Here is a 41578-nt window from a genome sequence, read left to right as displayed (position 1 = left end):
GGAACGATGAGCGGTCAAATTGAAAACTCCTTTTTCAAAGAAGCTATTCCAGTCGGCTGGGAATCTGAGATTAAAGTTGGTCCGGCCAAGATTTATACGGTGGTACAAGGAGAAAAAATTGAGGAATTTGAGGTCAACATTGATCGTGTCATGCACAATCGAACCGATAGCAAAAACATGATCGTTCGTGTTACCGACCCTAGGCTGCTAGATATAACAGGCGGTATTATCCAAGGAATGAGTGGTAGTCCCATAATTCAGGACGGCAAACTTATCGGGGCAATTACGCATGTCTTTGTGAACGACAGCCAGCGGGGATACGGAGTCTTCATCCAAAACATGCTCAATGACTCAAACTCAAAAGTAACAGGCAAGAGGGAAGCGGCTTAAGAATAGTCGATCGGAAAATTAGAGAAGGAGTAGCCATTAGAAATGGTTACTTCTTCTCCTTATAAAGTCAAGTTTTACAAATAAAAACTAGGTTTTCTTCCTTTTAAAAGAAGGAGTATGAAAAGAATTGTCGAAATTATAATTCAATACGGCTGAAATGAGGGGGATCCTGGGAAATGCAAAGGCCTATACGAGTTTTATTGGCAGATGACAACCGGGAATTTGTTGAGATTGTCAAAGAGTTTATTGAACGGCAGGAAGATATGAGCCTTGTTGGGGTTGCATATCATGGGAATGAGGCTCTGGAATTAATTGCACGGGAAGAACCTCAAGTTGTTTTATTGGATATTATCATGCCTCATCTTGATGGTTTGGGTGTACTTGAGAAACTTCAAAATGCCCCTATAAGACCTAAAATTATTATTCTAACCGCCTTTGGTCAAGAATCGATGACCCAAAGAGCTGTCAACCTTGGTGCAAATTATTACATTTTAAAACCATTTGATTTAGATATTTTGGGTAAACGTATTCGCCAACTGCAAGATGATTTTTCAAATACAGTAAACATACCACACACAAATACTGTACAACATGACAAATATAGTTCAAATTCAAATTCTCAGATCTATAATGGAGTCTTACCGCCAACGACTAAAAATCTTGAAGTTGAAGTCACGCGAATGATTCACCAGATGGGGGTACCAGCACATGTTAAAGGGTATCAGTATCTGCGGGATGCTATTGTCAGCGTAGTTATTGAAGTATCATTGCTTGGGGCTGTGACCAAGGAACTTTATCCCATGATTGCCCAAAAATATCAGACCACCCCCAGTCGTGTCGAACGTGCAATTCGGCATGCCATTGAGTTAGCTTGGGATCGTGGAAACGTGGATTTCATGAATCGCTTTTTTGGCTACACCATTAATGTTGATCGCGGTAAACCCACTAATTCCGAATTTGTGGCAATGGTGGCAGATAAATTGCGTATGTCGATGATGTATTAATAGCAATAAGGTTTCTGTCCGTTAAACATCTCTATATCTATGGAGATGTTTTTGGCGTTTGGCTTTTTTTAGGAATTATGTTCCTAGGGACTATGAGACCGCCATAAAAGGTTTCTTTATGAAAGCTAATACAGGGAAGATCTTTCGCCAAAGAGCGAATTCAGTAAAAGCTACCAAGTCGACCAAGCTACTTACTTGTTAATATGAAAAAGAAGGGGGCGAGCTAGAAATACAAAGTAGTTAACACCCAGTATGATGTGTTGACGAATTAAATTCAGGTAGCTATTGGGGTTTATTAAGGAGTTGTTAAAAGATGGATAGGACGGCAGTGATGATAGAACCTACTGAAGGCACTTCAAAGGCAAGTGAATCTAAGCCACCGGTACATAAAGGCAATAGGAAACGAGCTTTACTTAAGGATCTGAAACTGCAAAGCAAACTCATTTTAGGTTTTGGACTTGTTTTATTAATGATGATTATTTCCTCAGCTTTTTCCCTCTATCAGAATGTGCAAATGGAAAAGGCTACAGCTGCTATTGCGCAAGATGCGATGCCTTTAGGGAGATTAGCGGACGACCTTTTGACGCAATTAGTTAATGAAGAATCAGCAGCAAGGGGATATGTCGTTAGTGGGGATAGCTCTTATTTAGCCCCGTACTATGCAGGAAAAGATCAAATTCAAAAGGACTTAGAAGATATAGCTATCTTCCTGCCGTCACATCCCGAGATAGCCGCTTTAATGGCCCGGGGACAACCGTTGATTGAGCAGGCGCAAGTATATTTTCTGGAGCAGATTACCTTAGTTCAACTAGGGGATATATCTAAAGCACGTTTGAAAATCGGGAGTACAAAGGCTACAACTGATGGCTATAGAGCTGTAAATAATGATATGCGTCAGGAAATTGATAGAATTACCCAAAATGCCTTGAACCAATCTCAAATAGCTAACCAAAGAGCCCAATTGAGCCTGTTAATTTTAACCATAGTGAGTATTGTATGGGGTCTACTAGTCGCTTTAGTTTTAGCACGCATGATTGCTAAGCCTTTGGCAAAGGTTTCGCGAACTATGGAGAGGGTTGCCGAAGGAGATCTTACGTTTGATCAGATCGTAATAGATGGCCGCGATGAAATAGGCATGATGGTAGACTCTGTCAATCAAATGCAAGCTAACCTTCGCTCTTTAATTCAACGATCAAAGGAAAGTGCCTGGCAGATTGCTACATCTGCTCAAGAAATGAGTGCCTCAACGGAGGAGGCAACGAAGTCCGTCGAACAAGTAACATCCACAGTACAAAATATGGCTCAGGGTGCTAATGAACAAGCAATACAGGCTCAAGAAGCTGCTAGTATGGTTGAAAACATTACCCAAGCCATTAGTGAAATTAGGCAAAGAATTGAAGAAATTGCTAAGAGCTCAGAACAGACTCAAGTTCTTGTTGGCGATGGTTTTAGTGCTATTCAGAATCAAAATGATAAAATGAAAGAGAATCTAGCTGCGACGGAAAAGGTGGACAAGGCTACTGATGATTTAGTTAATCAGTCTCACGAGGTAGGTCGGATCTTAGAAACTATCTCCGCGATTGCTGGTCAGACAAACCTTTTAGCCTTAAATGCTGCTATTGAAGCCGCACGAGCTGGTGAACACGGACGTGGTTTTGCCGTTGTGGCAGAGGAAGTTAGAAAGTTGGCGGAAGGTTCTGCACAATCTACCCGTGAAATTGCCGAGATCTTGCAGAAAATCCAAGCAGGTGCCGAAGCTGCTGCCCAGGAAATGGATAATACTAGGCAAATTGTAGACGGGCAAAATTCCGCAGTCTTCCGGACAGATCAGATCTTTCGAGAAATTTCTGCTTCTGTAGGAGAAATGGTAGAAAAGATTGGGGCCGTGAATGCTTCGGCAGAACAGATTGATACCTCTGCCAAGGGGATAACTGTAACGATAGCTTCCATTTCCGCAGTGGCCGAAGAAACCGCTGCTGCCACAGAGGAAGCATCAGCCAGTACAGAGGAGCAGAGTGCCATAACCCAACAAATCGCTGCTTCGGCAGCTTCGTTGGCAGGGCTGGGTCAAACATTGCAATCAGCAATTGCCAGTTTTAAGATCTAGCCGCTCTGGAGTTTTGAGAAAAATGTTATAAGATTTAACAATATAACCCCCTCTACGCCCTGGTTTCAGGGTATAGAGGGGTTATTTAGATTAGGCCAATGAGTTAAATCAAGGTCAAAAAGTATGCAAAGTATTGCTAAGCAGGATTTTGCATACTAAAGAGAGAATCTACATATGTAATGAAAAACGGTATTGGAAGGGGAAATAAAGATGTTTATGCGTCGCGAGCTAGAGAGTTTGGCTGAAGAAAAGAACCAAGCGATCATAGGGATCAACCTCTTAAACGAAATAGTGATCTGTAGTCCTCTGGCAGCGAAGTTCTTGGAGCTATCCGTCCAAGACATTTTAGGCAAAGATGTATGGCAGCTCATACCGGATGATCCCTTGCCGAACATCCGTGATTCTGAAACGATTGAACTAAATAGTTTTAGCCGAATCGGCACAAAGATGTTTATAGCCAGTCGGATGGCATACTATGACGATCAGGGTCGCGTCATCGGAGCAGTGGTCTTCCTACAAGATATGGAGGAATTTGACGAGCTCAGGGCTAAAGTAAACACGCTGCAGGAGGTACGTATTCTACTTTCCGCAATTATTGATTCCACTCAGGATGCGATCTCTGTGGTGGATGAAAAGGGTCTCGGATTATTAATTAACCCAGCTTACACACGCTTGACAGGTCTCACTGCAAATGATGTCATCGGCAAACCTCCTACTGTAGACATTGCAGAAGGAGAAAGTATGCATATCCAGGTCTTGAAAACTCGTCTTCCTGTTAAAGGAGTTTTCATGAAAGTGGGACCTAAGCGTAAAGAGGTGATTGTTAACGTTGCCCCCATCATTGTTTCTGGGCAGTTGCGAGGAACTGTAGGGGTGCTCCACGATATCTCTGAGATCCATAGACTCTCGGAAGAGTTGGAAAGCGCCAAACGTTTAATTCGCCATTTGGAAGCAAAATATACCTTTAGCGACATTATTGGTGAAAGTGAGGCCCTTAAAGCAGCGATCGAACAAGCGGGGCGTGCAGCGGTGACACCGGCTACTGTCCTCTTGCGTGGAGAAAGCGGAACGGGGAAAGAACTATTTGCCCATGCCATTCACCGCTCTAGTGAACGAAAAAAAGGGCAATTTATCAGAGTTAATTGCGCAGCATTAGCTGAGGGCCTGTTGGAGAGTGAGCTGTTTGGCTATGTTGAAGGGGCTTTTACAGGAGCCAAGCGCGGTGGAAAGGCGGGCCTTTTTGAAGAGGCTAACGGAGGGACTATTTTTCTCGATGAGATTGGAGAGATTAGTCTAAACCTGCAAGCCAAGCTCTTGCGAGTATTGCAAGAACGTGAAATTGTTAAAGTCGGAGATAATCGTCCCTTTAACATAGATGTCCGGGTTATTACAGCGACTAATGCAAATTTAGAAGCGGCATTAGGAACTGGTAAATTTCGTGAAGATTTGTATTATCGTTTAAACGTAATTCCAGTCCTTATTCCGCCTTTAAGGCAGCGAAGAGATGATATCCCCTTGCTTGTTCACCACCTTCTGGGGAGTTTTAATCAAGACTACGGCCGATGTGTTGAGAGGGTTAGTGATGAGGCATTGCAAATTTTGATGGGGTATCATTGGCCAGGGAACGTTCGAGAATTAGAAAACATTTTAGGACGAGCTATTATTAATATGCGCATCGGGGAAACGGTTGTGGAATTACAGCATCTTCCGGTTTTAGCCTTGCCGAGTCTCAATTATCCAGAGGCGGGTTTCGTGAACTCGGTACAATCTTCTTTGACGCAAGAAGAAGGTGGATTTGAAGGAATGCAACGGCAATGGGAACGCGCTATACTCTTAGTTACCCTCCAAAGAAATGGGGGTAATAAAACAAAGGCAGCTAAGGAACTGAAAATGTCCATACGCAATTTCTACTATAAACTTGAGCGACATGCCCTTATTTAAAGGAATATCTTACAATAAGTTTAACTAAATCATGACTTGCAATCCTTCGCATGCAATTTATTGCCTGCATATTATTGCAAGTCATGAATTTTTTTGCATTATTGACAAACTGCTTAAGTAAGGGCTCATAGCTGTTGTAATAGTTGCCTAGCTGGCTTCTTAAAATAAAATGCGCCTGAATTCTGATAATTCTAAAGATCAGAGATGGGTGGTTAATAATTTGAGTCAGTTTTAAAACCTTGGCACTCTTATTGCATTTAACTAAGGGCAAGAGAAAGTGGGGGAAAACTAAATGGAAATATTTGAATATTTGCAGAAGTATGATTACGAACAGCTTGTTATTTGTCAAGATCAGACGTCAGGGTTAAAAGCTATTATTTGCATTCATGATACAACGTTAGGACCGGCCCTAGGTGGAACAAGGATGTGGAATTATGCCAGTGAAGAGGAGGCTATCTTTGATGCCCTAAGGCTTGCTCGAGGAATGACCTATAAAAATGCTGCCGCAGGTTTAAATCTTGGCGGTGGAAAAACCGTGATTATCGGGGATTCTCACACCCAAAAAAGTGAAGAATTGTTCAGAGCCTTTGGCCGTTATGTTCAATCACTGAATGGACGTTACATCACCGCTGAAGATGTTGGGACCACAGTACAAGATATGGATTGGGTACATTTAGAGACCGATTTTGTGACAGGAGTATCCTCTTCCTATGGCGCTTCCGGAGATCCTTCTCCAATGACAGCTCGTGGAGTATGGCGGGGAATGAAAGCTGCAGCTATGGAAGCCTACGGCAGTGACTCTTTGACGGGGAAGACAATTGCCATACAAGGGCTAGGGCATGTGGGCTATTATTTGGCGAAACACTTGCACGAAGAGGGTGCCAAACTAATCGTTACAGACATCCAGGATGATCTCATCAAGCGTGTGATTAACGAAATGGGAGCGACCGCGGTTCGTCCTGCTGAGATCTTTGGTGTTAAAGCAGATATCTTTGCGCCCTGTGCCATGGGGGCAGTGGTTAATGATGAAACAATTCCTCAATTTAAATTCTCAATCATTGCGGGCGCTGCTAATAATGTGCTCAAAGAAGAACACCACGGGGATAAGCTGCATGAACTCGGTATTCTTTATGCGCCTGACTATGTTATTAATTGTGGCGGCGTTATCAATGTGGCAGATGAGTTAGAAGGCTATAATTATGAGCGTGCCCTGAAAAAAGTTGAAATGGTTTATGACAATGTCGCAAAGGTCCTTGAAATTGCCAAAGAGTATAAAATACCCACTTATATTGCTGCGGATCGTATGGCTGAACAGCGCATTGAGAGGATTGGACGAATTCGTTCGAACTACTTACAGACCTCTCAGTGATCAGCACAGACAAGGAGGAGCTTTTATGCTAAAAGTTGAGTTCGATGAAGACCGCTGTAAAGGATGTGAGCTCTGTGCGGAGGCTTGCCCAAAAAACATTGTGATCATGGCCGATTATTTGAATGCCATGGGCTTTCATCCTGCCACCGTGCTAAAACAAGACGAGTGCATTTCTTGTGGCTTTTGTGCCAGAATGTGTCCGGATGTCGCAATCACGGTCCGAAAGGAGGAGAAAAAATAATGGCCAAGGTACTTATGAAAGGCAATGAGGCCTTAGCAGAAGCTGCGATTCGCGCCGGCTGCCGTTATTTCTTCGGGTATCCCATTACCCCGCAAAATGAAATTCCGCAGTATCTGGCGAGACACCTTCCAGAAGTCGGCGGGGTATTTGTACAGGCGGAGTCTGAAATTGCAGCGATTAATATGGTTTACGGGGCAGCAGGGGCAGGAGCACGGGTAATGACCTCCTCATCAGGCCCGGGTATCAGCCTTAAACAAGAAGGGATTTCCTATATAGCTTGCGCGGAGCTCCCGTGTGTGATTGTAAACATGCAACGAGGGGGCCCTGGGCTTGGCGGTATTCAGCCTGCCCAATCCGACTATTTCCAGGCAGTCAAAGGGGGCGGGCATGGAGATTATAAAGTGCTTGTACTTGCTCCGGCCACCGTTCAAGAAATGGTGGATCTAATCGGGAAAGCCTTTGACCTAGCTGACGAATACCGTAACCCTGTCATGATCTTAGGAGATGGCATTCTCGGGCAAATGATGGAAACCGTCGAATTCTCGACGGAAAAAATAGAAATTTCCAACTCGGAGAAACCATGGGCAACCACGGGTGCCAAGGGACGAAAACCCAATCTGATTAACTCATTATTTCTTGATCCTGTAGAACTCGAAAAGCACAACCTTCACCTTCAACTAAAATTTGAGAGTATGGCCAAAGAAGTGCTCTGGGAAAACTATCAAACGGACGATGCGGAGCTGATTTTAGTCGGTTACGGCACTTCGGCCAGGATCGCTAAAGCGGTTGTGGATCAAGCAAGGGCACTTGGAATTAAGGCGGGGCTATTCCGACCGATTTCTTTATTTCCCTTCCCTAAAGATGCCCTGCAGGAGGCCTGTAGGCAAGCCAAGCATGTTCTCACAGTTGAGATGAGCATGGGCCAACTTGTGGAAGACGTTCGCTATAACTTGGAGTTCAAAATCCCAGTCCATTTATATGGACGGGTCGGAGGCATGGTTCCTACTGCTCGTGCAGTTCTTGAAGAAGTCAAACGTTGGGTCAGTAGTGGAGAGGAGGCTGGAAACGCATGATAACTGTTTTTGGACGACCTGAAGCCTTAACTTCGGCCAAGACCCACTATTGCCCAGGCTGTACACATGGCATTATTCACCGCCTAGTGGCTGAAGTGATTGATGAGCTAGGAGTCAGAGAAGACACTATTGGCGTATCACCGGTGGGATGCTCAGTCTTAGCTTATAACTACTTTAATCTTGATATGCAACAAGCTGCCCATGGTAGAGCGCCGGCTGTCGCCACGGGAATTAAACGAGTCCATCCCCAAAAGGTTGTCTTTACGTATCAAGGGGATGGTGATCTAGCTGCCATTGGTACGGCAGAAATTGTGCATGCCGCGGCCCGTGGTGAGAAAATCACAACGATTTTTGTCAATAATGCCATTTATGGGATGACTGGTGGGCAAATGGCCCCTACGACGCTTCTGAAGCAAGTAAGCACGACTTCTCCCCAAGGAAGAAATGCCGCTCCCCAAGGGTATCCCTTGAGAGTATCGGAAATGCTCGCTACTTTAGATGGGGCTGCTTATATCGCCCGGGTGTCTGTGCACAACCCTCAAGAAGTTGCTAAAGCTAAAAAAGCGATTAAGACGGCATTTGAATATCAAATGGCAGGTATCGGGTTTACACTCGTTGAAATTTTATCGACCTGTCCTACGAACTGGGGGTATACGCCCAAAGAATCTTTACAATGGTTAGTTGATAATATGATTCCTGTCTATCCACTCGGCGTCAAAAAAAAGCTGGAAGAGGTGAAGGTCTAATGTTGCAAGAAATTATCTTGGCTGGCTTTGGAGGACAAGGGGTTATGTCCATGGGACAGCTGCTTGCTTATGCGGGCCTCGTCGAAGAAAAACATGTAAGTTGGATCCCTTCCTACGGCCCGGAAATGCGTGGAGGCACCGCCAATTGTTCTGTCACGATCTCAGATGATGAAGTAAGCTCTCCGATCATTACCGAACCTGATACGCTGATAGTCCTGAATCGCCCCTCTCTGGAGAAGTTTGAACAGGATGTTAAACCAGGAGGACGGTTACTCATTAACTCATCACTGATCGATATTGAGTCTCAGCGCCAAGATCTTCAAGTTCTAAAAATCTCGGCCTCAGAACTCGCTAATGAAAAATTAGGAAATACAAGAGTTTCCAATATGATTATTCTCGGCGCGTTTGTCGAGTTAACCCGTACGGTAACCATAGAATCCGTGATTGGGGCTTTGAAGAAAGTCCTGCCGGAGCATAGACATAATCTCATCCCCCTTAACCGTCAGGCCCTTGAGACAGGGGTGGAGTTGGCTAAAAGAGCAAAAATGATTTAACTACCTGCGAGTAACCTTAAGTATTGTATTAGCTCAAGTAATAGTGAAGCAGTATCGTTTTTTAACGAACTGCTTTTTTCTGTGCTTTGGTCTTGTCGAGGTTTCTCTAGGACTTTTCTTGAATCTTGATAAGAGTATGGGGTAAGATATTAATTAGAGATAGGTTAAGGAAAGAGGTAAACGTATTGGAAGAACATGATCGACGGGAAGAACGTATCGAGAGCAAAGTTGTTTTTGAAGGGCGTCTGCTTCGTATAGAACGAGATATTGTCCGTTTGCCCAATGGATTGGAGACGTCCCGTGAAGTCGTTAGACACCCTGGAGCGGTAGGGATTGTCGCTTTGCAGGATCAGCACCTGCTCATGGTCCGTCAATACCGTTATGCAGTAGGTCAAGAAACCCTTGAAATACCGGCAGGTAAACTAGATCTACTGGAACTCCCCCTGGATTGCGCTCAAAGAGAACTTCGCGAAGAAACTGGCTATCGAGGGACCTTGGAACCGATCAGCAGTTTTTATACCACACCAGGCTTCACGGACGAGGTGATCCATCTTTTTCTAGCTGTGGATTTAGTCTGGGATCCGCTCAAACCGGATGACGACGAATTCTTAGGGGTTGAGAGAATTCCTTGGGATGAAGCCGTCCTAAAGGCTCAACAAAATAAGTTTAATGACGCAAAAACAATGCTGGGAATTTTACTGGTTCAGGGACGAATAAGATGATATTCGCAGATTTGCATATTCACATTGGGCAAAGTTTAGACGGAAACTATGTGAAAATTACTGGGGCTAAAACCTTAATCCTGCCCAATATCCTCCAAGTTGCCAGAGAGGTTAAAGGGCTTTCAATGGTAGGGATTGTGGATGCGCATTCGACGGGAGTCCAAAAAGATTTCGAAACTTTACTTGCTTCAGGTGAAATAAAGTCTTTATCAGCAGGAGGGTATGCTGCTACTGGTTTAACAGTGATACCTGGACATGAAATTGAATTGCAGGTTGGTGAGGGTTATGCACACTTCTTGGCTTATTTTCAAGGGTTGGAGCATGTCAAACAGTATGTAAAAGCTTTAAAAACTACGACTAAGAACTGGCAATTAAGTACCCAGAGGGGTTTTCTGCCGATCGATCTATGGCTTGAGGCTGTTAATAAAGCAGAGGGAATCTGGCTGCCCGCCCATGCCTTCACTCCTCACAAGGGTATTTATGGTAATTGTTGTCCGCGTTTGAGTCATGTTTTACCCGCTATGCCTAATGCTCTAGAAATTGGGCTCAGTGCTGACCGCGGAATGGCAGAAAGTATCAGTGAACTGGAGTCTGTGGTTTTGTTCAGTAACTCAGACGCCCACTCCTTGCCGAATATTGCTCGAGAATATAATACGTTTGAACAGGTAGATTCCTCTTTCGGAGGACTCTATGATTTAGTACAGAATAAAAACAAACAGCTTGTCCGAAATTATGGTTTGCCTCCCAAAGTGGGAAAATATCATCGCACCTATTGTCTAAATTGTGAAAAGGTCGTCAAACCTCCTGCTCCCCAGCTGACTTGCCCGCAATGCGGGAGTGGTCACGTTGTAACGGGCGTTTTGGATCGCTTAGTCAGTATTGCTGACCGCCCAATAGGTAAACCGGATGCTTCAACCTATGTCCATCAAGTCCCGCTTAGAAATCTTCCAGGAATTGGGCCGAAAATGCATGCGCGCCTTTTAAGTGCTTTTGGGACAGAAATGGCCGTGCTTCATCATGTGGATTCTTCAGATTTGGTGCGCGTTGCAGGAGAAAAAGTTGCAGTTTGGATTATAAAAGCACGTCGGGGCGACTTAACCATTGAAGCAGGAGGCGGAGGTGTTTTTGGCAGAGTTGTGGACATACTTTCCCCTTGAGTGGAATAAACTCCCATAGAAGGGTTTGGGAAGGGGTGCGGAGGATGTGGAAACAACTCGGTGAACACATTCGTCAATATTGGGTCATTTATCTCACACTTTCGAGTGTCTATCTTTCAGGTGTGGTGTTCGGGGCGGTCGGTGTCAGTGCTTTGGGAGTGTCTGAAAGCTCTCAACTTGGTAAATTTTTGGACATGCTGTTGAAAAGCCAACCCACTAATTTTGATCCGACTTTCTTAGGGCAACTCGCCCGAGATATGTTTATCATGATGGCTGGAATTTGGATCTTAGGACTTACGATCATCGGGGCCCCCTTAATCTATCTGATTGTTTTTACACGAGGATTTATTCTTGGCTTTACGGTGAGCTTTATCATTGGAGTGAAAGGAACGCTTGGAATCGCTCTAATTCTTACGACGGTCCTTGTGCCTACTATTCTTGCTGTTCCGTTGCTGCTCCTTGGTGCTGGATTAGCAACTATTTTCTCATTTTTGTTACTCAGAGGTAAAGCCAGAGGGGAATCTTTGCGCAGAGAATTTCTTTATTATACCGCAGCAGCAGCCTTTGTTTCTATTGGAGCGGTTGCGGTTGGCGTGGCACAAGGCTATTTTTCGATTCTTGGCCTGCGTTTATTGAGACTGTAAGATATGATTTCGGGTTATATTGAAGATAGCAACTTTATAAACTGCTTGCTAACGGCACAATAGTTGAATTATAATTATATGCAAGTCCTAATGATTGAGATGGAGGTTAAGTTATGCTTATTGGAGTACCGAAAGAGCTTAAAAACAATGAAAGTCGCGTGGCTATTACTCCTGCTGGAGTCTATGCTTTTACTTTGACAGGGCATCAAGTGGTTGTGCAAAAATCTGCGGGTGAAGGCAGTGGTATCACCGATCAACAGTATATCGATGCGGGTGCTCAGATCGCTGATTCGGCCGTTGACGTTTGGAAAGCTGACATGATCATCAAGGTTAAAGAACCTGTAGCCATCGAATACGAATATTTTAAACCTGGGCAAATTTTATTTACTTACTTGCACTTGGCAAAAGAACCAGAATTGACTAAAGTACTTATGGATAAAGAAGTAGTGGCCATAGCCTATGAAACGATCCAATTAGATAATGGTTCGCTGCCTTTATTGATCCCGATGAGCGAAGTTGCTGGCCGCATGGCGATTCAAATCGGGGCACAGTTACTCGAAAAGCCCTTTGGAGGAAAAGGCGTTTTGCTGGGTGGAGTCCCAGGGGTAACTCCTGCTAACGTAACTATTATCGGTGGCGGAATTGTTGGGACAAACGCTGCTCGGATGGCCATCGGCTTAGGTGCAGGAGTTACGATTGTTGAACAAAGCACACAGCGGCTCAGAGAGATTGATGAAATGTTTAACGGTCGAGTAAGAACACTGGCCTCAAATCCCTTTAATATTGCTAACAGCGTAGCAAAAGCAGATTTGTTAGTTGGGGCTGTACTTATCCCAGGTGCCCGTGCGCCACATTTAGTAACCGAGGACATGGTGAAAGCAATGTCTCCTGGAAGTGTGATTGTGGATGTTGCAATCGACCAAGGCGGTAGTATTGCCACAATTGACCGTGTTACAACGCATAGTGATCCCACCTATATCAAATATGGGGTTATTCATTACGCAGTTCCCAATATTGCGGGAGCAGTTGCCAGAACGTCTACCTTTGCCTTGACCAATGTGACGTTGGGTTATGCTCTGGAGATCGCCAATAAAGGTTATTTCAAAGCGATTCAGGAAAATCGTTCCCTGCGTAAAGGGGTTAACGTTGTTAACGGCAAATTAGCCTATAAAGCAATTGCCGAAGCCTTGAACATTATGTACACTCCTCTGGAGGAGGCTTTACTTTAAAGCTGAGTTTCTAAAACGAGGTTCGAGATCCAAGATTCGAGATTCGGATTCGAGATTCGAATAGCACTTAGTCATTGGGCAAGGTTTCTTTAACTTTACTGTACTACAAAATTGTTTCAGATTATTATGATAAAGTCTATGTTATATAACGTCGAGTGGAATCCGTTGATGGGTTCCACTCGTTTTTTCGTTAAGAATAGGAAGTCCTCAGGGAGGGCCAACTTTCGAAGATATTCATTAGGAATATAATGGTATTATAGAAAAACATCGGTAATTTTTCAAATGATTTGGTAAGGAGTGAGTGTATTGCATCAGAAACAAACGACTTTCGTTCCCATATATGGTCATTACCCGCATCAAGTGCGCTGGTATCCAATCAACTACACGGGCGGCTATGAGCCCGCTTGGTGGGAACGATTTGAAGAACAATTTGAACCACGGTGGCTCCAAAGAATGGAAAAACGCATGGGCTTTTTACCTGGACAGGAACCGCTTTGGTGGGAACTTTTTGAAGAGCAATTTGAACCTGCATGGCTGCAGCGCTTAGAACGCCAGATGGGTATTCCCCAGCCATTTGACCCTCGTTATGATCTTCCCCAAAGAAGCTTCTAAACTTAAAAGGAATTACCATTATTTTACGTTCAGGACCGGTTAAAAGAATAACCAGTCCTTTCTTTTTTTAGGATAAGTACAATCAGAGGATGCATAGGTTTAAGAGATAGGGGGGAGTTTAATGCTACCAACGAAACGCTGGAGTGATTTTTTTCTGTATCTAGGCAGGGTTTTTATCCTCCTTATTTTACTAGCCGTGCTGCTTCCCAAGTTAGCTGCGGTCTGTAATAGTTGGATGTCTTCGCTCTTACATAACGATCAAAAACCCTTCGGGAATCCTCTGCGAGTGGATGCACCCCTTAAAGGCGAAGGACACACAAATTGGATAAAGGTTGAGTAAAGTTATACTTTCTGACTAGTATATAAAAACTTGGCTTGTGCCAAGCCTACTAGTACAAGGAAATCCCCTTTCTGTGTAGAATGTAATAAACGTAGAGGAACTTTTTGACCTATAAGAAAGGGGAAAATATGGTAGCCTCCGAGGAACAACTTATTAGACAGTACCTAACCTTCCTGCATGTTGAGCGGGGACTTTCAGAGAACACGAGGCAGGCTTATGAGCGGGATTTACGCTTACTTTTAAGTTTCCTAAAACAGAGGGGAACAGAAGTTAGGCACTGTGATGGTAATGACCTGTTTTTATTTCATCTCAAAGCCAAAGAAAATGGCAAGGCACCTCGAACGATTGCTCGCTGCAATGCAACCCTGAGAGGTTTTTTTGCGTTCTTGCAAGAGGAAGGACATCGGAATGATAATCCAAGTTCCTATTTAGTGACCCCCAAGTTAAATCAACCTCTTCCGAAGGTGTTATCGGAAATGACTATGGACAACCTATTAAGAGCAGGAGAGGAAACAGACCTTAATCTGCGCAATCTAGCGATGCTGGAAGTTCTCTATAGTAGTGGTCTTCGTGTATCAGAACTGATCGGGTTGCGTTTAACGGATGTATCGTTGGACGTCGGATATGTTCGCTGTATTGGTAAAGGAAGTAAGGAGCGGATTGTGCCGTTAGGAGAACAAGCCATGCAGGATGTGGCACGATATTTAGATGGTCCAAGAGGGCGATTGAGTCGCAAGCGAAAAACCGATATCCTGTTTTTGAATGTCCATGGTCAGCCTCTCACTCGTCAAGGAGTGGTTCATATTCTAAAAAAGTGGGGACAAACTCATAATCTAGAGCAATCGATTTCCCCTCATATGTTTCGTCACAGCTTTGCAACCCATCTTCTGGATAATGGGGCTGACTTGCGTTCTGTGCAAGAAATGCTGGGGCATGCGGACATTGCAACGACTCAGATTTATACGCATCTGACACGAAATCGCATATTGGATGTCTTTAGAAAGGCACATCCACGAGCGGATTGATAGACAAGGAAGTGAAGCAAGAACATGTCACGAAGGGTCATAATTATTGTCTTAGACAGCGTTGGGATCGGAGAAATGCCTGATGCTGGAGACTACGGAGACACTGGGAGCCATACCTTAGGGAATACTGCTCGTCTGCGGGGGGGACTTAATCTTCCGCATCTTCAAAAACTCGGTTTGGGTAATATTAAGCCTATCACCGGAGTTCCGGCTATTCTCGATCCAGAAGCTAGTTATGGAAAAATGGCGGAGAAGTCTATTGGTAAGGATACTACGACTGGGCATTGGGAAATGGCTGGGATCATTTTGGAGAGGGCACTGCCAACCTTTCCGCAGGGCTTTCCTAAAGAATTTATTCAACGCTATGAGTCAGCGATTGGAAGAGAGGTATTAAGCAATGAAGTCGCCTCTGGAACTGAGATTATCCAGCGCCTTGGTGAAGAGCATGTACGGACAGGAAAACCGATCGTTTATACTTCCGCAGACTCAGTTTTCCAAGTGGCCGCTCATGAAGAGGTAATCCCACTGGCGGAACTTATGCGTATCTGTGAGATTGCCCGCACACTGTTGATTGGTGAGATGCAAGTAGGACGCGTAATTGCCCGGCCATTTCTTGGTAATGTCGGCAATTATTATCGCACTCCGAACCGACATGATTTTGCGATGGTACCCCCTCATAAAATTTTATTGGAATATATAGAAGAACAAGGGCTTGAGGTCTGTGCAGTGGGGAAAATCAAGGATATTTATGCGGGGCGGGGTGTGACCGACTACGTGACCTCCAAAGGGAATATGGAAAGTGTTGATAAGACCTTAGCTTATATGGTAAAAGTAAAAGCGGGTTTGATCATGAGCAACCTGGTTGATTTTGATATGATTTATGGGCACCGCAATGATGTTGAAGGGTATGCGAGGGCGTTAGAAGAGTTTGATACTCGCCTGCCGGAGATCTACGCTGCCCTGCGGCCAGAAGATATGCTGATTATTACGGCCGACCATGGCTGTGATCCGACCATCCGAGGTACGGATCATACTCGGGAATATGTGCCTTTGCTTGTTTATGGACAAAATCTGAATAAGGGCGTGAACCTTGGAGTGCGCTCTTCCTTTGCGGATTTAGGGGCGACTGTCGCTGAATATCTGGGGACTGAGCAAATAGTCAATGGAAAAAGTTTTTTCACTGATATTAAGGGGGTATAAGAAATGATCTCGGAACTGGAACAGAATGCTAAATTAGAAGAAGCTCGACATTATCTTCAGAATCAGGTAGGGGTGTCACCTGAACTTGGAATAATCTTGGGTTCAGGGTTAGGCTCTTTTGCTGACCTGATCGAAGAGAAAGTCGTAATCCCTTATCATAAAATTCCTCATTTTCCGGTCTCAACGGTAGAAGGGCATGCTGGGCAATGGGTCTTCGGAAAAGTTGATGGTCGACCGGTTGTCGTCATGCAAGGACGCTTTCACTATTATGAAGGATACGCCATGCAAGAGGTGACCTTCCCGATTCGGGTTATGCAAGGACTAGGCGTCAAGGGTCTGATTGTTACCAATGCTGCTGGTGGAATAAATCCTGAATTTCGTCCTGGTGACCTTATTCTGATTAAAGACCATATTAATATGATGGGTGACAATCCGTTGCGGGGAGCAAATTTATCGAGTTTAGGACCACGTTTTCCGGACCTCAGCGAAGGGTATAATTTAGAATGGCGTCAAAAGGCATTAGCCATGATGCCAAACTATGAGATACGCCCTCAGGAAGGAGTTTATGCGGCGATGAGCGGCCCGAATTATGAAACTCCTGCCGAGATCCGTTTCTTACGAACGGTTGGTGCTGATATGGTTGGTATGAGCACCGTACCAGAAGTGCTGGTCGCGAACCACGGTGGAATGCAAGTTTTAGGTATCTCCTGCGTGACCAATATGGCGGCTGGAATCTTACCCCAAAAACTTAATCATGCAGAGGTTATGGAAACTGCAGAACGGGTTACGAAGCAGTTTGTAAGTTTTGTTCGAGGGTTGGTAAAGGAACTTTAGGAGTAATCTCTCGACGTAAATCGTACTCTCTAGTTGAGAGTTGAACTTTCTAGCAGGTAGAACGTGAAAAGTTGGAAAAGCGAGTTAAGATAGGTTAAAGTATTAGCCTTATTGTTAATTCGTAAACTGTGAATTGATATAGAGAGAGTGATTCATGATGCGTATGGTGGACCTGATTGAAAAGAAACGGGAGGGGGAAATCCTTTCTAAGGGAGAAATCGGCTTTATTATTGAGAGCTATGTCCAAGGGATCATTCCCGAGTATCAAATGTCAGCTTGGGCTATGGCCGTTTATTTCCGGGGGATGTCGCTTGAAGAAACGGCAGACCTAACCATGGCGATGGCGCAGAGTGGAGATCAGCTGGATCTATCCTCTCTTGGAGGACGATTTGTCGATAAACACAGTACAGGAGGGGTGGGGGACAAGACCACCTTACTCCTGGGGCCTATGGTTGCAGCCTGCGGAGTACCTGTGGCGAAAATGTCGGGGAGAGGTTTAGGGCATACCGGAGGAACTATTGATAAGCTATCCGCGGTGCCGGGCTTCAGGGTCGAACTTACTCGGGAGGAATTTCTGGCACAAGTGAAGAAAATCGGGTTATCCGTTATTGCTCAATCAGGGAATCTCGTCCCCGCCGATAAAAAGCTTTATGCACTTAGGGATGTCACGGCGACCGTAAGTTCAGTTCCCTTGATTGCCTCTTCAGTCATGAGCAAGAAGATCGCAGCAGGAGCGCAGGGTATCATCCTAGATGTAAAGTATGGTTCAGGTGCCTTTATGAAAACCCTTGATGAGGCTAGGGTGCTGGCTAAGACCATGGTGGGCATAGGAAATCAACTGGGACGTCAGACCATCGCGGTGTTGAGTAATATGAATCAACCCTTAGGGCGAGCCGTGGGAAATAGCCTGGAGATTCTTGAAGTGGCGGACGCACTTCAAGGAAAAGGTCCTGAGGATTTAATGGAAGTAAGTCTAGAACTGGGGGCCTGGATGCTTGTGGCTGGACAGGTCGTAACGAACGTTGAGGCTGGGAAGGAAAAGTTGCGTGCCAGCCTGACCAATGGAGCTGCGTGGAATAAATTCTTGTCATTTCTAATGGAGCAGGGGGGAGATGCGCAAACGGTAGCGGATCGTCATCTAATGGTTGCCGCATGGAATCTGCCGATTCTTGCCCAGGAATCAGGCTATGTACAAGCGTTTGATGCGCATAAAATTGGGATCTTGGCTATGACCCTTGGGGCAGGACGAGTTACTAAAGAAAGTCCAATAGATTTAGGGACAGGGGTTATGCTTGTAAAAAAAGCAGGTGAGTGGGCTGAAGCCGGAGAACCCATCTTGCAACTCTATGGCAGTTCCCAGGCAACGTTGGCAGAGGGACTTCAGTTCGCTAATCGCTTAGTTTCAGTTGGGAGCCAAGCCCCTGATTTGCCTCCTTTAATCGAGGAAGTAATACAGTAGACCGATAAGGTATTCATAAAATCCCCCTCTTCACGTATGCATAGTATGAGTGCAACTGGGGAGGGGGATTTCATTATGGTGCGGGAAAAGAAGTATTACCCTTTAGCTCAAGGGTTAACAACTCAGGACACCTATGCTGTGCTTGGGGATGACGAAAAATTTAAAAAGCATAAACACGCTTGGAAGGTTTGGCGGACATTAAAAGAGTTTGGTTGTGTGGTTTATCCTGTGGCTGGTGAAATCCAACGCCTAGAGGGGAGTAAGGTTTATCCGAATTTAGCACCACTAACTGATAAGGTAACGGTGGTGGTGGCCTGCTTGCTTCCGGAGAGACTTGGTTCGCTGGTTCATGAGGCTGTGTCGGCAGGGGTTGGTAAGATTTGGTTCCAAGAGCAAACTTGGACACCTGAACTCCAACAAGAGTGTGAAAACGTAGGAATTGAAGTCATTCGCGGGTGCGTACTGCGGCATAAAGCTTATCCGTCCAAAATAAGTCTGCGTTATTTTAGTCCTTGTTATTGGCACGGTCTAAGAGAGGTTAAGGTACCACAGAAACGTTATGGGAGGTATTAGACAGGTGAGGAAGTGTCTTAGCCCCTTTCGGTGAAGAATATTATGCCATTCTTGGCGCAATATAAGCTTGGGGTCAGGGTCAGCTTGGTAGCTTGTGGCAGCTTGGTGTGTGGCAGCTTGGTGTGTGGCAGCTTGGTGGCAGGCCTGAAATATTCCCTTTTCCCAAAAGTTCACATTCTTCAAAGGAACTTGGCCTTCGCTAAGACGACAGGCGACAGTGAACTCGTTAAGCTAAATCTGAACCTCGAGACTTTGGTGGCGTAAGTCTCCAGAGGAAACTTTCGTTGAACCCTGACGAATACTTTCGCGCCGTTGAATGGACTCTACCTCCTTCGCCACCAAGTGTTCCTTTAAGGACAGCGGCTCCGTCGATACTCTCTACCGGAGACTATCGTGAACGAAGCAGAATATAAGCACCCACTTACAAGACGCGGGTGCTTAATATTCTGGATAATTACAAGACTTGCGAAGTGCTGTATCTCTCCCATGATAGCACTGGAACAAGTGCGGTGTCTCAGGACGTGCCTAGTGTCTAATAGCTTTAGCACACAAACAGCAGATTTTAGCATCTGCTGTTTTAATATATGCCGCTATTTTCATAGGTTCTCAGCAGATGCTAAAGCGACTTCGCCACCGAAGTCTCGATGTTCAGCTTTAGCTTAACGAGTTCACTGTCGTCCTGTCGATTTACCGAGGGCCAAGTTTTTGAGTAAGAAAAGTGATTGTGAGGATTTGAAGAATGTGATGAACTCAGGAAAAGGGAATATTTCAAGCCTGACCCTAAGTTTAGCAAGCTTAAGCGAATTTCATTCGATATATATTATTTTTTTGGGAATAATAGAATCACACTATATTGAGGGGGGACAAAAGATGCAAAAATATTTCAGGATTGTTTTAACCATGCTACTTGTGCTTGGAAATATTGGTGTTGCCAAGGTGCAACCGGTGCTGGGTGTTGAGATCCAGACAGATGCGACAAGTGCCATTTTGATGGATGCAGCATCTGGTGAAATCTATTTTGAGAAAGAATCACATAAAGAATTACCACCGGCAAGTGTCACAAAGATAATGACTTTACTGGTGGCCGCTGAAGCCATAGCAACAGAGAAAGTAAAGTTGACAGACAAAGTAACCGCCAGCGAGAACGCGAGCAAGCTTGGAGGTTCACAGATCTACCTTGAACCAGGGGAGATATTTACCTTAGAACAAATGTTGATAGCCATTGCTGTCGGCTCAGCAAATGATGGTTGTGTTGCAGTTGCGGAACATATTACCGGAACCCACGAAGCCTTTGTAGAGGAGATGAACCGTAAAGCACAGGAATTAGGGTTAAAAAATACACATTTTGCTAATGCTTACGGATTACCTGCGGAGGGTCACTATACGAGTGCGTATGATCTAGCGGTCATTTCCAAAGAAGCTCTTAATTACCCCTTAATACGGAAGTTAACCAGTATTAAAGAATATGACTTGCGTGACGGCAAATTCAAGCTTTGGAATACTAACAAGTTACTATGGTGGTATCCAGGTGCTGATGGTTTTAAAACAGGATGGACAAATGAGGCTAAATATTGCTTGTCTTCGACTGTTGAGAGAAATGGGCTAAGGTTAATTTGTGTCGTAATGGGTGTACCTCAAGTTAGAGGACATTTTGCTGAATCAATGAAAATTTATAATTATGGTTTTGCAAAGTATGAGTTTAAACAATTTGCTCCAGCCAACGCCAAGCAGGGAGTTGTCAAAGTTCTCAAGGGAGTAGAAGATCAGGTTATCGTAAATACGGAAAAACCATTAGGTGCAACTGTGGAAAAAGGGAAAGATAAAAACCTCTGGGTCGAGACAAAGCTAAACCCAGAGGTCAGTGCTCCTATTCAAAAAGGACAAACGTTAGGGCAAGTTCACCTGTATCGCAATGATCAGCTTAAAGCAAGCGTTAATTTGATAGCGGATCACGCTGTGGCAAAGGCAGGTCTGGTGCAGCAGGTAGAACGTACTCTAAAAGGAGTCTTTGGGTATTAAGACGGTAGTATTTAGATTGCGAGTCCAAATTAGGAGGATCTCAGTCAGATTCTAAATCTGATACTAAATCTGATCGATCGTTAATCTTTGCTAATTCGCGGATTCTCAGCAGCGCTGCACGCTCGATACGAGAGATTTGAACTTGTGATAGATTAAGTAGACTTGCGATTTGACTTTGAGTCTTATCTTCGAAAAATCTCATCATAAGGACACGCTTCTCCCGCTCGGGTAATTTGTCCAAGACCTCGTGAAGGGCAATTTTATCAAACCAACTTGACTCAAGTCCCTTTTCTTCAGAGAGTTGATCGAGAACGTAAATGGGATCGGAGTCGTCTTGATACAGGGTATCGTAGATTGAGGTAGGACTCTGAATTGCTTCAAGAGCCGTGACGATTTCATCCCGATCAACTCCAATATTGGTGGCAATTTCTCCGATGGTGGCTTCTCTGCCAAGGGTTGCTGAAAGTTCATCCCGAGCGCGATTTACTTTATAGACAAGTTCTTTGTAAGAACGAGGAACCTTTATGGGGTGGTCATCTCGGAGAAAACGTCGGATTTCGCCGATAATCATGGGTACTGCATAGGTCGAAAATTTAACTCCATAGGTAAAGTCGAATTTATCGATAGCTTTAATTAATCCGATCGTTCCGATTTGAAAGAGATCCTCCAGTTCATAACCTCGATGTGTGAAGCGTTGAACCAAATTAAAGATAAGTTTAAGATTGCAATTGATTAACCTCTCCCGTGCTTCTGTGTCCCCTTCTTTCGCTGCATGGAGGTATTTCATCATCTCTTTATCTGACAGCAGTGGAAAGTGGGGGAGATTCATTTCGGATAATCGTTGAATCATAATATGCCGCCCCCCTAATGCGAGGAGATGGGCGTTTGTTTAAATTGCTTTATCATGGTCACGGTAGTTCCCTCTTCAAGCACAGATTCTACTTGAAGTTCGTCCATAAACGATTGCATGAAGACAAAGCCTAGACCCATACGCTCTGGATCAGTACTGAAAGCAGGTTGCATAGCCTGCTCGACATCAGAGATGCCACACCCACGGTCTTTAACAACGATTCTGAGGGTAGTGCCGGTGATGTCTAGATCCAAGTAGACTAGGTTGTTGGGAATGTTATGGTAGCCGTGAATAATTGCGTTAGAAACCGCTTCTGAAACAGCGACTTTTAGTTCTTCGATGTCGTTCAATGGAAGATCCAGTTGTGCTCCTACTGAAGCAATAAGTAAACGAGCAATGCCTACATTCTCGGCGATACTTGAAAATGTAAGGTTTATTTGGTTCGATTTCATCTTAGGCTCCCCTTCCTTCCTCATATGCGTGTGCCTCATCCAAATAGAAGTTGATAATTTTAGGCAGACCAGACAATTCCATGATCTTATAAATGTGAGGGGGTACGTTTGTGATTTTGAGTTTACCTCCTAAGGCAATTAGTTTCTTGTATCTACCTAATATAACGCCCAGACCTGAACTGTCAACAAACTGGACATTTTGAAGGTTTAGAATGACTGTGCGAATTCCTCTCTTATCTATTTCACTGTCAATGGTTTGTCGTAGCATAGTCGCTGTGTGCATATCCAGTTCGCCATCTAAGCGCAAGAATAGAGTTAGGCGCTCTATTTTTTTTTCAACATTCAAGACCATTCCCCCTAACTATTAGCAATACTAATGAATTCGCCGTAATCCATAATTTTCCTGCTTAATTAAATAGTATTCTATGAAAAGCTGTGTCGAATATGTGGTTTTCATCGCCTCGTATAATTTTGGTCATTCAGATAATAATAGAGATTATCTGTCACTTGTAGAAAGGAGGAAAAACATTGGCTAATCAATCTTTTCGTGAGCCCACCCTCGCGGTAACCCCTGAAAAATATAAAATATTAGCGCAGCAATACACTCCCAAGCCCACGACAGTTAAAAATGTTAGCAGGGCCTTTGTGGTTGGCGGAATTATTTGTGCAATTGGCCAAGTCGTCATTAATTTTTTTGTGAGTGTTGGGTTGCCCCGTATGGAAGCATCAACCGCGGCAACAGCAACGATGATCTTCTTAGGAGCGCTGTTAACAGGCTTGGGGATTTATGACGAGATTGGTAAGTTTGGAGGTGCTGGTTCGATCGTTCCAGTTACTGGGTTTGCTAATTCCATTGTTGCACCTGCTATGGAATTTAAGCGTGAAGGCTACGTGTTAGGGGTTGGAGCAAAGCTATTTACGGTTGCCGGACCTGTGCTTGTTTATGGAATTGCCACATCGATTGTGGTAGGTCTAGTGTACTTTATGATTGCTTAGCATTGAGCTGACAAATTAGCATAATTGTAAACTGAGTACTTTAGGTAGGAATGGGGATGGTTAGGTATGGATTTGAAGCGAGCAGGAAATCAAACCGTGGTGTTTGCCAATCCACCGGTTATTTTATCATCATATTCCGTAGTGGGACCTAAAGAGGGACAAGGCCCATTAGGTAAAACGTTTAGTAAGGTATGGAAAGACCAGCTGGGTGGTGCAAAATCTTGGGAGGTTGCGGAGAGTCTCATGCTTCAGGAGGCTATGCAAGGGGCCATAGATCAGGCGGGTATTCCTAAAGACCATATTGACTACATGTTAGCCGGAGACTTACTTAATCAAATCATTTCCTCGAATTTTGCTGCGCGCCAGATGACGCTTCCCTTTATCGGACTATACGGAGCATGCTCGACCATGGCCTTGGGCCTGGCCGTGGGCAGTATGTTGATTGACGGAGGATTCGCCAAGCATATTTTAGTGGGAGTATCAAGTCATCATGATACAGCTGAGCGGCAATTTCGGGCCCCGACTGAGCAAGGCACCCAAAGGGCAATGAGCGCTCAGTGGACGGTTACAGGCGCAGGGAGTGTGCTTCTTGGGCGGAGTGGAGAGGGGCCGCGGATCACATCTGCCACGATTGGAAGGGTAGTCGACTTCGCTGAAACGGATGTCAATAACATGGGTTCAGCCATGGCCCCAGCGGTCGCGGATACGATTCTGAATCATTTCCATGACTTACAGCGGCAAGCCGTGGACTACGATTTAATTGCTTCCGGGGATCTAGGAGCGATTGGCTTAGCGCTTGCTACAGAAGTGCTAAAGCAAAGTGGTATCGATATGGGTACAACATTCACAGACTGTGGAGTTATGGTTTTTGATGCTAGCCAAGATGTCCATTCGGGAGCTAGTGGATGTGGCTGCTCGTCTGTGGTTTTCGCTGGGAATATAATGAGTCGCTTGAAACTCGGAGAATTAAAGCGAGTTATGCTTGTGGGGAGTGGCGCCTTGCATAGTTCCACCTCTGCGCTACAAGGAGAATCCATTCCGGGAATTGGGCATGCTGTTGTCATTGAGGCTCGAAAGGAGTAAAAACTATGTTTGAGATGATTATTCCAGCCTTCATTGTTGGTGGGATAATTTGTGTAATTGGACAACTCCTCATGGACTTTACAAAACCTGCCTTTACTCCAGCCCATGTCCTTGTTGCCTTTGTTACGGGTGGAGCAATCCTAGGGGCTTTAGGTCTGTACGAACCTCTTATAAAGCTAGGTGGGGCTGGAGCTTCGATCCCCTTATCTGGTTTTGGGTATAGTCTTGCCAAAGGGGCTATGGAGGCGGTTGAAAAACGTGGAGTCATGGGGGCTTTTTCGGGTGGTGTCGAAGCAACGGCGGTAGGGATTGCAACGGCGGTGTTTTTCGGGTACCTGATGTCGGTAGCGTTTAAACCTAAGGGATAACTCGATATTCGATGTTCGATGTTCGATATTCGTTGTACGAACCACGGATTACGAACCACGGATTATTAACCACAGCAGTGATCTTCGAATTCGAACTACGAACTACGAAAATCGAACCACGAAAAGGGTGTGAGTCTAATGGATAATAATTCAAGCGAAAAGAATATTTCGGTAAGCAAGAATTATCAAGAAAATGTGGATTACCTTAATAAGGAATTAGGGGTTCCTGATTGTTTTGATATAGTTCTTCGGGAGATGTCTATTGGCGGTAAACGAGTCGCCATTTATTGCGTCAATGGGATGGTTGACTCGACAGTGGTCAGTTTAATTCTCGACGCACTTATAGAACTAGAACGTTCGGATTTAATTGTTAACGCTCTAGATAAATTGGTTAAAGGACGAATCATTAATTTACAAGTTTCTGAAGTTCAAACCATGGATAAGGTGTTCTACTTTGTTTTATCAGGTCCGATGGCGATTTTTGTCGAGGGTCAAGATAAAGCTATTATTGTGGATGTCCGTTCCTATCCTGGTCGACAGCCACAGGAACCAGATATTGAGCGTGTGACCCGTGGATCTCGTGATGGATTTACAGAGGGCCTCGTTATAAACACCGCTTTAATTCGCAGGCGTTTGCGTGATCCAAAACTGCGTATGAAATTAGTTCAGGTAGGAGGTCGATCTAAGACTGATGTCTGTATTGCCTATATCGAAGATATCACTAATCTTGATATGGTCGATAAGATCCATAAAGATATTCAAGGGATCAAAATAGACGGGATTCCAATGGCGGAAAAAAGTGTTGAAGAATTTATTCTCGGTAGTAAGTTTTGGAATCCTTATCCTCGGGTACGCTATACTGAACGACCAGATGTGGCGGCCATTCATTTACTGGAAGGGTATGTAGTGATCCTAGTCGATACTTCTCCATCAGTGATGATTGCACCATCGACCTTTTGGAGTCATGTCCAGCATGCGGAAGAATATCGTCAGGAACCGATTGTGGGGGCATATCTGCGTTGGATCCGCTTTGGTGGGATTTTTGCCGCCCTCTTTCTTCTTCCTCTTTGGTTGGGCGCAGCCCTTAACCCGCAATTACTACCGGAATGGCTTGAGTTTATCGGCGTAACTAAACCTGCCAAGGTTTCCTTACTGGTACAAGTCTTAATAGCTGAGTTTGGGGTAGATCTCTTGAGGCTGGGCACAATCCATACCCCAGGTCCATTAGGCACGGCTTTAGGTTTGATTGCCGCGTTTATGCTAGGTGACATTGCGGTTAAGGTGGGATTGTTTACTCCGGAAGTGGTTATGTATATTGCCATTGTTTCGGTAGGGACATTTGCTACGCCCAGCTATGAGCTTGGGTTAGCGAATCGATTAGCGCGCTTGTTTATGGTTATAATGACGGGCCTCTTCAATTTTTGGGGGTTTTGGATCGGTGCGGCCTCAGTATTCTTTCTCCTATGGCGGACAAAGTCGTTTGGCGTGCCCTACCTCTGGCCACTCTTACCTTTCGATTTTAAGGCCATGAAAGGTATTCTCGTGCGCTCTCCAGTACCTATCAAAAATCAACGACCAAGTATTTTAAAAACACAAGACCGAGACCGTCAACCTTAATCGAGGTGCGACGGTCATGGAGGACCTAGTGTCGCTGGAGCCAAGACTCGAACAGGACGTTCGAGATTAGAGCGCCGCCATGACGATAAGCACGATATTCTCCAGTGGAGAGTATCGCCGAGCCACACACCCAAAATGAATACTTCGTGGCGAAGGAACGAGCTTATCGCCACACGGTGACTCATTACGCATACTCCTGCAGTGTGGATTGGCAAGGCGCCGTGATGGCGGGAAGCGACCGAGATTCGAGTGCATGTGAGCTTCTGAGCCTTGATGTCTTTCGCGAGGTGATTTTCCTGCTCTGTGATGCTCGTTGTGGCGGAGGAGAAATCTACCCGTCACTTTATAAGAAGGGGCGGTTTAGAAATTTGGATGAACATGAATGAAAGGATGCTAGATAAGTGAAGATAGGGTTTCCTCGGGCGCTTTATTACTTTGATTATTTCCCCTTTTGGGCTGGTTTCTTCCATCAATTAGATATAGAGGTTGTGACTTCACCACCGACACATCGCCGAATCATGGAACTCGGTTTAAAAAGTGCCAGTGATGAAACGTGTTTGCCCTTAAAGCTTCTTGCTGGGCATATCCAAGCCCTGCGGGAGGTCGATTGGATTTTCTTACCCCGAATGGTCAGTGTTGAAGCAGACACTTATACTTGTCCTAAATTTTTAGGGATTCCAGAGAGCCTACTTTCCGCTGTTCCTGCTGGGATTCCAGTTCTTACAGTCACGTTAAATTGGCGAAAGGGTCAACGTCAGGTTCTAAAAGACCTTACAGAAATGGCGGGACAACTGGGTAAAAGTAAGGCGGATATTCGGAAGGCCTTTGCTGAAGGTCAAAAGTGGCAAAAAAGGTTTCAAGATGCAAGAGGGAGAGAGTGGAATTTTGAGGAAAGCATTCGTGAGATAGCGAGTGCAAATTATTCGCCTAAACCTCAAAATACCCCTGTATCTACACAACGTACTTGGAAAGAGAGAATGTTCGGCAAGATGACCGTGATACCCTATACACTTCCGACGGATGTACCGCTTGCCAAGACCGTTAAACCCAAAGTGGTTCTTGATTCCGATCGGTTAAGAATTGCCTTAGTTGGACATTCTTACTTAACTCAAGAAACTTACGCTAACTTGAACCTGCTTAGGAAGCTACGGCAAAAAGCAGAAGTGGAGTTAGTTCAACACGTTGAGCAAGAGGAAATTGAGACTAATTTGTTAGGGTTGCGCAAAAAGTTGTTTTGGAGTCACTCTAAGGACATCTATGGTGCTGGCAACAAGTTTGTGACCGATCCAGAGGTTCACGGGATTATCTATTTGACCTGTTTCGGGTGTGGCACAGACTCAATGGTGCAAGAACTATTATCTCGAAAAGCCCGGCAACACCATAAACCCTATATGGTGATAACCCTTGATGAACACAGCGGCGAGGCGGGCCTTATTACTCGGCTAGAGGCCTTTTTGGACATGGTTGAAAGGAGGAGGATCCATGAAGGTTACGTTTCCACACATGGGGAACGCTTGGATAGTCATTCAAACACTCTTTGAATCTCTAAATGTTGAGGTGGTGGTCCCGCCGGTTAACAGTAAACGAACCCTGAATTTGGGAACTAGGTTAGCTCCAGAGTCAGCCTGCTTGCCCTTAAAACTAAATCTTGGCAATTATCTAGAAGCTGCGGATCAAGGGGCAGATACAATTGTAATTACAGGTGGAATTGGGCCCTGCCGCTTTGGATATTATGGGGAAGTGGAACGACAGATTTTGCGGGATGCCGGATACGACTATGAAGTAGTCACCCTTGAACCCCCTAATGGAAGCTTACTTGGACTGGCGAAGCGCATCCGTTACTTAGCGGGAACCAAGAACTCATGGACTAAAATTCTACGGACTTTGAGATTTACCTATTTGAAAAGTGTCGCGTTAGATCGAGTCGAAGATTTGATTCATGCAGCACGCCCTAGGCTCCCCTCTTCTTTGAGCACAGAAAGGCTTTATGAAGAAGCCAAGAGTCGATTAGGGCAAACGATGTCTGAAAAAGGAATTTTTGAGACCGTTCATTGGCTACAAGAGAGCATTCGTGAACGCCAAGCGAAGAGGGTTTTCTTCGATAATGGATACGATAAACCACTGCGAATTGGAATTGTCGGAGAGATATACACGATTCTTGATCCGTATTCCTCCATAGGTATCGAGGAAGAGCTTGGTCGATTAGGCGTGGAAGTTGATCGTTCAATCTATCTTTCGGGGTGGGTGGGGAGTCATATCTTTCAAGGTCTAGCTCCGGGATACCGGTCAATAAAATCTTATCCAAAGCATGCTAAACCCTATTTGCCTCATTTTGTAGGGGGACATGGTCGAGAAACAGTGGGAGCTGCAGTGAAGTTCGCTCGGGAAGGCTTTGATGGAATCATTCAGATTTTTCCGTTATCTTGTATGCCTGAAATTGTGGCTGCAAGCATTTTACCTAAAGTTCAAGAAGCCTACAAGATACCTATCATGACGCTAATTGTTGATGAACATACCGGTCAGGCGGGAATACAAACCCGTTTGGAGGCATTTGTTGACCTTCTGGAAAGACCGCGCTTGCTGCAAGGAACTCAACAAACAAGAGAGGAAGTGTTAGGCGTTGGGGGAAGATAAATTCTTTCTAGGTGTTGACGTTGGGTCAGTAAGTACTAACATGGTCTTGCTGCGCCCAGACAATACTTTGCAAGAGGCACTTTATCTAAGAACACAAGGACGCCCTATGCAAACGATCCAAGAGGGAATCAAACTCTTGAGATCTCGAATCCAGAATTCTACAGAAATCATCGGAGTGGGAGCTACAGGAAGTGCGCGTCAGCTAGCGGCAACGTTACTGGGTGCTGACGTCGTAAAGAATGAAATTACTGCTCATGCTGTAGCAGCTTCAAGGGTTAATCCTGAAGTGCAAACCATCCTTGAAATCGGCGGTCAGGATTCGAAAATCATTATCCTGCGAGATGGAGTGGTTTCTGATTTCGCCATGAATACCGTGTGTGCAGCTGGAACAGGCTCGTTTCTCGACCAGCAAGCGGCCAGGCTGGGTATTCCCATTGAAGAGTTTGGACCACTAGCCCTCCAATCAAAAAACCCAGTTCAGATTGCTGGGCGCTGCTCTGTCTTTGCGGAATCTGATATGATTCATAAACAACAGTTAGGGCACTCGCTGCCAGATATTTTAGCGGGACTCTGTATGGCGATGGTCAGGAACTACCTGAATAACGTAGGTAAAAATAAAGACATTAAAGGACCGATCTTCTTTCAAGGAGGGGTGGCCGCCAACCCCGGAATACGTAAAGCCTTTGAAGAAGAATTAGGGCAATCAATTATTGTACCAGAACATTTTGGGGTCATGGGCGCCTTAGGTGCTGCCTTCTTAGCGCAAGAAAAAGCTCTAAGTCGACCAGAAAGTCAAACTGGCTTTCGCGGGTTACAGCTTGCTGATACACAATTTCAAGCTAAGAGTTTTGAGTGTTCTGGGTGCGCAAACCGTTGTGAGGTAGTTGAAATTATGCAAGAGGGAGTGAGCTTAGCAAGGTGGGGAGATCGATGTGGTAAGTGGTCTCTTACTGTCGAAGCTAGCAGTGACATTGGTTTAATTAATCAGCAAAGGGAACAACGAGGAGCATAAAAAATTGCTTAGAGATAATTGGAGTGCCTTACCCAAAGCTCTTAAAGTTTATAAAGAAGTTAAAGAAGATATTGATGTTTGTCGGAATTCCTGTTAAAATTAATGGATGGAAATTCATAATACCTCATCTCTTTGGGGGTGTGGTAGAGGCGCGGATGACAAGAGTACCATGAAGAAGGTTGCGAACACCGATGAATTCATGGGAAAGGGAAATTCGCCGAAGCCCAAAAAGGCGTGCTTTTTGGTGCTGGGTCTGTAGTAAAGAACTGCAGGACTGTCACACGATGCTTTTGATCTTATCATCGTGTGGAGAACTACTCACAACAGGAGAAGAGGGTCATTGTTCCGTGCATCTTGTATGGCAACAGAGGACCTCCTTCTGTTGCCATTTTTAATTGATGTAATAATTTATTTGAGAAACGGGAGGAAGAGAAAATGAGGCTGCACGGCACACAATTAATTAATGAACAGGGGCATCTTGAAATTGGCGGTTGTGATACAGTAGAATTAGCCAAACAATTTGGAACCCCTTTATATGTCATGGATGAAGCCCATATCCGGGATATTTGTCGCCAGTATTATAGTTCGTTTGTTGAAGGTTTAGATAATACAGAGGTCATTTATGCGTCTAAAGCATTTTCCACCTTGGCTATGTGTCGAATAATTGAGGAAGAAGGATTGGGGTTGGATGTTGTCTCAGGAGGAGAACTCTATACAGCCCTGCAAGCCAACTTTACAGCTGGACGCATTTATTTTCACGGAAATAATAAATCTCGAGAAGAATTGACCATGGCCATTAAAGCTGGTGTGGGACGAATTGTAGTGGATAACTTTTATGAGATGAGCGTGCTCAATGATTTAGCTGCAGAACTAAACCAACAAGTCAACATCCTTCTTCGTGTGACACCGGGGATCGAAGCCCATACCCATGAATACATTCAGACGGGTCAGATCGATTCAAAATTTGGTTTCACCTTATCCGACGGTACAGCTAATCGAGCCTTAGATTTAGCTTTATCCTCTTCTAACTTGGTGCTGAAAGGGCTTCATGCCCATATTGGATCGCAGATTTTCGAATTAGAATCTTTCCGGCATGAAGTTCAGGTCATGATTGAGTATATGGCAGCTATGCACATGCGTACTGGTTGTCTTCTCCAAGAGTTAAATCTTGGCGGAGGCTTTGGAATCTATTATGCCTCAGGAGATGATCCTGCTCAAATTGCAGATTATGCAAAAACAGTTCAGGATGCTCTAGAGGAAGCTTGTTTAAATCAGAGTTTTCCTCGTCCTAAAATTATTGTTGAACCAGGTCGTTCAATTGTGGGAACGGCTGGAACAACAATTTACACCATCGGATCCAGCAAAGAGATTCCTGGAATTCGGAAATATGTTGCCGTCGATGGAGGTATGGCCGACAACCCCAGACCTTCTCTTTATCAAGCTCGCTACGAAGCGGTTCTTGCCAATCGCGCCAATGAAGAGGCGGCTGAACTTGTTTCTATTACTGGAAAGTGTTGCGAGTCCGGAGACATGCTGATTTGGGATCTTGATTTGCCAAAAGTCCAGCCTAGTGATCTACTGGCTGTTTCGTCGACGGGTGCCTATAACTATTCCATGTCCTCGAATTACAATCGCCTTACAAGGCCTGAGGTAGTTCTGGTAAAGAACGGTCAAGCAGATGTGATTGTCAAACGTGAAACCTATTCAGACTTACTTCGAAATGATCGTTTGCCAGAGCGTTTGAAGTATCTGCAGATGGCAAGTCGATAGTTGTATAAAGAGGAAAGAGGACCCGTACGTGTTCAATTCACGCTACGGGTCCTCTTTTTGACAATAAATCAGATATGGCTTCGAACCTCGGACCTTAATTTTTGGGGACGTACTATGATTAGATCCAGAGCCACTAAAATAAGGGTTGCAATTAGAATAAGGGCTAACCCTTTAGAAGAGACCGTCGGTGCATAAGAATAGGCTGGCATTGAATAAGAGGAGAAGGTCAACTGTGGTGAATAATTCATAGGAGATGGAACGATGTATTGAGCTTGCGGTGAATAGGGCGAAGGATAGTAATAATAATTGCTTTCTAGTGGCGGGACATAGTTAGCAGCATAATTTGTTGGGGAGGAAAGCACGGTGTTTTGGTGGAAGAGGCCAGGATTTCTCAATACAGGAGTATAGGCACGGAAATTTCCGCGGGAATAGCCATGGTTCAATGATAGTCCCCCCCTTTTATCATCTATCAAAGCAAGTTTATGACTCACTTAGTTAGCCTAAATAAGCAAGAAGTAAGGTTTACACCAGTATATGTAAAATTTTAACATAATGACAACTGTGATGGAAAAATAACATTTCTAGATCGGAATTTCATTTTCCAAAAACAATTTACTCCCAGTCTCCTAATTTAGAAGAGAGACATTTTTTTATATTTTTTATGGTTAGCCGGAATATTTCAAGGCAGAATGTTTGATGCTAAAGGAAAAGCTTTGGAATGGAGTGGATTCGGATGTACGAGAATAAGAGGTATGTGCAGAAGATTTTCCGGATCTTAAAATCCTATAAAAATAGCCTCTTAATTGGATTTTTTATAGGAGTCAGTTTGGTTATGGTTGTTGGTTTAGTAGGCCAGGTTCTAGGAAAAGAAAACAAACCACTTAGTCATGTAACTGCTAAAGACGATTTTGAACGGAGGGATGGAGAAACCCCGCAACAAACAAGTGTTGAAAATAACGCTATAGTAGTTGAAGAGCCTACTGAAGAGCCGATCGAAGATCCGATTGAAGAGCCTGCTGGCTCCATATCTTCCTTTGCTAAACAACATTTTACCGTACTTTTAGTCGGAGTCGATCAAAGAACTGGTAAAAAATCCCTGAGCAACACCGATACGCTTCTAATGGCAAGTATCAATACACTGAACGGTAAAGTTACCCTCCTGTCCATACCTCGCGACACCCAAGTTATGATACCAGGCTATGGAAAGGAGAAAATTAACGCCGCTGCGCGGTTAGGGAAAGGACTTAAAACAACAGAGGCCTTGCTTGAAGAACTAACTGGTCAGACTATAGATGGGTATATGCTGACAAACTTTACTGGATTTAAGACAATTATAGATATTTTGGGAGGGATAAGTCTCACAGTAGAGAAAGACATGTATTACCTCACTGGAGACAAAGTAGATGGTGTCATAAACCTTTGTAAAGGGCCTCAACGTTTAAATGGAACACAAGCTTTACAATACGCACGGTTTCGACAAGATAACTTGGGGGATATAACAAGAGCAACTCGTCAACAGGCTGTCATAAAGGCCATGGAAAAGGAATTTTTACAAATGAAAACCGTACCAAAACTACCAGCGTTGATTACTCAGATGGCTAAGTCCGTAGAAACCGATCTTTCAATAGGACAACTGTGGTCGCTAGCCAATCTTCTACTTAGTTACGACACACTAGATATTACATCTCAAACTTTACCAGGAAATTTTATGATTGAAAACGAGATTAGTTATTGGCGAGTGAACCCTCAGAAGGCAAAGGTTGTAGTAAAACGTCTTTTGGAAGAGGGGAAGACGACTTCGGTGTTCTTTAATTTTGAGGGGACGGATCTTGAGCAGGACGAATGAGCCTTAGCATTTACCCACCAGATAAGCTCTTGAGGTTTCATTCAAAGATTCAGAGGATTTTAGAGTAAAAGGGTCGAATTAACTTGTCATCTTGTCATTTTATATAATCAGTTGTATACTATATGAGATTTAAGACTTAGAAGGCAATTTTTTGGAGGGTGGACATTGGATAAGCTACTTGAAAGTTTGAAAGAATACTTGCACATGGAAACTGAAATTCCTTTTGAAGAGTTTTCGGACTATTATCGTCAACTGATTTCAGAACTGAACCAAACGTTTAGCGATCTTGATAAGGACGCTCGTGTTAAAGCACTCTATATTTGTACGATTGTTCAATCAAATGCGGATGCCAGAGCCAAAGCAAGCAAAGTTAATGCTAAAACATTCAAGAAAATGAGTGCAAAATGTGCATTCTGGGCAGATGCGATTAAATTCAATTTGACTAAAGACGGGATGTCTGCTGAAGAGATTGAACAAGCAACCGAAGAGATTAATACTAGTATCTAAACTGATAAATTTAAAGAAGAAAACCTCAAGCCTCTTATGGGTTTGAGGTTTTCTTCGTATTGGATTGGAAATGACAAGTCTTTTGAAAAAATTTTGAGAAATATTTGCTCCTACGTGAAACAAAAGAAGTTTTTCAATCGTATTAAGAGTGTAGATAAAAAATCAAGTAAGGATTATAGGAGGATATGAACATGACTGAAAAGGTATACCGTTCTGTACGAGAAAAGATGATCGGAGGGGTTTGTGGAGGGCTTGCTGATTATTTTCGTGTCGATGTCACCCTAGTGCGGCTCATTGCCTTAGTAGCTTTGTTTGCAGGAGGGGTTGGTTTTCCAGCATATCTAGTTGCGTGGATAATTATACCAGTTGATCCCGCAGGACAATTCGGGTATTCCGGGGACCAAAAGCGTGAAGTTGGGGATTTTGTTAAACAAGTCGTCTCCGATGTGGAAGAGGTTGCTACTGATTTTGATAAGCAGGAAAATCATGAGAACCGCTCGAAAATGGCGGGTGGAGTGTTGGTGATCCTAGGAGGATTTTTTTTACTTGAACGCTGGTTTCCGATTTGGTTCAATATGAGCAAAATGTGGCCTTTACTTCTAATTATTATTGGACTTGCCATCGTTTTTAGGGGGGGACGAAAATGAAAAGAGTCTTTGATTCCCTGAGTCGCGGGCTACTTCTAATTGTCTTAGGGCTAATCTTTTTCTTGCTTAACTATGGGGTATTATCCTGGAATTTATGGGTCCATGTCGTCGATCTATGGCCGTTAATCCTTATCTTGGCAGGAATTGGTTTGTTTTTTAACCGACGGATTCCCTTCAGCACTGTTTTGTTGATTTTCCTTTTGAGCATGGTTGGATACTCTTTGGTGGTGGGTGATAAGCCTGGGCCTATGCCTTGGAATCGTACATTTCATAGTGTTTCGGATGGAACGGGTACAATAGACGTCCCATTACCCTCGGAGGTCAAGAAAGTGCGGGTTAACCTTGAACTGGGAGGAGCACAGGTTCAAGTAAAGGAGTTGGCATCAGGGAATACCGAGGCAAAACTTATGACTGGGACCTATAAATGGGTAAGTCGGATTTCAGATCCAGGACCGAATGCCTCGCCTGTTCAGATTAAGCAATCGGGAGATACCATCACAGCGACACTCTCTTCCCATTCATCAATGGGGAAGAGAGAACGCAATTTGAGTGATATTGCACTAAATCTTTCGCCCAAGGTACACTATGACTTAGATATCGAAGCGGGCGCGATTAACGGAATGATTGATTTAAGTCAGCTTATGGTGGATAATTTAAAAATAGGTACAGGAGCTAGTAACTTCGAGCTTCAATTTGGAGAGACTGGAATTGCTACTCAAGGAAAGATTGACAGCGGGGCTTCCAAGTTAACATTGGTGGTTCCCGAAAGTGTCGGTTTACAGATTCGCCTAAAAGGAGTGGCTACAAGTACTGACTTTATGGGCTCAGGCTTATTGCTAGACGATAAGAAATGGGTCAGTCCGAACTATTCTGAAGCTAAGACTAAAATAGATCTGGAAATTTCTACAGCTGCTGGTTCAGTGAGGTTAGAACGACCAAAGATGAGTCTTCAGTGAACTCGTTCAGCTAAGCTCAACAACAGCACCTACTTCTGATAGAACTAAGGTTCGTGAAACTTCTATAAACCTAGGTTGCTAGGGATCAAGGAGAGTGTAAATGCTCTTCTTTTTCGTATATTCATGGGTGTTTGAAGTTTCTAAATTACTACAAATCTATGAAGTTGATGAAAACAGGCAGATGATGGTATAATTTAAGAACAATTTATAGAGAATTTGAGGATGGAACAATGGATATCATATTGGCTCATCGCCAACTCGATTTTGATGCCTTAGCATCGATGGTGGCTGCTCAAAAGATTTATCCAAACAGCGTCTTAGTCATGGACGGGAAACCGAATGACTACGTGCAAGATTTTTTGGCCCTCTCTCGGGATCAATTACGGTTTCGAAAAGCGCAAGATATTGACATGGACGAGGTTTCCAGGGTCATCTTGGTGGACACTCATGAGCTACAACGTGCGGGCCCGGTGGGCGAAAAGGTCGCTAAAACCTCTGGAGTTGAGCTGGAAATCTATGATCATCATCCCTATGCGGGAAAGCTCAAACCGGGAATGGTGATTGAACCGGTTGGAGCCTGTGCAACGCTCTTAGTTGAAAAATTAGCCGGACTTGGCTTACCGTTGAGTAGCTTTGAAGCGACTTTGATTGCCATCGGAATTTATGACGATACCGGAAGTTTGTTGTTTGATAGCACCACAGTTCGTGATGTACACGCTGTGGCTTATTTATTAGGACAAGGAGCGAATCTGGGGGTTATTGCTAAATACTTACGACGGCCACTTGCCGAGGAACAAAAAGACTTATTACAGCAATTGTTGGATCAGGGACAGACGGAATTTTTTGATGGCTTACCGGTCTATATTTCGTATGCTGAGTCAGAAGATTATGTCGGTGGCCTGGCTTTGTTAGTTCATCGTGTTGGGGAACTTGAAGGTGCTGATACTTGGTTTCTGTTAGTCAAGATGGAGAATCGAGTCTATATCGTGGGTCGATCGAGAGGAAGAGGCTTACCAGTCAATGGATTGGTCCAATTATTTGGTGGTGCCGGCCATGAGAGGGCGGCATCAGCGACCATTAAGGATGGAGAAATTCCTGTCCTCCTTAAACAACTGCGTTCTGCGATTCAAAGCCGAGCTAATCGGCCCCATATGGTCCGAGATATTATGAGTTATCCGGTTAAAACCGTTTCTCCGGAGACAAAACTTGGCGAGGTAGAACAAATTCTCTTGCGTTACGGACACACAGGAGTACCTGTCACAGAGGATAAGAGTCTAGTAGGGATTATTTCTCGGCGAGATGTTGATAAGGCGATTAAACACGGTCTACGACACGCGCCAGTAAAAGGGTTTATGACCACAAAGGTTAAAACGGTAGATGTAGAGGCCCCGTGGGATGAGGTTCAACGTCTCATGGTTCGAAATGACATTGGGCGTCTCCCCGTAGTTGAAGAAGGTAACCTTGTAGGCATTGTTTCCAGGTCTGATGTCTTACGTCTCATTCACGGTGGTTCGGTTCCTATTGAAGCACAACTTGGTCGTGAACGCAGTGCAGCCATGCGTCAGGACATTTTGGATTTGATAAAAAGTTTGCCGAAAGAAGTCCAAAATCTACTTGAGGCGGTCCGAGATACCGCTCAGGAAGAACAATGCTCCGTTTATCTTGTTGGAGGGTTTGTCCGGGATTTACTACTTTCCGTTCCGACACAAGACTTGGATTTTGTGGTGGAAGGCAGCGGCGGCCAATTTGCACAGGCTTTAATGAGGAGAATGCCAGAGGGTAAACTAACCCAGCATGTAAAATTTGGAACAGCACAGATTATTTTTCCTGATGGGAGTCATCTCGACGTAGCAAGTACGAGATGGGAACATTATTCCTTTCCCGGAGCGCTTCCCCAAGTAGAGGAATCATGTTTGCGAGATGATCTTTTCCGACGTGATTTTACGATTAACTCCATGGCAATTTGCTTGAATGCAGAGCGTTATGGAGAACTTGTGGATTATTACGGTGGCAAACGAGATTTGCAACAAGGAAAAATCCGCTACTTACACAATATTAGTTTTATCGATGATCCTACGCGGATGCTGAGGGCAATTCGCTTTGCGGAACGGTATCATTTTAATTTGGCTAAAGAAACACTCGAAGCGCTTCATACAGCGATAGATACTGGAGTCCTTGCTAAACTAAGCATAGAACGCTTTACTGAAGAGATTATGCATATCTTTACCGAAGTAAACTATCTAGCTATGGGTCAAACCTTGATCAAGTGCGGCTTATTTAAGGCCTGGTTCAGAGAGGAGTTTAACTGGAACTTTAGCTTAGAGGACCTAGAGGATAGTGCTCAATGGTCTCTGAAGCTGCGTTGGTTAATGGCTATTTCTAATATGGACAACGCAAGTATCGAGAAAGTCCTGGAGCGAGTAAATTTAAATAGATCCCTAAGGGATGAAACAATAGCCTTAATTAGTCTGCGCGATACTTTGATGGATTCTTTGACTTTAAGTGAGCTGGACAGAGTGCTAAACAAAGCCCCGAAGGAGGCTGTCATCGCCTTAGCAAGGGATGAACGTTATAAGCAGCAAATAACGGAATGCCTTGAGGCTGGCCAAAGAATAAACATGTCCCTTAATGGTAAAGCCCTAATCCAAATGGGTGTTAAGCAGGGCCCAGAGATCGGACAAATTCTGGATCGAGTGCGCATGGCCTGGCTGGAGGGTCAAATTAGCACTTCGGAAGAAGAGCAGGAAATAGCTAGTCAATGGGTCTATGCCCAGCGTTAGAAGGAGGAGAAGCATTTGCCTGATTTTAATTTAACGGCCATTATCGCCAATATACCCGCCTTGATGATTGGTTTTGCCTTTCATGAATATGCTCATGCCTGGGCAGCTGACCGTTTAGGTGACCCAACTCCCCGCAGCCAAGGACGCTTAACCTTAAATCCATTTGTGCATTTAGATCTTTTTGGAACGATCATGGCTCTTTTATTTCGTTTTGGCTGGGCTAAGCCAGTCATGACCAACCCTCAATATTTTAGAGGAGATAAAGAGAGGGGTTTAATGTTGGTTTCCTTGGCAGGACCTCTTACAAACTTGATCATAGCGTTTGTGGCCATGTTTTTTTGGTTTCTAACGATGATCTCGATTCAAGCCTCTGCCTGGAGTGACATTATTTCGCTAATGTTTCAATCCATAGTACTCATGAATCTAGGGTTAGGTATCTTTAACCTCCTACCAATTCCTCCCCTCGATGGTTTCGCAATTCTCGGAGGGTTATTACCTCGAAGCTTCGCGCCTCGGTTACAAGTGATAGAGCAGTATGGTATGATAATCTTGATTGTGCTTCTCTTTACAGATATTCTAGGTATGGTGCTTTTTCCAGTAAGGAAGGGCTTATTTGATGCTTTTGAGAAAATCATTACCTTAATACTAACCCCCTTTATTGGGTAGAGCGGTAGTACGGAACTTAGTATAGGTGGATTTTTGACTCTCTCTCCTAGTGATGGTTAGCCATTTGATAAATTAGTCAATAATTAAGTTAGCGAGATTTAGATTACAAAAGGAGTGTTAGTGTGAAAGGGAGAATTTTAAGTGGCATGAGGCCTACTGGGGCACTGCATATAGGGCACCTGAGTGTCATTCAGAACTGGGTAGCTTTACAAGCAGACTATGAATGCTATTTTTCCATTGTGGATTTGCATGCTTTGACAACAGGGTATGAGGATCGCTTAAACTTTCCAAGTCTTCGGCGGGAGATTGCCTTAGATTGGCTAAGTGTAGGGATTGATCCTCAGAAAAGTGCTGTCTTTATCCAATCGGCAGTCAAAGAGCATGCGGAGCTTCATCTGCTTTTTTCTATGTTTACGCCCATATCTTGGCTGGAACGTGTTCCTACCTACAAAGACCAAATCCAACAATTAAGTCTGCAGGGGAAAGATTTAGGGACGTATGGATTTTTGGGATACCCCCTCTTACAGGCAGCTGATATTTTGGTCTATAAGGCAAACGTAGTGCCAGTCGGAGAAGATCAACTTCCGCATATTGAGCTGTGCCGAGAAGTTGCTCGCCGTTTCAATCACTTATTCGGAATGGTCTTTCCTGAGCCACAAGGGTTGGTGGGTAAAGTGCCTCTTTTACCGGGCGTTGATGGGCGAAAAATGAGCAAAAGTTATCATAATGCGATTTCCCTTACAGCTTCTGCTGAGGAGATCAAGACTCGTGTTCAACAAATGGTCACTGATCCAGCTCGGCTCCGTAAAGATGACCCAGGGCATCCAGAAGTCTGTATTGTCCATAAGTTCCATCAAATCTACACACCGGAAGTTGCAGAAGTGGAAGAGAGTTGCCGCACAGGAAAAGTAGGCTGTGTCGCTTGTAAACGGCATCTGGCAGGGAATCTGGAGAAATTAATCAGTCCGTTTAGAGAGAGGCGTACATATTGGGAGGAACCAGGTAGGGTGGAGCAGGTTCTCGAAGAAGGGGCAGAGCGTGCCCGAGCTACTGCCTCGGAGACCATGAAAGAAGTCCGCTGTGTCATGGGACTATAAGTGAATGGACACTGACAAAACAGTGACCCAGGTCAAACTTCCTGCTTATCAAGGTCCTTTGGATTTACTATTGACACTGATACAACAAGAAAAAGTGGACATCTACGATATACCGATTGCGCGAATTGCCGATCAGTTTGTGGAAGCGATACGCCAGTTAGGGTCTATGGACATGGAAGTCACGACTGAATTTCTAGTGCTTGCGGCACAATTGCTTTATATTAAATCAAGGGAGCTCTTGCCAAAACCTCCGAAGACTGCCCAGACTGAGGTCGAAGAGGAAGATCTTCGCCAGGAATTGGTTGAGCGCTTAATAGCCTATCGGACGTTCAAGCAGGCGGCTCAACTATTTGAGAAGCTGGATACATCCTCCGGACGATCCTATTTTCGTGAGGTTAATGTCGAGGACTTACTCTCGGAAGTGCCACCTGAGGATCCACTCAAAGGGATTGTGTTCGATAATCTTTGGCAAGCGTTTTGTAGAGTGATCGAACGTGCGGAAAAAGGGGAAGAAATCCGACATGTAAAACCGGATGAGATCGCGATTGAGAGAGTGCTGGCGGATGTTTTACGGCGTGTTCTACTACATCCCAAAGGAATACGCTTTTACCAGCTCATGCGGATAGGATCACGCATGGAAATGGTGGTCTCTTTTCTGGCCTTGCTAGAACTCTTAAAGTCAGGAAAAATTCGAGCTGAACAACCATCCCAGCTCAGTGATATTATGATGTTTCCAACGGCAAAAGCTTGGGAATTCACGGAAGAGGAGTAGATGGAATGCTGTTTCGAGAGCCGGAAACGGCGGCCTTAGAAGCCCTATTATTTGTTGCCAAGAATCCGCTCACCTCTGAACTCCTAGGGGAGATTCTTGAATTAGACCAAGCGAAGGTTGAAGAGCTCATATTTGAGCTTCGTGACCGTTATCTTCTGAACTCTTGTGGGTTAACGATCTTAGAAATTAATGGTGGATACAAATTGGGCACTAAGCCCGAATTGGCCCGTTATATCGAAGTTCTGTATAAACAACCTGTTCAAGTGCTCTCTAATGCAGCTTTAGA

42 protein-coding genes and 1 riboswitch are annotated in these 41578 nt (G+C 44.4%); of the genes, 38 read left to right on the top strand and 4 right to left on the bottom strand.

Annotation, left to right across the window (positions count from 1 at the left end; genetic code table 11):
- The 21 genes from JL57_RS25625 to JL57_RS25520 all read left to right on the top strand — a co-directional run.
- Positions 1-390 (top strand): SpoIVB peptidase S55 domain-containing protein (locus JL57_RS25625; RefSeq protein WP_034144743.1); only part of this gene is annotated, 390 nt, incomplete at its 5' end.
- A 176-nt stretch (positions 391-566) separates the two neighbouring features.
- Positions 567-1394 (top strand): sporulation transcription factor Spo0A, encoded by an 828-nt coding sequence (gene spo0A / locus JL57_RS25620; protein WP_034144738.1) that lies wholly within the window; start codon positions 567-569, stop codon positions 1392-1394.
- Positions 1395-1707: 313 nt separating this feature from the next.
- Positions 1708-3501, top strand: coding sequence for a methyl-accepting chemotaxis protein (locus JL57_RS25615; RefSeq protein WP_034144737.1), 1794 nt, complete (start codon positions 1708-1710; stop codon positions 3499-3501).
- 210 nt (positions 3502-3711) lie between these two features.
- Entirely contained in the window at positions 3712-5442 is a 1731-nt protein-coding gene (locus JL57_RS25610) for a sigma-54-dependent Fis family transcriptional regulator (RefSeq protein ID WP_291300561.1), read from the top strand.
- Positions 5443-5734: 292 nt separating this feature from the next.
- Positions 5735-6811: a Glu/Leu/Phe/Val dehydrogenase gene (locus JL57_RS25605; RefSeq protein WP_034144736.1), complete on the top strand. Its 1077-nt coding sequence runs from the start codon at positions 5735-5737 to the stop codon at positions 6809-6811.
- A 25-nt stretch (positions 6812-6836) separates the two neighbouring features.
- Positions 6837-7052, top strand: a complete 216-nt coding sequence (locus JL57_RS25600; RefSeq protein WP_034144735.1) for a ferredoxin family protein — start codon at positions 6837-6839, stop codon at positions 7050-7052.
- A complete protein-coding gene (locus JL57_RS25595) occupies positions 7052-8125 on the top strand; it encodes a 3-methyl-2-oxobutanoate dehydrogenase subunit VorB (RefSeq protein ID WP_034144734.1) in 1074 nt (357 codons plus the stop codon). The genes JL57_RS25600 and JL57_RS25595 overlap by 1 nt, the downstream gene beginning before the upstream one ends.
- A complete protein-coding gene (locus JL57_RS25590) occupies positions 8122-8871 on the top strand; it encodes a thiamine pyrophosphate-dependent enzyme (RefSeq protein ID WP_034144733.1) in 750 nt (249 codons plus the stop codon). The genes JL57_RS25595 and JL57_RS25590 overlap by 4 nt, the downstream gene beginning before the upstream one ends.
- The gene (locus tag JL57_RS25585; protein ID WP_034144732.1) at positions 8871-9425 is read left to right on the top strand and encodes a 2-oxoacid:acceptor oxidoreductase family protein; all 555 of its coding nucleotides are present in this window, start codon (positions 8871-8873) and stop codon (positions 9423-9425) included. Before JL57_RS25590 ends, JL57_RS25585 begins: the two co-directional genes overlap by 1 nt.
- Before the next feature lie 185 nt (positions 9426-9610).
- Positions 9611-10147: an NUDIX hydrolase gene (locus JL57_RS25580; RefSeq protein ID WP_034144731.1), complete on the top strand. Its 537-nt coding sequence runs from the start codon at positions 9611-9613 to the stop codon at positions 10145-10147.
- Positions 10144-11304 (top strand): endonuclease Q family protein, encoded by a 1161-nt coding sequence (locus tag JL57_RS25575; protein WP_034144730.1) that lies wholly within the window; start codon positions 10144-10146, stop codon positions 11302-11304. The genes JL57_RS25580 and JL57_RS25575 overlap by 4 nt, the downstream gene beginning before the upstream one ends.
- A gap of 44 nt (positions 11305-11348) precedes the next feature.
- Positions 11349-11948, top strand: a complete 600-nt coding sequence (locus JL57_RS25570) for a stage II sporulation protein M (protein ID WP_034144729.1) — start codon at positions 11349-11351, stop codon at positions 11946-11948.
- 113 nt (positions 11949-12061) lie between these two features.
- Positions 12062-13177: an alanine dehydrogenase gene (gene ald, locus JL57_RS25565; protein WP_034144728.1), complete on the top strand. Its 1116-nt coding sequence runs from the start codon at positions 12062-12064 to the stop codon at positions 13175-13177.
- A 306-nt stretch (positions 13178-13483) separates the two neighbouring features.
- Positions 13484-13789 carry a hypothetical protein gene (locus JL57_RS25560; RefSeq protein WP_034144727.1) on the top strand — a complete coding sequence of 102 codons (306 nt, stop codon included), beginning with the start codon at positions 13484-13486 and terminating at the stop codon, positions 13787-13789.
- A gap of 121 nt (positions 13790-13910) precedes the next feature.
- Positions 13911-14129: a hypothetical protein gene (locus JL57_RS25555; protein WP_034144726.1), complete on the top strand. Its 219-nt coding sequence runs from the start codon at positions 13911-13913 to the stop codon at positions 14127-14129.
- Between the two features lie 128 nt (positions 14130-14257).
- Positions 14258-15154: a site-specific tyrosine recombinase XerD gene (xerD, locus tag JL57_RS25550; protein WP_034144741.1), complete on the top strand. Its 897-nt coding sequence runs from the start codon at positions 14258-14260 to the stop codon at positions 15152-15154.
- Between the two features lie 24 nt (positions 15155-15178).
- Positions 15179-16354 carry a phosphopentomutase gene (locus JL57_RS25545; protein WP_034144725.1) on the top strand — a complete coding sequence of 392 codons (1176 nt, stop codon included), beginning with the start codon at positions 15179-15181 and terminating at the stop codon, positions 16352-16354.
- Between the two features lie 3 nt (positions 16355-16357).
- Positions 16358-17188, top strand: coding sequence for a purine-nucleoside phosphorylase (locus JL57_RS25540; RefSeq protein WP_034144724.1), 831 nt, complete (start codon positions 16358-16360; stop codon positions 17186-17188).
- A gap of 157 nt (positions 17189-17345) precedes the next feature.
- A complete protein-coding gene (locus JL57_RS25535; RefSeq protein ID WP_034144740.1) occupies positions 17346-18647 on the top strand; it encodes a pyrimidine-nucleoside phosphorylase in 1302 nt (433 codons plus the stop codon).
- Between the two features lie 75 nt (positions 18648-18722).
- Entirely contained in the window at positions 18723-19220 is a 498-nt protein-coding gene (locus JL57_RS25530; protein ID WP_291300560.1) for a CoA-binding protein, read from the top strand.
- Between the two features lie 870 nt (positions 19221-20090).
- On the top strand, positions 20091-21239 hold the full coding sequence (locus JL57_RS25520; protein WP_034144722.1) for a D-alanyl-D-alanine carboxypeptidase family protein: 1149 nt from the start codon (positions 20091-20093) through the stop codon (positions 21237-21239).
- Positions 21240-21279: 40 nt separating this feature from the next.
- Here JL57_RS25520 and sigF read toward each other — a convergent pair whose 3' ends face one another.
- The 3 genes from sigF to spoIIAA are packed head-to-tail and all read right to left on the bottom strand — an operon-like array spanning position 21280 to position 22887.
- On the bottom strand, positions 21280-22089 hold the full coding sequence (gene sigF / locus JL57_RS25515) for an RNA polymerase sporulation sigma factor SigF (RefSeq protein WP_034144721.1): 810 nt from the start codon (positions 22087-22089) through the stop codon (positions 21280-21282).
- A gap of 14 nt (positions 22090-22103) precedes the next feature.
- Positions 22104-22541 (bottom strand): anti-sigma F factor, encoded by a 438-nt coding sequence (spoIIAB, locus tag JL57_RS25510; protein WP_034144720.1) that lies wholly within the window; start codon positions 22539-22541, stop codon positions 22104-22106.
- A 1-nt stretch (position 22542) separates the two neighbouring features.
- Positions 22543-22887, bottom strand: a complete 345-nt coding sequence (gene spoIIAA / locus JL57_RS25505; RefSeq protein ID WP_034144719.1) for an anti-sigma F factor antagonist — start codon at positions 22885-22887, stop codon at positions 22543-22545.
- 182 nt (positions 22888-23069) lie between these two features.
- On the opposite strand from spoIIAA, the gene spoVAC reads away from it, so the two are divergent.
- The 8 genes from spoVAC to lysA all read left to right on the top strand — a co-directional run bounded on the left by spoVAC (position 23070) and on the right by lysA (position 32021).
- A complete protein-coding gene (gene spoVAC / locus JL57_RS25500; protein WP_034144718.1) occupies positions 23070-23537 on the top strand; it encodes a stage V sporulation protein AC in 468 nt (155 codons plus the stop codon).
- 66 nt (positions 23538-23603) lie between these two features.
- Positions 23604-24620, top strand: a complete 1017-nt coding sequence (spoVAD, locus tag JL57_RS25495) for a stage V sporulation protein AD (RefSeq protein ID WP_034144717.1) — start codon at positions 23604-23606, stop codon at positions 24618-24620.
- Positions 24621-24625: 5 nt separating this feature from the next.
- Positions 24626-24988, top strand: a complete 363-nt coding sequence (gene spoVAE, locus JL57_RS25490; protein WP_034144716.1) for a stage V sporulation protein AE — start codon at positions 24626-24628, stop codon at positions 24986-24988.
- A 138-nt stretch (positions 24989-25126) separates the two neighbouring features.
- The gene (locus JL57_RS25485) at positions 25127-26605 is read left to right on the top strand and encodes a spore germination protein (protein ID WP_034144715.1); all 1479 of its coding nucleotides are present in this window, start codon (positions 25127-25129) and stop codon (positions 26603-26605) included.
- A 401-nt stretch (positions 26606-27006) separates the two neighbouring features.
- Positions 27007-28146 (top strand): acyl-CoA dehydratase activase-related protein, encoded by a 1140-nt coding sequence (locus tag JL57_RS25480; protein WP_034144714.1) that lies wholly within the window; start codon positions 27007-27009, stop codon positions 28144-28146.
- On the top strand, positions 28088-29239 hold the full coding sequence (locus JL57_RS25475) for an acyl-CoA dehydratase activase-related protein (RefSeq protein ID WP_034144713.1): 1152 nt from the start codon (positions 28088-28090) through the stop codon (positions 29237-29239). The genes JL57_RS25480 and JL57_RS25475 overlap by 59 nt, the downstream gene beginning before the upstream one ends.
- Complete coding sequence (locus tag JL57_RS25470) at positions 29226-30251, top strand: acyl-CoA dehydratase activase (RefSeq protein WP_034144712.1); 1026 nt, start codon at positions 29226-29228, stop codon at positions 30249-30251. The genes JL57_RS25475 and JL57_RS25470 overlap by 14 nt, the downstream gene beginning before the upstream one ends.
- A 136-nt stretch (positions 30252-30387) precedes the next feature.
- Positions 30388-30576, top strand: a riboswitch (Lysine riboswitch).
- Between the two features lie 110 nt (positions 30577-30686).
- The gene (gene lysA / locus JL57_RS25465) at positions 30687-32021 is read left to right on the top strand and encodes a diaminopimelate decarboxylase (protein WP_034144711.1); all 1335 of its coding nucleotides are present in this window, start codon (positions 30687-30689) and stop codon (positions 32019-32021) included.
- Between the two features lie 68 nt (positions 32022-32089).
- Here the strand turns inward: lysA and JL57_RS25460 are convergent, their stop codons facing one another.
- Positions 32090-32464 carry a hypothetical protein gene (locus tag JL57_RS25460; protein ID WP_034144710.1) on the bottom strand — a complete coding sequence of 125 codons (375 nt, stop codon included), beginning with the start codon at positions 32462-32464 and terminating at the stop codon, positions 32090-32092.
- Positions 32465-32754: 290 nt separating this feature from the next.
- On the opposite strand from JL57_RS25460, the gene JL57_RS25455 reads away from it, so the two are divergent.
- From JL57_RS25455 to JL57_RS25415, 9 genes are all read left to right on the top strand, one after another.
- On the top strand, positions 32755-33867 hold the full coding sequence (locus JL57_RS25455) for an LCP family protein (protein ID WP_045691483.1): 1113 nt from the start codon (positions 32755-32757) through the stop codon (positions 33865-33867).
- A gap of 165 nt (positions 33868-34032) precedes the next feature.
- Complete coding sequence (locus JL57_RS25450) at positions 34033-34374, top strand: hypothetical protein (RefSeq protein WP_034144708.1); 342 nt, start codon at positions 34033-34035, stop codon at positions 34372-34374.
- 191 nt (positions 34375-34565) lie between these two features.
- On the top strand, positions 34566-35021 hold the full coding sequence (locus JL57_RS25445; RefSeq protein WP_034144707.1) for a PspC domain-containing protein: 456 nt from the start codon (positions 34566-34568) through the stop codon (positions 35019-35021).
- Entirely contained in the window at positions 35018-35977 is a 960-nt protein-coding gene (locus tag JL57_RS25440) for a LiaF transmembrane domain-containing protein (RefSeq protein ID WP_034144706.1), read from the top strand. The genes JL57_RS25445 and JL57_RS25440 overlap by 4 nt, the downstream gene beginning before the upstream one ends.
- Positions 35978-36207: 230 nt before the next feature.
- Positions 36208-38757, top strand: a complete 2550-nt coding sequence (locus JL57_RS25435) for a CBS domain-containing protein (protein WP_034144705.1) — start codon at positions 36208-36210, stop codon at positions 38755-38757.
- Positions 38758-38772: 15 nt separating this feature from the next.
- The gene (locus JL57_RS25430) at positions 38773-39423 is read left to right on the top strand and encodes a site-2 protease family protein (RefSeq protein WP_034144704.1); all 651 of its coding nucleotides are present in this window, start codon (positions 38773-38775) and stop codon (positions 39421-39423) included.
- Positions 39424-39545: 122 nt separating this feature from the next.
- A complete protein-coding gene (trpS, locus tag JL57_RS25425; RefSeq protein ID WP_034144703.1) occupies positions 39546-40520 on the top strand; it encodes a tryptophan--tRNA ligase in 975 nt (324 codons plus the stop codon).
- A gap of 4 nt (positions 40521-40524) precedes the next feature.
- Positions 40525-41292: a ScpA family protein gene (locus JL57_RS25420; protein ID WP_034144702.1), complete on the top strand. Its 768-nt coding sequence runs from the start codon at positions 40525-40527 to the stop codon at positions 41290-41292.
- Between the two features lie 5 nt (positions 41293-41297).
- A partial coding sequence (locus tag JL57_RS25415) for an SMC-Scp complex subunit ScpB (RefSeq protein ID WP_034144701.1) occupies positions 41298-41578 on the top strand: 281 nt, incomplete at its 3' end.

The sequence above is a fragment of the Desulfosporosinus sp. BICA1-9 genome, from assembly GCF_000802135.1.
The sequence above is the reverse complement of the archived record's forward strand: the minus strand, read 5'-3'. Positions and strand labels throughout refer to the sequence as shown.

Bases quoted from the DNA above. Each gene is read 5' to 3' on its own strand.
- spo0A (WP_034144738.1), top strand. From the start codon at position 567: ATGCAAAGGCCTATACGAGTTTTATTGGCAGATGACAACCGGGAATTT.
- JL57_RS25615 (WP_034144737.1), top strand. From the start codon at position 1,708: ATGGATAGGACGGCAGTGATGATAGAACCTACTGAAGGCACTTCAAAG.
- JL57_RS25610 (WP_291300561.1), top strand. From the start codon at position 3,712: ATGTTTATGCGTCGCGAGCTAGAGAGTTTGGCTGAAGAAAAGAACCAA.
- JL57_RS25605 (WP_034144736.1), top strand. From the start codon at position 5,735: ATGGAAATATTTGAATATTTGCAGAAGTATGATTACGAACAGCTTGTT.
- JL57_RS25600 (WP_034144735.1), top strand. From the start codon at position 6,837: ATGCTAAAAGTTGAGTTCGATGAAGACCGCTGTAAAGGATGTGAGCTC.
- JL57_RS25595 (WP_034144734.1), top strand. From the start codon at position 7,052: ATGGCCAAGGTACTTATGAAAGGCAATGAGGCCTTAGCAGAAGCTGCG.
- JL57_RS25590 (WP_034144733.1), top strand. From the start codon at position 8,122: ATGATAACTGTTTTTGGACGACCTGAAGCCTTAACTTCGGCCAAGACC.
- JL57_RS25585 (WP_034144732.1), top strand. From the start codon at position 8,871: ATGTTGCAAGAAATTATCTTGGCTGGCTTTGGAGGACAAGGGGTTATG.
- JL57_RS25575 (WP_034144730.1), top strand. From the start codon at position 10,144: ATGATATTCGCAGATTTGCATATTCACATTGGGCAAAGTTTAGACGGA.
- JL57_RS25570 (WP_034144729.1), top strand. From the start codon at position 11,349: ATGTGGAAACAACTCGGTGAACACATTCGTCAATATTGGGTCATTTAT.
- ald (WP_034144728.1), top strand. From the start codon at position 12,062: ATGCTTATTGGAGTACCGAAAGAGCTTAAAAACAATGAAAGTCGCGTG.
- JL57_RS25555 (WP_034144726.1), top strand. From the start codon at position 13,911: ATGCTACCAACGAAACGCTGGAGTGATTTTTTTCTGTATCTAGGCAGG.
- xerD (WP_034144741.1), top strand. From the start codon at position 14,258: ATGGTAGCCTCCGAGGAACAACTTATTAGACAGTACCTAACCTTCCTG.
- JL57_RS25545 (WP_034144725.1), top strand. From the start codon at position 15,179: ATGTCACGAAGGGTCATAATTATTGTCTTAGACAGCGTTGGGATCGGA.
- JL57_RS25540 (WP_034144724.1), top strand. From the start codon at position 16,358: ATGATCTCGGAACTGGAACAGAATGCTAAATTAGAAGAAGCTCGACAT.
- JL57_RS25535 (WP_034144740.1), top strand. From the start codon at position 17,346: ATGCGTATGGTGGACCTGATTGAAAAGAAACGGGAGGGGGAAATCCTT.
- JL57_RS25530 (WP_291300560.1), top strand. From the start codon at position 18,723: ATGGTGCGGGAAAAGAAGTATTACCCTTTAGCTCAAGGGTTAACAACT.
- JL57_RS25520 (WP_034144722.1), top strand. From the start codon at position 20,091: ATGCAAAAATATTTCAGGATTGTTTTAACCATGCTACTTGTGCTTGGA.
- sigF (WP_034144721.1), bottom strand. From the start codon at position 22,089: ATGATTCAACGATTATCCGAAATGAATCTCCCCCACTTTCCACTGCTG.
- spoIIAB (WP_034144720.1), bottom strand. From the start codon at position 22,541: ATGAAATCGAACCAAATAAACCTTACATTTTCAAGTATCGCCGAGAAT.
- spoVAD (WP_034144717.1), top strand. From the start codon at position 23,604: ATGGATTTGAAGCGAGCAGGAAATCAAACCGTGGTGTTTGCCAATCCA.
- spoVAE (WP_034144716.1), top strand. From the start codon at position 24,626: ATGTTTGAGATGATTATTCCAGCCTTCATTGTTGGTGGGATAATTTGT.
- JL57_RS25485 (WP_034144715.1), top strand. From the start codon at position 25,127: ATGGATAATAATTCAAGCGAAAAGAATATTTCGGTAAGCAAGAATTAT.
- JL57_RS25475 (WP_034144713.1), top strand. From the start codon at position 28,088: ATGAAGGTTACGTTTCCACACATGGGGAACGCTTGGATAGTCATTCAA.
- lysA (WP_034144711.1), top strand. From the start codon at position 30,687: ATGAGGCTGCACGGCACACAATTAATTAATGAACAGGGGCATCTTGAA.
- JL57_RS25455 (WP_045691483.1), top strand. From the start codon at position 32,755: ATGTACGAGAATAAGAGGTATGTGCAGAAGATTTTCCGGATCTTAAAA.
- JL57_RS25445 (WP_034144707.1), top strand. From the start codon at position 34,566: ATGACTGAAAAGGTATACCGTTCTGTACGAGAAAAGATGATCGGAGGG.
- JL57_RS25440 (WP_034144706.1), top strand. From the start codon at position 35,018: ATGAAAAGAGTCTTTGATTCCCTGAGTCGCGGGCTACTTCTAATTGTC.
- JL57_RS25435 (WP_034144705.1), top strand. From the start codon at position 36,208: ATGGATATCATATTGGCTCATCGCCAACTCGATTTTGATGCCTTAGCA.
- JL57_RS25420 (WP_034144702.1), top strand. From the start codon at position 40,525: ATGGACACTGACAAAACAGTGACCCAGGTCAAACTTCCTGCTTATCAA.